Source organism: Pseudomonas sp. W15Feb9B (assembly GCF_000828175.1).
Lineage (GTDB): Bacteria > Pseudomonadota > Gammaproteobacteria > Pseudomonadales > Pseudomonadaceae > Aquipseudomonas > Aquipseudomonas parakoreensis.
In genome coordinates, this window is the sequence record NZ_JTKF01000010.1 from 1 (window position 1) to 54836 (window position 54836).

Annotated in this window: 57 protein-coding genes and 4 pseudogenes (1 of these 61 running past the window's edge); 31 read left to right on the plus strand and 30 right to left on the minus strand. The window is 59.7% G+C overall.

The annotated features are described in order from the left end of the window. Positions 1-24 precede the first annotated feature (24 nt). Positions 25-441 (minus strand): GNAT family N-acetyltransferase, encoded by a 417-nt coding sequence (locus OC71_RS07185; RefSeq protein WP_041066366.1) that lies wholly within the window; start codon positions 439-441, stop codon positions 25-27. Between the two features lie 324 nt (positions 442-765). Here OC71_RS07185 and OC71_RS07190 point away from each other — a divergent pair, with 324 nt between their 5' ends. From OC71_RS07190 to OC71_RS07205, 4 genes are all read left to right on the plus strand, one after another. After that, positions 766-1707: a fatty acid desaturase gene (locus tag OC71_RS07190; RefSeq protein ID WP_041066369.1), complete on the plus strand. Its 942-nt coding sequence runs from the start codon at positions 766-768 to the stop codon at positions 1705-1707. Positions 1708-1751: 44 nt separating this feature from the next. Then, positions 1752-2543, plus strand: coding sequence for a phosphate/phosphite/phosphonate ABC transporter substrate-binding protein (locus OC71_RS07195; protein WP_041066371.1), 792 nt, complete (start codon positions 1752-1754; stop codon positions 2541-2543). A 138-nt stretch (positions 2544-2681) separates the two neighbouring features. Continuing rightward, positions 2682-3215 carry a sigma-70 family RNA polymerase sigma factor gene (locus OC71_RS07200; RefSeq protein WP_041066373.1) on the plus strand — a complete coding sequence of 178 codons (534 nt, stop codon included), beginning with the start codon at positions 2682-2684 and terminating at the stop codon, positions 3213-3215. Beyond that, positions 3212-4225, plus strand: a complete 1014-nt coding sequence (locus OC71_RS07205; protein ID WP_041066375.1) for an ABC transporter substrate-binding protein — start codon at positions 3212-3214, stop codon at positions 4223-4225. The genes OC71_RS07200 and OC71_RS07205 overlap by 4 nt, the downstream gene beginning before the upstream one ends. Positions 4226-4350: 125 nt before the next feature. On the opposite strand, the gene gstA is transcribed toward OC71_RS07205, so the two are convergent. After that, positions 4351-4944 carry a glutathione transferase GstA gene (gene gstA, locus OC71_RS07210; protein WP_041066378.1) on the minus strand — a complete coding sequence of 198 codons (594 nt, stop codon included), beginning with the start codon at positions 4942-4944 and terminating at the stop codon, positions 4351-4353. Between the two features lie 99 nt (positions 4945-5043). Between gstA and OC71_RS07215 the strand changes: the two genes are divergently transcribed. The 3 genes and pseudogenes from OC71_RS07215 to OC71_RS28670 all read left to right on the plus strand — a co-directional run. Continuing rightward, a complete protein-coding gene (locus OC71_RS07215) occupies positions 5044-5934 on the plus strand; it encodes a LysR family transcriptional regulator (RefSeq protein ID WP_041066381.1) in 891 nt (296 codons plus the stop codon). Between the two features lie 407 nt (positions 5935-6341). Beyond that, a pseudogene (locus tag OC71_RS28665) lies at positions 6342-7118 on the plus strand (PAS domain-containing protein); the annotation flags it as partial. 114 nt (positions 7119-7232) lie between these two features. Then, a pseudogene (locus OC71_RS28670) lies at positions 7233-7661 on the plus strand (methyl-accepting chemotaxis protein); the annotation flags it as partial. A gap of 107 nt (positions 7662-7768) precedes the next feature. Here OC71_RS28670 and OC71_RS07225 read toward each other — a convergent pair. From OC71_RS07225 to OC71_RS07235, 3 genes are all read right to left on the minus strand, one after another. After that, the gene (locus OC71_RS07225; RefSeq protein ID WP_041066606.1) at positions 7769-8329 is read right to left on the minus strand and encodes a hypothetical protein; all 561 of its coding nucleotides are present in this window, start codon (positions 8327-8329) and stop codon (positions 7769-7771) included. A gap of 156 nt (positions 8330-8485) precedes the next feature. Beyond that, positions 8486-9910: an MFS transporter gene (locus tag OC71_RS07230; RefSeq protein ID WP_041066388.1), complete on the minus strand. Its 1425-nt coding sequence runs from the start codon at positions 9908-9910 to the stop codon at positions 8486-8488. A 125-nt stretch (positions 9911-10035) separates the two neighbouring features. Continuing rightward, the gene (locus OC71_RS07235) at positions 10036-10476 is read right to left on the minus strand and encodes a PACE efflux transporter (protein WP_041066391.1); all 441 of its coding nucleotides are present in this window, start codon (positions 10474-10476) and stop codon (positions 10036-10038) included. Positions 10477-10597: 121 nt separating this feature from the next. Here OC71_RS07235 and OC71_RS07240 point away from each other — a divergent pair, with 121 nt between their 5' ends. Next, on the plus strand, positions 10598-11470 hold the full coding sequence (locus OC71_RS07240; protein ID WP_041066394.1) for a LysR family transcriptional regulator: 873 nt from the start codon (positions 10598-10600) through the stop codon (positions 11468-11470). Positions 11471-11617: 147 nt separating this feature from the next. Here the strand turns inward: OC71_RS07240 and OC71_RS07245 are convergent, their stop codons facing one another. Further along, the gene (locus OC71_RS07245) at positions 11618-12649 is read right to left on the minus strand and encodes a LacI family DNA-binding transcriptional regulator (protein ID WP_041066397.1); all 1032 of its coding nucleotides are present in this window, start codon (positions 12647-12649) and stop codon (positions 11618-11620) included. 216 nt (positions 12650-12865) lie between these two features. Here OC71_RS07245 and OC71_RS07250 point away from each other — a divergent pair, with 216 nt between their 5' ends. Further along, entirely contained in the window at positions 12866-13399 is a 534-nt protein-coding gene (locus tag OC71_RS07250) for a gluconokinase (protein WP_041066400.1), read from the plus strand. A gap of 82 nt (positions 13400-13481) precedes the next feature. Further along, positions 13482-14834, plus strand: coding sequence for a GntP family permease (locus OC71_RS07255; RefSeq protein WP_041066403.1), 1353 nt, complete (start codon positions 13482-13484; stop codon positions 14832-14834). A 182-nt stretch (positions 14835-15016) separates the two neighbouring features. On the opposite strand, the gene alaC is transcribed toward OC71_RS07255, so the two are convergent. Further along, a complete protein-coding gene (gene alaC, locus OC71_RS07260; RefSeq protein ID WP_003227374.1) occupies positions 15017-16231 on the minus strand; it encodes an alanine transaminase in 1215 nt (404 codons plus the stop codon). Positions 16232-16370: 139 nt separating this feature from the next. Between alaC and OC71_RS07265 the strand changes: the two genes are divergently transcribed. The 3 genes from OC71_RS07265 to OC71_RS07275 all read left to right on the plus strand — a co-directional run bounded on the left by OC71_RS07265 (position 16371) and on the right by OC71_RS07275 (position 18408). Further along, positions 16371-17033, plus strand: coding sequence for a LysE family translocator (locus OC71_RS07265; RefSeq protein ID WP_041066411.1), 663 nt, complete (start codon positions 16371-16373; stop codon positions 17031-17033). Positions 17034-17101: 68 nt separating this feature from the next. Further along, on the plus strand, positions 17102-17596 hold the full coding sequence (locus tag OC71_RS07270) for a GyrI-like domain-containing protein (RefSeq protein WP_041066414.1): 495 nt from the start codon (positions 17102-17104) through the stop codon (positions 17594-17596). A gap of 323 nt (positions 17597-17919) precedes the next feature. Next, the gene (locus OC71_RS07275; RefSeq protein ID WP_041066417.1) at positions 17920-18408 is read left to right on the plus strand and encodes a GNAT family N-acetyltransferase; all 489 of its coding nucleotides are present in this window, start codon (positions 17920-17922) and stop codon (positions 18406-18408) included. Between the two features lie 134 nt (positions 18409-18542). Here OC71_RS07275 and OC71_RS07280 read toward each other — a convergent pair whose 3' ends face one another. Both OC71_RS07280 and OC71_RS07285 read right to left on the minus strand, forming a co-directional pair. Further along, positions 18543-19148, minus strand: a complete 606-nt coding sequence (locus OC71_RS07280; RefSeq protein ID WP_041066420.1) for a pyridoxamine 5'-phosphate oxidase family protein — start codon at positions 19146-19148, stop codon at positions 18543-18545. 18 nt (positions 19149-19166) lie between these two features. Then, the gene (locus tag OC71_RS07285) at positions 19167-19652 is read right to left on the minus strand and encodes an N-acetyltransferase (RefSeq protein WP_041066423.1); all 486 of its coding nucleotides are present in this window, start codon (positions 19650-19652) and stop codon (positions 19167-19169) included. A 141-nt stretch (positions 19653-19793) separates the two neighbouring features. Here OC71_RS07285 and OC71_RS07290 point away from each other — a divergent pair, with 141 nt between their 5' ends. From OC71_RS07290 to OC71_RS07300, 3 genes are read left to right on the plus strand one after another with little or no spacing between them, the layout of a single operon-like run. Beyond that, complete coding sequence (locus tag OC71_RS07290; RefSeq protein ID WP_041066426.1) at positions 19794-20219, plus strand: nuclear transport factor 2 family protein; 426 nt, start codon at positions 19794-19796, stop codon at positions 20217-20219. 40 nt (positions 20220-20259) lie between these two features. Next, on the plus strand, positions 20260-20604 hold the full coding sequence (locus tag OC71_RS07295; protein WP_003227360.1) for a YciI family protein: 345 nt from the start codon (positions 20260-20262) through the stop codon (positions 20602-20604). Further along, positions 20597-21826, plus strand: coding sequence for an RNA polymerase sigma factor (locus tag OC71_RS07300; RefSeq protein ID WP_041066429.1), 1230 nt, complete (start codon positions 20597-20599; stop codon positions 21824-21826). The genes OC71_RS07295 and OC71_RS07300 overlap by 8 nt, the downstream gene beginning before the upstream one ends. Before the next feature lie 130 nt (positions 21827-21956). Here the strand turns inward: OC71_RS07300 and OC71_RS07305 are convergent, their stop codons facing one another. Then, positions 21957-22811 carry a LysR family transcriptional regulator gene (locus OC71_RS07305; RefSeq protein ID WP_041066432.1) on the minus strand — a complete coding sequence of 285 codons (855 nt, stop codon included), beginning with the start codon at positions 22809-22811 and terminating at the stop codon, positions 21957-21959. Between the two features lie 89 nt (positions 22812-22900). Between OC71_RS07305 and OC71_RS07310 the strand changes: the two genes are divergently transcribed. Further along, the gene (locus OC71_RS07310) at positions 22901-23332 is read left to right on the plus strand and encodes a multidrug/biocide efflux PACE transporter (RefSeq protein ID WP_041066435.1); all 432 of its coding nucleotides are present in this window, start codon (positions 22901-22903) and stop codon (positions 23330-23332) included. 158 nt (positions 23333-23490) lie between these two features. Here the strand turns inward: OC71_RS07310 and OC71_RS07315 are convergent, their stop codons facing one another. Then, positions 23491-24246 (minus strand): SDR family NAD(P)-dependent oxidoreductase, encoded by a 756-nt coding sequence (locus OC71_RS07315; protein ID WP_041066438.1) that lies wholly within the window; start codon positions 24244-24246, stop codon positions 23491-23493. A 120-nt stretch (positions 24247-24366) separates the two neighbouring features. Between OC71_RS07315 and OC71_RS07320 the strand changes: the two genes are divergently transcribed. Next, entirely contained in the window at positions 24367-25263 is an 897-nt protein-coding gene (locus tag OC71_RS07320; protein WP_041066441.1) for a LysR family transcriptional regulator, read from the plus strand. Positions 25264-25374: 111 nt separating this feature from the next. On the opposite strand, the gene OC71_RS07325 is transcribed toward OC71_RS07320, so the two are convergent. Both OC71_RS07325 and OC71_RS07330 read right to left on the minus strand, forming a co-directional pair. After that, positions 25375-26991: an inorganic phosphate transporter gene (locus OC71_RS07325; RefSeq protein ID WP_041066444.1), complete on the minus strand. Its 1617-nt coding sequence runs from the start codon at positions 26989-26991 to the stop codon at positions 25375-25377. 199 nt (positions 26992-27190) lie between these two features. Continuing rightward, a complete protein-coding gene (locus OC71_RS07330; protein ID WP_041066447.1) occupies positions 27191-28213 on the minus strand; it encodes a transporter in 1023 nt (340 codons plus the stop codon). A gap of 855 nt (positions 28214-29068) precedes the next feature. On the opposite strand from OC71_RS07330, the pseudogene OC71_RS28675 reads away from it, so the two are divergent. The 3 genes and pseudogenes from OC71_RS28675 to OC71_RS07340 all read left to right on the plus strand — a co-directional run. Further along, positions 29069-29179: pseudogene (locus OC71_RS28675) on the plus strand (hypothetical protein); the annotation flags it as partial. Positions 29180-29407: 228 nt separating this feature from the next. Next, a complete protein-coding gene (locus tag OC71_RS28680; RefSeq protein WP_371260357.1) occupies positions 29408-30112 on the plus strand; it encodes a methyl-accepting chemotaxis protein in 705 nt (234 codons plus the stop codon). A 110-nt stretch (positions 30113-30222) separates the two neighbouring features. Beyond that, positions 30223-30669 carry a hypothetical protein gene (locus tag OC71_RS07340; RefSeq protein ID WP_041066454.1) on the plus strand — a complete coding sequence of 149 codons (447 nt, stop codon included), beginning with the start codon at positions 30223-30225 and terminating at the stop codon, positions 30667-30669. Positions 30670-30802: 133 nt separating this feature from the next. Here OC71_RS07340 and OC71_RS07345 read toward each other — a convergent pair whose 3' ends face one another. The 3 genes from OC71_RS07345 to OC71_RS07355 all read right to left on the minus strand — a co-directional run bounded on the left by OC71_RS07345 (position 30803) and on the right by OC71_RS07355 (position 33728). Then, the gene (locus OC71_RS07345; protein WP_041066457.1) at positions 30803-31978 is read right to left on the minus strand and encodes a GAF domain-containing sensor histidine kinase; all 1176 of its coding nucleotides are present in this window, start codon (positions 31976-31978) and stop codon (positions 30803-30805) included. 161 nt (positions 31979-32139) lie between these two features. Further along, positions 32140-32445, minus strand: a complete 306-nt coding sequence (locus OC71_RS07350) for a PepSY domain-containing protein (protein WP_041066459.1) — start codon at positions 32443-32445, stop codon at positions 32140-32142. Positions 32446-32603: 158 nt separating this feature from the next. Then, complete coding sequence (locus tag OC71_RS07355) at positions 32604-33728, minus strand: glycerophosphodiester phosphodiesterase (RefSeq protein ID WP_041066462.1); 1125 nt, start codon at positions 33726-33728, stop codon at positions 32604-32606. Between the two features lie 222 nt (positions 33729-33950). Here OC71_RS07355 and OC71_RS07360 point away from each other — a divergent pair, with 222 nt between their 5' ends. After that, the gene (locus OC71_RS07360) at positions 33951-34277 is read left to right on the plus strand and encodes a DUF2025 family protein (RefSeq protein WP_041066464.1); all 327 of its coding nucleotides are present in this window, start codon (positions 33951-33953) and stop codon (positions 34275-34277) included. 137 nt (positions 34278-34414) lie between these two features. On the opposite strand, the gene OC71_RS07365 is transcribed toward OC71_RS07360, so the two are convergent. Together OC71_RS07365 and OC71_RS07370 are read right to left on the minus strand one after the other, a co-directional pair. Continuing rightward, positions 34415-34726, minus strand: coding sequence for an antibiotic biosynthesis monooxygenase (locus OC71_RS07365; protein ID WP_041066466.1), 312 nt, complete (start codon positions 34724-34726; stop codon positions 34415-34417). Continuing rightward, positions 34723-35424 (minus strand): CTP synthase, encoded by a 702-nt coding sequence (locus OC71_RS07370; RefSeq protein ID WP_041066468.1) that lies wholly within the window; start codon positions 35422-35424, stop codon positions 34723-34725. The genes OC71_RS07365 and OC71_RS07370 overlap by 4 nt, the downstream gene beginning before the upstream one ends. Before the next feature lie 137 nt (positions 35425-35561). Here OC71_RS07370 and OC71_RS07375 point away from each other — a divergent pair, with 137 nt between their 5' ends. Beyond that, positions 35562-36503 carry a LysR family transcriptional regulator gene (locus OC71_RS07375; RefSeq protein ID WP_041066609.1) on the plus strand — a complete coding sequence of 314 codons (942 nt, stop codon included), beginning with the start codon at positions 35562-35564 and terminating at the stop codon, positions 36501-36503. Here OC71_RS07375 and OC71_RS07380 read toward each other — a convergent pair whose 3' ends face one another. The 4 genes and pseudogenes from OC71_RS07380 to OC71_RS07390 all read right to left on the minus strand — a co-directional run bounded on the left by OC71_RS07380 (position 36504) and on the right by OC71_RS07390 (position 39366). Beyond that, on the minus strand, positions 36504-37037 hold the full coding sequence (locus tag OC71_RS07380) for a DUF1003 domain-containing protein (protein ID WP_041066470.1): 534 nt from the start codon (positions 37035-37037) through the stop codon (positions 36504-36506). A 169-nt stretch (positions 37038-37206) separates the two neighbouring features. Further along, positions 37207-37701 carry a methyl-accepting chemotaxis protein gene (locus OC71_RS28685; protein ID WP_371260358.1) on the minus strand — a complete coding sequence of 165 codons (495 nt, stop codon included), beginning with the start codon at positions 37699-37701 and terminating at the stop codon, positions 37207-37209. Positions 37702-37752: 51 nt separating this feature from the next. Beyond that, a pseudogene (locus OC71_RS28690) lies at positions 37753-38607 on the minus strand (PAS domain-containing protein); the annotation flags it as partial. Positions 38608-38757: 150 nt separating this feature from the next. Continuing rightward, positions 38758-39366: a TetR/AcrR family transcriptional regulator gene (locus OC71_RS07390; RefSeq protein WP_041066476.1), complete on the minus strand. Its 609-nt coding sequence runs from the start codon at positions 39364-39366 to the stop codon at positions 38758-38760. A gap of 216 nt (positions 39367-39582) precedes the next feature. On the opposite strand from OC71_RS07390, the gene OC71_RS07395 reads away from it, so the two are divergent. After that, complete coding sequence (locus tag OC71_RS07395; RefSeq protein ID WP_041066479.1) at positions 39583-40638, plus strand: MBL fold metallo-hydrolase; 1056 nt, start codon at positions 39583-39585, stop codon at positions 40636-40638. Between the two features lie 11 nt (positions 40639-40649). Here the strand turns inward: OC71_RS07395 and OC71_RS07400 are convergent, their stop codons facing one another. The 4 genes from OC71_RS07400 to OC71_RS07415 form a co-directional block, all read right to left on the minus strand. Continuing rightward, positions 40650-40970, minus strand: a complete 321-nt coding sequence (locus OC71_RS07400; protein ID WP_041066483.1) for a helix-turn-helix domain-containing protein — start codon at positions 40968-40970, stop codon at positions 40650-40652. Continuing rightward, positions 40957-41325: a type II toxin-antitoxin system RelE/ParE family toxin gene (locus OC71_RS07405; RefSeq protein ID WP_041066486.1), complete on the minus strand. Its 369-nt coding sequence runs from the start codon at positions 41323-41325 to the stop codon at positions 40957-40959. Before OC71_RS07405 ends, OC71_RS07400 begins: the two co-directional genes overlap by 14 nt. 42 nt (positions 41326-41367) lie before the next feature. Then, positions 41368-41682 carry a hypothetical protein gene (locus OC71_RS07410; protein ID WP_041066489.1) on the minus strand — a complete coding sequence of 105 codons (315 nt, stop codon included), beginning with the start codon at positions 41680-41682 and terminating at the stop codon, positions 41368-41370. A gap of 92 nt (positions 41683-41774) precedes the next feature. Next, complete coding sequence (locus tag OC71_RS07415; RefSeq protein WP_041066492.1) at positions 41775-42542, minus strand: helix-turn-helix domain-containing protein; 768 nt, start codon at positions 42540-42542, stop codon at positions 41775-41777. A gap of 112 nt (positions 42543-42654) precedes the next feature. Here OC71_RS07415 and OC71_RS07420 point away from each other — a divergent pair, with 112 nt between their 5' ends. Both OC71_RS07420 and OC71_RS07425 read left to right on the plus strand, forming a co-directional pair. After that, on the plus strand, positions 42655-43470 hold the full coding sequence (locus OC71_RS07420; protein WP_041066495.1) for a sulfite exporter TauE/SafE family protein: 816 nt from the start codon (positions 42655-42657) through the stop codon (positions 43468-43470). A 63-nt stretch (positions 43471-43533) separates the two neighbouring features. Continuing rightward, entirely contained in the window at positions 43534-44670 is a 1137-nt protein-coding gene (locus OC71_RS07425; protein WP_041066497.1) for a DUF3298 domain-containing protein, read from the plus strand. A 3-nt stretch (positions 44671-44673) separates the two neighbouring features. Here OC71_RS07425 and OC71_RS07430 read toward each other — a convergent pair whose 3' ends face one another. After that, positions 44674-45657 carry a hypothetical protein gene (locus OC71_RS07430; RefSeq protein WP_041066499.1) on the minus strand — a complete coding sequence of 328 codons (984 nt, stop codon included), beginning with the start codon at positions 45655-45657 and terminating at the stop codon, positions 44674-44676. Positions 45658-45918: 261 nt separating this feature from the next. Between OC71_RS07430 and OC71_RS07435 the strand changes: the two genes are divergently transcribed. Beyond that, the gene (locus OC71_RS07435; RefSeq protein ID WP_041066501.1) at positions 45919-46731 is read left to right on the plus strand and encodes an HNH endonuclease; all 813 of its coding nucleotides are present in this window, start codon (positions 45919-45921) and stop codon (positions 46729-46731) included. Here OC71_RS07435 and OC71_RS26975 read toward each other — a convergent pair. The 3 genes from OC71_RS26975 to OC71_RS07450 form a co-directional block, all read right to left on the minus strand. Beyond that, positions 46697-47257, minus strand: a complete 561-nt coding sequence (locus tag OC71_RS26975) for a Bro-N domain-containing protein (protein WP_084234155.1) — start codon at positions 47255-47257, stop codon at positions 46697-46699. The genes OC71_RS07435 and OC71_RS26975 overlap by 35 nt on opposite strands. A gap of 346 nt (positions 47258-47603) precedes the next feature. Next, on the minus strand, positions 47604-48854 hold the full coding sequence (locus OC71_RS07445; protein ID WP_003227292.1) for a ribonucleotide-diphosphate reductase subunit beta: 1251 nt from the start codon (positions 48852-48854) through the stop codon (positions 47604-47606). A gap of 553 nt (positions 48855-49407) precedes the next feature. Then, positions 49408-49668: a DUF2790 domain-containing protein gene (locus tag OC71_RS07450; RefSeq protein WP_003227290.1), complete on the minus strand. Its 261-nt coding sequence runs from the start codon at positions 49666-49668 to the stop codon at positions 49408-49410. A 475-nt stretch (positions 49669-50143) separates the two neighbouring features. On the opposite strand from OC71_RS07450, the gene acs reads away from it, so the two are divergent. From acs to OC71_RS07470, 4 genes are all read left to right on the plus strand, one after another. Further along, positions 50144-52099, plus strand: a complete 1956-nt coding sequence (acs, locus tag OC71_RS07455) for an acetate--CoA ligase (RefSeq protein ID WP_041066505.1) — start codon at positions 50144-50146, stop codon at positions 52097-52099. A 731-nt stretch (positions 52100-52830) separates the two neighbouring features. Then, positions 52831-53604 (plus strand): ABC transporter substrate-binding protein, encoded by a 774-nt coding sequence (locus tag OC71_RS07460; protein WP_027612633.1) that lies wholly within the window; start codon positions 52831-52833, stop codon positions 53602-53604. A 91-nt stretch (positions 53605-53695) separates the two neighbouring features. Further along, positions 53696-54385 carry an ABC transporter permease gene (locus OC71_RS07465; protein WP_003227287.1) on the plus strand — a complete coding sequence of 230 codons (690 nt, stop codon included), beginning with the start codon at positions 53696-53698 and terminating at the stop codon, positions 54383-54385. Further along, positions 54382-54836: the 5' portion of an ABC transporter permease gene (locus OC71_RS07470; protein ID WP_041066510.1), read on the plus strand. The gene runs 244 nt beyond the window's last position; the window shows 455 of its 699 coding nt (coding positions 1-455); its start codon is at positions 54382-54384; its stop codon lies off the right edge, out of view. Before OC71_RS07465 ends, OC71_RS07470 begins: the two co-directional genes overlap by 4 nt.

Here is a 54836-nt window from a genome sequence, read left to right on the forward strand (position 1 = left end):
CTCGCTCCCACATTGGGATTCGCATCAGATCGAAGGTGTCAGCCCCATCGCAATCATCGGCTTGCTCCGCGCATACCGGCTCAACCGTTCGGCCAACGCATAGGGCAGGGCAGGGTCGAAGCTGAAGCCACGCTGCTCATAAAATCCGCGCAAATCCGGATGGCAGAACAGCCACACCGGTTCCTGCACATCCTTCACCGCCGCCGCGATCAACTGCCCGGCAATCCCTTGCTCACGGCAACCCGGGTCGACAAACAGCCCGGTCAACCAATACCCACCCGCCACCGGTCGCAAGCACAGCGCGGCAACGATGTCCTCGCGTCGGGCCACCCACAGTTGCGCATCGCGCACCGCTTTCATTGACGATTGGTGGCGGCGGTAAAATTTGTTCATCAACGGCCACAAAGGCTCATCGAGCAGACTGTACTGGGTATCGGACATGGGATCGGACTGACGGCGGGCAAAGCGCCGATTATAAAAGAACGCGCGACGCGCGATAGGTGTATACCTGAGCCTACATCCCTGTGAGTGGAGTACGCATCATGTCCAAAGGTATGGATTCAAAGAAAGCCGCGAAGAAGAAGCCGGCCAAGACGGCGATTGAAAAGCGTGCAGAGAAAAAAGCCAAGAAGGTCGATATTTTCGGTCATTGATCACGTCCCTCGGGAGTCCGTCCTCCGGGCTCCCGCCTCAGCGCAAAAATAATCTGCAAGATTGCCCGGCTTCGTTGCACAGAAGGGGAAGATTCCCGTTCCGAGCCACGCCATGCCGAATTACTTCGACGCCGACCATCGCCAGCAAATCGAAACCCTGCGCCAGCGCTTCACCGCCCGCACCGAATGGCCGACATGGCTGTTGCTGATCGGCGTGTATGGCGGCTGGTTTGCGATCATCCTCAACAGCGCATGGCTGGGACGCGGCCTGAGCACATTGCTGCTGATTCCGCTGCTGGTGCTGTGGTTGTCAGTGCAGCATGAGTTGCTGCATGGGCATCCGACCCGCTCGGTGCTTTTCAATAAAATCCTCGGTTATGCACCCTTTGCGGTGTGGTACCCGTATACCTTGTATCGCGACAGCCACCTGCTGCATCACCGCGATGAACACCTGACTGTGCCCGGCGTTGACCCGGAAAGCCGATACCTGACAGCGTCGCGTTGGCAGGGCAGTTCGCTATTCGAACGCAGCCTGCATTGGCTGAACAAGACTGTGCTTGGGCGCTTCGCGATTGGTGCGCCGCTGGGACTGCTGGCACTGGCCGCGGAAGAACTGCAACGCCTGAAAAACCGCGAGCGGCAAGCCTGGCTAATGTGGCTGACCCACGGTGCGTTCACCGTGTTGATGCTGTGGTTTGTCGCGCGCTTCAGCGTGTTGCCGGTCTGGCATTACCTGTTGCTGATCAGCGTACCGGCGCTGTCGATTGCGATGATCCGCTCCTACTATGAACACCGCCCGCACGCACAACCGGAGCAACGCACCGTGCTCAACGAGGCCGGCTGGCCATGGCGCTGGCTGTTTCTGAATCTGAATTTTCATCTGGTGCATCACGACCTGCCGGGGCTGGCGTGGTACGACTTGCCCCAGGCTTACCGTATGCGCCGCGCGCAATGGGTCGCGCGTAGCGGCGGATTTCTGGTGCAGGGTTATGGGCAGTTGTGGTGGCGCCACGGGTTCAAGCCGATTGACAGTCCCGAGCATCCCTTCCACTGACCCCAGGAACACCACAGGTAAGTATTTGCGGGGAAATAATGTGTATGACCCAACACCACCTCGAACTGCTGATGTACACCGCCCCCGAGCCCATTCGCGCGGCCAACGAGCGCTGGGTTTCACGCATCCTCGAACACCTCGGGCATTCCCGCCTGAGCGCCGCCAGCCTGTCGCTGCCCGAACTGTGGTTGTCGCCCGATCTGCTACTGACGCAAACCTGCGGCTACCCCTTGATGACCTTGCTGCGCGATCAGGTGCGCATCGTCGGTCGCCCGCGCTACGAATTGCCCGACGCCAGCGCCGGCAATCACTGCAGCCTGATCCTCAGCCGTGCCGATGATGTGCGCAAAACCCTGGTGGATTTTCGTGGCAGTCGCGGGGTGATCAACAGTGAGGACTCCAACAGTGGCATGAATCTGTTGCGCCAGCGCTTGGCGCCGCTACACCTTGACGGGCAGTTCTTCGCCACGGTCGGTATCAGTGGCGCACACCGCGAGAGTCTGTGCTGGCTGCGTGAAGAACGCGCCGATCTGGCGGCCATCGACAGCGTGACCTATGCCTGCCTTGCGCAATACGCACCCGAGGAGGTCAACGGATTGCGGGTTGTGGCGCGTAGTGCGTTCAGTCCGACGTTGCCGTTTATCACCGCCGTATCGACTACGGACAAACAGATCGAGCGCTTGCGCGAGGTGATGAATCAGACGCTGCTTGAGTTGCCGGATGTGGCGCAGATCCTTGGATTGCCTGAGGTCCTGGCAGCCAGTGAAAGCGATTATCAGGTTGTGCTCGACTATCAGCGTGAGGCTGAAGAGTTGGGCTATGGCCGCTTGCGTTGAAAGATCGCAGCCTTCGCTCTTATATCTCCAAAAAGAATATAGGAATGAAATATAAATATTATTAATGCATAAGACGCCTTGCTAGGATCGCGCCACCGGATCACCGGACATCCAGCGACCCCTTGCCCAGGAGCCCTTATGCCCGGCGCCGATACCGTTCACCGCAATCATCTCGACGTGCTGTTCCGCGCCCACTATCGCTGGCTATGCACGTACTTGCGCCGGCAGTTGCACGACGCCGAAAACGCGGAAGACATCGCTGCCGAAACCTTCGCGCAATTGCTTCAGGCGCCCAGTGTCACGGCGATTCGTGAACCCCGCGCCATGCTCACCACGATTGCCCAGCGCCTGCTTTATCAGCGTTGGCGCCGCGCGGACCTGGAGCGCCGGCATGTGCAGCAGTTCGAGGTCGAGGTCGAGGTCGCCACTTCGCCTGAAGAACTCGCACACCTGAGCCAGACCCTCAAGCGCCTCGACCACAGCTTGCAACGCCTGCCCGGCAAGGTCCGCTCGACCTTCCTGCTGGCGCGGATCGATGGCCTGACCTACCCGCAAATCGCCGCTGAACTGGGCATCTCGCAGCGTTCGGTCAGCTTTTACATGAGCCGTTCCCAGGCCCTGTGCGACCGCCACAGCGCCAACCAAATCCTGACAGACAAGAGGTCCGCATGAGATCGATCAAAACCCTGCTCGGCCGTTCGTTGCTGGCGCTGAGCCTGAGCATTGGCGCCGTTGCCGCCAGCGAAAAATCCGCGCCGATCCACTTCGGTGACATCACTTGGGAAAGCGGCAGTTTCATCACCGAAGTGCTGCGCCTGATCGTCGAGAAAGGCTACGGCTACCCCACCGATACGCTGCCGGGGAGCACCGTCAGCCTGGAGGCGGCGCTGGCAAAAAACGACATTCAAGTGATCGGCGAAGAATGGGCCGGGCGCAGTCCGGCGTGGGTCAAGGCTGCCAATGAAGGCAAGGTGTTCGGCCTTGGGGACACGGTCAAGGGCGCAACCGAGGGCTGGTGGGTGCCGGAATACGTGATCAAGGGCGACCCCGAGCGCGGTATCAAAGCGTTGGCCCCGGAGCTGAAATCGGTGGCTGACCTGCCGCGCTACAAGGACGTGTTCCGCGACCCGGAAGACCCGCGCCGTGGACGCTTTCTCAACAGCCCGACCGGCTGGACCTCGGAGATCGTCAACAGCCAGAAGCTCAAGGCCTATGCGCTGACCGACAGCTACGTCAACTTCCGCACCGGCTCCGGCGCGGCGCTGGATGCCGAAGTGGCGTCGTCGATCAAACGCGGCAAACCGGTGCTGTTCTACTACTGGTCGCCGACGCCGCTGCTCGGTCGCTTCAAACTGGTAAAACTCGAAGAACCGCCGTTCGATGCCGAGGCCTGGAAAACCCTGGCCGATGCCAATAATCCGAATCCCAAGGGCACCCGCTCGATGCCGGCCAGCCTGGCGATTGGCGTGTCGGCGCCGTTCAAGGCGCAATACCCGGAACTGGTGGCGTTCTTCGAGAAAGTCGACTTGCCGATTGATCTGCTGAACCAGACGCTGGCCGGAATGAGCGAAAAGCGCCAGCCACCGCGGCAGGTCGCCGAAGCGTTTCTGCGTGATCAGCCGCAGGTGTGGCAGGCGTGGGTGCCGGGGGAGGTGGCGAGCAAGGTGACGGCGGGACTTTGAGTTTTTCCCGGTTGATCTGCGTTGTTTGAACTGACGCCTTCGCGAGCAAGCTCGCTCCCACACTGGGTCTATGGCTTGCCCGAATCCAGTGTGGGAGCGAGCTTGCTCGCGAATGATCTAAAGACTTACGCCGCTTCCGCCGCCAACGCCGCCATCACGGTCGGCCGCTGCTCAATCCGCGCCTGAAACCGCGCCAGCGCCGGCCACTGCGCCAGGTCAATGTCAAACAACCCGGCCCAACGCAGCACCACAAACAACAACACATCCGCCACGCTGAAGCCGCTCGGCAGCAGATACTCCTGCTGCTCCAGCACCGCGACCAACACCGCAAAACGCTTGAACAACTTCTCCTTGATCACCTCGGCCGGCAACCGCTCATCGAACAGCGCACCAAGCCCGCCGTGGATCTCGCTCGAAATGAAATTCAGCCACTCCTGCAAACGCAGCCGTTCGAAACTGCCGGGCGCCGGCGCCAGCCCTGACTGTGGTTGCAGATCCGCCAGATATTGCAGGATCACCGGGCCTTCGGTCAGCACCGCGCCGTTGTCCAGTTGCAGGGCGGCGACATAGCCCTTGGGATTGATTGCCAGGAAGTCTTCGCCGCTGGCCGTGCGCTTGCTGCGGTTGTCGACGCGGATCAGTACGAAGGGCAGCTTCAGTTCGCGCAACACAATGTGCGGCGCCAGCGAACAGGCTTGCGGGGCGTAATACAGCTTCATCGGCAGCTCTCTGGTGAGGATTTGGTGCCAGTGTCATAGTCCGCCGCACCCTCGGTAAAATTAATCTTTCAGAAAGCAGCCATAAGGACAGCTACTGCCATGATGAACCTGATGCATTGGCGGCTGGTGGTCGCCGTGGCCGATCACGGCAACATCACCCGCGCGGCCGAACGGGTCGGCATGACGCAGTCTGGCGCGAGCCAGGCCCTGGCGCTGATGGAGCAAACCCTCGGTGTGCAACTGTTCAGTCGCGAAAGCCGGCAAACCTTGCCCACCGCCATTGGGCTGCCGGTGATTGAGCAGGCGCGCGTAATGCTCGGCGCGCTGCAAACCATTCGCCAGACCGTCGACAGCGTGCGCCCCATGCTGCGCGGGACGATTCGCCTGGCGAGTTTTCCCATGGTCCTGGCGAGTTTTCTGCCGCCGCTGCTGCGCCAGTTCAATCGCCTGTACCCCGGGATCGAAGTGGTGGCGTTGGAGGTCAGCGATGACGAGGTGGAAACCTTGCTCGCGGCCGGTCTGGTGGATGTCGGTGTGGTGCTCAACCCGGCCCCCGAGCGCAATGCCGGGCCATTGGGCCGTGATGAATGGGTGGCGGTCGTGCCGACGGGCCATCCGCTGGCGCTGCGAGGAACCGAGCAGGGCGTCACCCTGCAAGAACTGACCGCGCTGCCCTTTGTGCTGGCTACCGGCGGTTGCTCGACCAACGCCCGCAGCCTTGCCGCCGAAGCCTGTTTGCAGTTGCAGGATGTGCGGGTCGAGGTACGCGAGTGGAGCAGCGCCTTCACGCTGGTGCGGGAAAACCTCGGCGTGACGCTGGTGCCGGAAATGACCTTGCCGGTCGACCGTCAGGGCTTGCGCGTGATTGCTCTGCAACCACCTGTCGAGCGGGTGTTTTCGCTGGTGTTGCCTGCGGGGCAGACGGCGTCGGCAGCGGTGCAGGCGCTGCTGGATTTGGTGGCGGAGACTTCGCTTGCCTCCGTTCGCTGAACCGTTTCTTGTGCAAAAAGTGCCAGATACTGGCCGACTAGTGGCCTTGCGCGTGGCAGGGCGCTGGCTATGCTAGCTGTAACTAACTATGTCGACCGTCATCGGTTAGCCGTGATTTCAACGCTGCCAGAGTGCGCAATCAAAGGCACCGGACACTGAACCAACAAGGAGCCAGTTGTACATGGAAGTTCTTCTGCACGTTAGGGCTGGCCCGCTCGCGGGCTATCAAGAGAAGGATGTCTTGATGAGAGCGTCGCGGCATGCACGCTCGGATTAAACATCATTTATCACCTGACAACTTCCTCCCGTGGAGGAATGCGTGTGCCTGTTCTGTGGAACGTAGTGGTGGATTCTGAAAGACCTGAACTTTCATCAAATCAAAAGACCGCGCGGAAGGTGATACAACCATGTTCAACCTACATCACAAGGCTGACCTGCAGGAAATCGAGCGTTTCAGCTGCGCCTTGACCGAAGCCAACGCCAAGCTCGAAGCGATCAGCCGCTCGATGGCGATGATCGAATTTACCCCCGAAGGCATTGTTCTGGATGCCAACGAAAACTTCTGCAAGACCATGGGTTACAGCGCCGAGGAAGTGCGTGGCAAACATCACCGGGTGTTCTGCGAAGAAGCGTTTTACCGCAGCGAGGAATACGCCAGATTGTGGCGCGACCTGGCCCGGGGCGAGCCGATCAGCGGCACGTTTCTGCGCTTGAACAAGTCCGGCAGGGAGATCTGGCTTGAAGCCAGTTACATGCCGGTGTATGGCCCGGACAAACAAGTCAAAAGCGTCATAAAAGTTGCCGCCGACATCACCGCCCGGGTCAACAAAGAGCACGAAGAAGAAAGCATGCTGGCGGCAATCAGCCGTTCGATGGCGGTGATCGAGTTCACCCCGGAAGGCAATGTGATTACCGCCAACGACAACTTTCTGCGCACCATGCAATACACGCTGCCGGAAATCGTCGGCCATCACCACAGCATGTTCTGTCACCGTTCCGAATCCGAATCGGCGCAGTACAAAGCGTTCTGGGCGTCGCTCAATCGCGGCGAATATCACTCGCACCGTTTCGAGCGCAAGAACAAGTCCGGGCAGATGGTTTATCTCGAGGCCTCGTACAACCCGCTGTTCGACACCAAGGGCCGTCTGTACAAGGTGGTGAAGTTTGCCAGTGACATCACCCAGCAGATGACCACGCTGCAGAACGCCGCAGAATCGGCCCACAGCACCTCGGTACAGAACGATGCCTGCGCGCAAAAAGGCTCACAGGTCGTGCAGCAGACGGTGCAGATCATCCAGGACATTTCCCGCGACCTCAACGAAGCGGCGCTGAGCATCGATGCGGTGAACAAGCAGTCGGACATCATCGGCACCATCGTCCAGACCATTCGCGGGATCGCCGACCAGACCAACTTGCTGGCGCTCAACGCCGCCATCGAAGCAGCCCGGGCCGGTGAGCACGGACGCGGGTTTGCCGTGGTCGCGGACGAGGTGCGCAGTCTCGCGGCGCGCACCAGTCAGGCGACCCTGGAGATTGTCGAAGTGGTGCGCAAAAACCATGACCTGTCGCTGAGCGCGGTGTCGAGCATGCAGTCGAGCCTGAGCCGCACCGGGCTGGGTGTGGAACTGGCGAACGAGGCGGGAGAGGTGATCCTGGAGATTCAGCAGGGTTCGCGACATGTGGTGGATGCGATCGGGCAGTTCAATGCGACGTTGCAACTGAACTAGCATCTACGCCAAAAAACTGTAGGAGCTGCGGCACGCTGCGATCTTTTGATTTTGTTTTTTTAGATCAAAAGATCGCAGCGTGCCGCAGCTCCTACATGGGTTTGCAGTCAAAGCGCCGCGAGAAACTTGTCCGCCAGTTTGTCGCTGTCCTTGACGTCATTGGCGTTGTCTTTTTCCGCCTGCGCCAGTTTCATCTTGTCCTGCAGACGCTCGGCGATCTCTTTGCCGATGGCCAGTTGTTTCTCCGGCGGCATGGCTTTGATGTCGTCTTCGGTGATGCCCATGCTTTGAAGGATACTGTCGCGCAGACGCTGTTCCGGCGACTTGCTCATGTAGTCCTTGAACGCGTCGGTGGCCGAGGTGCCGCTGGTGCTGCCGGCAGTCGTGGCGTCGGTGGTTTGCAGGCCGACACGGGTCTTGGCGAAGGCTTCGTCGACGTTATCGCTGATGCGCGTGGCGGCGGCCACTTGCTGGGTGGCGATCTGCGTGGCTGAATCCTGGACCTTGGAGGTCGCATCGGTGGCTTGCGACTGAGTCTGGTTCTGCAGCGATTGCAACATGGCGCCGTGCAGGCCGCTTTGCAGACCGGCAGCGGCGGTCGTGGTCGCGTCATCCGCCAACCGCTTGGGTAGGTGGATGAGCTGCTGCTGTTTGGCACTGACCAACATCATGATGGAGACCTTTGGATAATTGCTGACGGGCATATCCGAGCAATTAGCGTGCCTTTGCAGCAAATCCCGCTATTTCAAGGCTTTACTGTTGGTGCATGCGCAATCAGGCGGTCATCCGTTGCCTCCGGGCGGCAGAGGATGACCGTGTGGCCGTCAGCGATGGGCAATGTTTTCCAGTGCCAGATTGCGCGTGCGCGGGCCGAACCCGCCGATGGTCAGCATCACGATCAGCATGCTGCTGACGATGAACGCCAGCACGCCGGGCGTGCCGAAGTGGTCGAGGAACAACCCGATCAACAGGCTGCTGAACACTGTCGACAAGCGACTGAACGAATAACAGAAACCCACCGCCCGGGCGCGGATGTTGGTGGGGAACAGTTCGCTCTGGTACGAGTGATAACTGAAACTCAGCCAAGCGTTGCAGAAGGTGATCATCACCCCGCAGAAGATCAGGCCGAAGGCGCTGGTCTGTAACGCGAACAAGGTGCCGAAGGTCATGGCGCCAAGGGCTGAGCCGACGATCTGCCATTTGTTCTCGAAACGGTTGGCGAACTTCACGAACAGCAATGGCCCGAGCGGGTAGGCCAGGGTGATGATGAAGGCGTACATCAGGCTGTGAGTGACGCTCACGCCCTGGCCGGAAAGCAGCGCCGGCAGCCAGTTGCCGAAACCGAAGAAACCGATCGCCTGGAACACGTGAAACACGATCAACATCAGCGCCCGACGCCGATACGGTGGTTGCCAGATATCGGCGAAGCGGCCCTTGCCCTCGACATCCACAGGCACCGCTTCCGGGGCGTCCAGCGGTTGCCGGTGATCCTTCTCGCAGCGGGCTTCGATGGCGTCGAGAATCTTGTTCGCTTCATCGAAACGCTCATGCTGCGCCAGCCAGCGCGGCGACTCCGGCAGACGCTTGCGCAGCCACCAGATGAACAGCGCAAACACCGCGCTCGCCAGCACCACCCAACGCCAGCCCGACACACCGAACGGCGCCTGCGGCACCAGCCACCACGACATCAATGCCACCGCTGGCACCGAGAGAAACTGCACGAAAAAGGCGAAGGCAAACGCCGAACTGCGCATGCGCTTGGGCACCAGTTCCGAGAGGTAGGCGTCGATGGTCACCAGCTCGATACCGAGGCCAATCCCCACCAGAAAACGCATGCAGATGATGCCCAGCGCCGAGCTTTGAATGCCCATCAGCACCGTGGCCACCGTGTACCAGACCAGCGCAAAGGTGAAGATCGCGCGGCGGCCGAAACGATCGGCCAACGGACTGAGCAGGCTGGCGCCGAGAAACAGACCCAGGAAGGTCGCCGACGCGAACGCCGCCTGATCGGAGAAACCGAACACACCCTGATTGCCGGTGGCGAAGATCCCGTCACGGATCAGCCCGGGGCTGATGTAGGCGGTCTGGAACAAATCGTAGAGTTCGAAGAAACCACCAATCGACAACAGCGCCACCAGTCGCCAGATGGTGGCGACGGCGGGCAGGCGGTCGATGCGGGCGGAAATCTCGGCGGCGCGTATCGGATCGATGCCGTCGCATTGCGCGGCGGCGGGAGCGTGAGCAGTCATGGGCTGGTCCATTTTTTATTGATGGAAAAGCTTAGCCTGCTATCGGAGTGACTGGATTGTGAATATCGGCGGTTTTCCCGCAGACACCGCCGATTTTTCGCAATAACTGCTTACCAATTAACGATTTATGCCGCGGCGGCCGAGTCGGGCAGCGCTGAGGCCGGCAGGCCGAAAATGCGATCGAACAGCCAGTTGAAGGCAAATGTGTAGCACGGGATGAAGATGATCAGCGCCAGATCCAGCAAGAACGCCTGCACCAGACTGATGTTCATCCACCAGGCGATCAGCGGGATCAGGAACACGATCAGTGTCAGCTGAAAACCCACGGCGTGGGCGATGCGCCGCTTGACCGTGCGGGTGCGTGATTTCTGGCGGCTTTCCCAATGCTCGAACAGTGTGGTGTAGATGAAATTCCAGGTCACGGCGATGGTGGTGATGATCACCGCCAGCGGGCCGGTGCTGCTCGGTGAAGTGCCGGACAACAGCGCCAGGCCGAGGGCGGAGAAGGTCATGCCGATCACTTCGTAAAGCGACACATAGACCAGTTTGCGTTTGACGCCTTGCATGGGGTTTTGCCTCTTTGTTGCAACGTGTTGGCCAGCGGGACTGGCGGAGGCGGCGAAAGATAGCTTCAATAGTGATGACAGAAAAAGTCAGTAGCTTTCAGTTTTGGTGATAGGTGGCGTTTTGAATTTCAACAGCGACAGCATCGAGCTGTTTCTTGCGGTGATTGATCGTGGCTCGTTCTCCGCCGCCGCCCGCGCTTTGGGCAGGGTGCCTTCGGCGGTCAGCATGGGCATCGGCAATCTTGAGGCGGAGCTTGGCTATGCCTTGTTCGACCGCAGCCATCGCGAACCGCAGCCAACCGCGATGGCGCTGTCACTGGTGCCCCATGCGCGGTTGATTGCCGAGCAGCTCAAGCAGCTGCAAGTGCACGCGGTGGAGTTGTCGTTGGGGCTGGAGAGCAAGCTGTCGATTGGTGTGGTCGCCGACATCGATCGCCGCCGCTTGCTCGCCGCGATCAAGGTGATTGCCGAGCGTCATCCGCTGCTCGACATCGAAGTGCTGACCGCGCCGCAGGACGATGTGCTGGCGATGCTGCACCGTGGCCGCGTCAGCGTCTGTCTGGCGTTCGCCGGGTTGAGCATGAACGTGCTGGAGCGTTTTCAGTTTGTCGGCAGCGAACGGATGATCGCCACGCTGGCGGCAGACAGTCCATTGTTGCGGGGGCAGGATCTGTTTCTCGAAGATCTCGTGCATGTGCGGCAGATCTTCGTCGCCAGTCGCGACTTGCCGATCAGCGAAACCCGGCCGCTGGTGGCCGAATCGCACTGGCGCACCGATACGCTGGAGGCGGCGCTGGAGATGGTCGAGGCGGGACTGGGCTGGGGCAATTTCCCGTTGTCGGTGGTGCAGCCGTGGCTGGACAGCGGGCGCTTGCAGCGCCTGAATTTTCGCAACATCGAAAACGGCCTGGTACTGCCGGTGCACGCGGTGTGGCTCAAGAGCCAGCCGCTGCAGAAGGGCGCATCGGCCCTCGTCGAACTGCTCAGCCACTGATACATGCACAGGGTGGGTGTACCCAAAAACTGTGGGAGCTGGCTTGCCAGCGATTGCGGTGTATCAGTCAACACTGTATCGACTGGCCTGACGCCATCGCTGGCAAGCCAGCTCCCACAGGGATTGCTTCCGACAGGATTTCAAAGGTCAGGTACTCTCGCGAATCTTCAGTTCAAAACCCATGTCTTCCACCGGCCGCGCCACGCTGTTGCCGGCCATCAACGTCAACATCTGCTCCGCCGCACGCCGGCCGATCGCTTCACGCGGGGTGTTAATGCTGCTCAGGCGCGGCACCATGTGTTCGGACATCGGCAAATCGTTGAAGCCGAGAATCGCCACCTGCTCGGGGATCTTGATCCCGTTGCGCAGCGCCTCCAGCAGCGCACCCTGCGCCAGGTCGTCGTTACCAAAGAAGATCGCATCGACGTCCGGATGCGCCGCCAGCAGTTGCAGGAACAGCTCTCCGCCTAATCCCACCGACGAGGAACGCGGGGTCAGCACTTCCAGATCCGGGTCATAGCGCCCGGCCTTCTGCAGGGCTTTGCGAAAACCCTCGCCGCGCAACAAGGTGCGCTGATCGAGTTGTGCGCCGATGTAGGCCAGACGCTTGCGACCGCGCGCGAGCAAATGTTCGGCCGCGGTTTCGCCGGCGCTGAGCTGCGAGAAACCCACGCAATTCACGCCGGCCGCGCTGTCCAGTTCCATCATGTACACGCAGGGAATGTTGCTGGCCTCGATCATCCGCCGCGAACTTTCCGTGCGATCAAACCCGGTCAACAGCAAGCCACGCGGCTGATAAGCCATGTAGTTGCGCAGCAGGTTTTCTTCTTCATCGCGTGAATAGTGGAAGTTGCCGATCAGCACTTCGAAGCCCTTGGGCGTCAACACCCGATGAATGGCTTCCAGCGTGTCGATGAACAGCAGGTTGGACAGCGACGGCACCAGCACCACCACCGAATGGCTCTGCGCCGAGGCCAGGGCGCGGGCGGCAGGGTTGACCACGTAATTGAGTTCGAGCGCGGCTTTCTGCACTTTTTCCACCAGTTCGGTGGCCACGGTGCTGACCCCGCGCAAGGCGCGGGACGCGGTAATCGGGCTCACGCCGGCAAGGCGGGCAACTTCATTAAGGGTGGGACGGCCGGTGGTGCGAGTGTTTTTATCGTTTTTAGGGGGGGTCATCGGGCGGCTTGCCAAACAAAAATCAAGGCACTAAGGTAGCGCTGTCCTGATGCAGCTGCAAATGCGTAAGCGAGGTCCTGCCTGATCCTCGCTTTTTGGCGTTGGGCGACAACCTGCTGCAACCCAAAAAAACGACAAGAAGGCGTCGGCAACTTCTGCCTGTGCACTAGAGTCATAGCTAGCAAAGGTAGCGCTGTCTGCGCGCTGAGGTGTTATATGAGTCATCCCATCACCGCCCTGGTCATCATGGGCGTTGCCGGTTGCGGCAAGACGTGCGTCAGCGAGGCCCTGTGCCAATTGAGCGGCGCCACTGCCATTGAAGGCGATACTTTTCATCCGGCCGCCAACATCGAAAAGATGAGCGCGGGGATCCCCTTGAACGACGACGACCGTGCCGGCTGGCTCGACAGCCTGTGCGTTGAGTTGCGTCGTGTCGATGCACTCGGCGAGCGTCCGGTGCTGACCTGCTCGGCGCTTAAACACAGTTACCGCGAAGTGCTGCGCAGTGCCTTGCCGGGCCTGGGCTTCGTGTTTCTCGAACTGACCCCTGAAGTGGCTGCCGACCGCGTGTCCCATCGCCCGGGCCATTTCATGCCGGCGACGTTGATCGAAAGCCAGTTTGCCACCCTCGAATCGCCGGTCGGCGAGCCGTTGACCCTGGCACTGAATGCTTCGATCCACAGCGTTGAAGAGCTGGCGGCCCAGGCGCACGTCTGGTGGCAGGCTCATGGTCTGAAACAGGCGGTATGAGTGTGTTGAAAGAGCTAGCGCTGTCCTCACGAATTCTGTTTAACCCGCTTTAATAACAACAACAAGCCAGGAGACACCCCCAATGTTTGGCATGTCCCACGACGCCTACCTGCTGCTCGATGCAGTGGTCACGGTAATCGGTCTGATTATCCTGATCACCAAATTCAAGATTCACCCCTTCATCGCCCTGACCATCGCGGCCGCATTCCTCGGCCTGACGTCCGGCATGCCGATCGGCACCATCATCAAGGCGTTCCAGGACGGCTTCGGTGGCGTGCTCGGTTTCGTCGGCATCATCCTTGCGCTGGGCACCATGCTCGGCAAAATGATGGCCGAATCCGGTGGCGCCGATCAGATCGCGCAGACCCTGATCCGCGCGTTCGGCAAGGACAAAGTGCAGTGGGCCATGATGTTCGCCGCGTTCCTGGTCGGTATTCCGCTGTTCTTCGAAATCGGCTTCGTGCTGCTGATTCCGCTGGTGTTCATCGTTGCCCGACACACCGGGGTGTCGATCATCAAGATCGGTATTCCGCTGCTCGCCGGTCTGTCTGCGGTACACGGTCTGGTGCCGCCGCACCCGGGCCCGCTGCTGGCAATCGGCGTGTTTGGTGCCGACATCGGCAAGACCATTCTTTACGGACTGATCGTGGCGCTGCCGACCGCCATCATCGCCGGCCCGATCTTCGGTACGTTCATTGCCAAGCACATTCCTGGCACGCCGAATCAGGAACTGGTCGATCAACTGGCCCGCGAAACCGATTCGCAGAACCTGCCGAGCTTCAGCATCACGCTGGTCACTGTGCTGCTGCCGGTGTTCCTGATGCTGCTGAAAACCTTCGCTGACGTCGCGCTGCCGGACGGCCATTTCTTCCGCACCTGGATGGACATGATCGGCCATCCGATCTCGGCACTGCTGCTGGCCTTGCTGCTGTCGCTGTACACCTTCGGTCACAAGCAGGGCATCGGTTCACAGCAGATGCTCAAGTGGCTGGACGCGAGCCTGGCGCCGACCGCCGCGATCATCCTGATCATCGGTGCCGGTGGTGGTTTCAAGCAGATGCTGGTGACCAGCGGCGTGGGCGACGTGATCGGCCACATGGCGGTCAGCGCGCAGATCTCGCCGATCCTGCTGGCGTGGCTGGTGGCGGCGGTGATTCGTATCGCCACCGGTTCGGCTACTGTGGCGACCATCACGGGCGCGGGCATCGTGGTGCCGGTGGTGGGGATGATTCCGGGCGTCAACCGTGAACTGCTGGTGCTGGCCACCGGTGCCGGGTCGTTGATCCTGTCCCATGTGAACGACGCCGGTTTCTGGCTGGTGAAGCAGTACTTCAACATGACCGTGGCCGAGACGTTCAAGACCTGGACAGCGATGGAAACCATCCTGTCGGTGGTGGGCCTGGGCTTCATTCTGTTGCTGTCGCTGTTCGTTTAACCTCGAACGCAAGACACAAAAAAACCGCAGCGATGCGGTTTTTTTGTGGGCGACGGTATCAGGCTCAATACATTACCCCTGTGGGAGCGGGCTTGCCCGCGAAGGCGTCGTGTCAGTCGACATCAATGTTGTCTGAACCACCGCATTCGCGGGCAAGCCCGCTCCCACAGTGTGACGTGTCGTCAGACGGCTTTCGGTGCTAACCCATCCGCCCGGAACATCCCGCGAATCCCGCGCACCGCCTGCCGAATCCGGTCCTGGTTTTCGATCAGCGCGAAGCGCACATGATCATCGCCATACTCACCAAAACCCACCCCCGGCGAGACACAGACCTTGGCCTCGGCCAGCAGTTTCTTGGCAAACTCCAGCGAGCCCAGATGCGCGTAAGCCTCGGGAATCTTCGCCCAGACGTACATCGACGCCTTCGGATTCTCGACCATCCAGCCCAGCTCGTGCAGGCCTTTGACCAGCACGTTACGGCGCTGGCGATACTGTTCGGCGATGTCACGCACACATTGCTGATCGCCTTCCAGCGCAGCAATCGCCGCCACTTGCAGCGGAGTGAAAGTGCCGTAGTCGTGGTAGCTCTTGATCCGCGCCAGGGCGTTGACCAGTTCCGGGTTGCCGACCATGAAACCGATGCGCCAGCCGGCCATGTTGTAGCTTTTGGACAGGGTGAAAAACTCCACCGCGATGTCCTTGGCGCCGGGCACCTGCATGATCGACGGGGCTTTCCAGCCGTCATAGACGATGTCGGCGTAGGCCAGGTCGTGCACCACCAGTACGTCGTATTGTTTGGCGAGGGCGATTACCCGTTCGAAGAAATCCAGCTCCACGCATTGTGCGGTGGGGTTGGACGGGAAGCCGAGGATCATCATCTTCGGCTTCGGGATCGAACCGCGAATGGCCCGTTCCAGCTCGGCGAAGAAGTCCACGCCCGGCACCAGCGGCACCGAACGCACCTGAGCGCCGGCAATCACGGCACCGTAGATGTGAATCGGGTAGCTCGGGTTCGGTACCAGTACCGTGTCGCCCTGATCCAGGGTCGCCAGCATCAAATGCGCCAGGCCTTCCTTGGAACCGATGGTGACGATGGCTTCGCTTTCCGGGTCGATATCGACCGCGTAGCGTTCCTTGTACCAGTTGGAAATCGCCCGGCGCAGACGTGGAATGCCCTTGGACGTGGAGTAACCGTGGGTGTCTTCACGTTGGGCAACTTGTACCAGTTTTTCGACGATGTGCGGCGGCGTGGCCCCGTCGGGGTTGCCCATGCTCAAGTCGATGATGTCTTCACCACGGCGCCGCGCGGCCATCTTCAGCTCGGCGGTGATGTTGAAAACGTAAGGGGGGAGTCGATCTATGCGCGCAAAGCGGCGCGGCGAACCTTGTTCAGCCATTGTTGCCTCGGATAACGTAAGCGCCCGGAACCGTCCGAGCGACGCTGGTCACTGCGGTGACCTGTGGCGGAAGATAAGGGCTGTGATGGCAGACTGTCCAGCCTGCATGTAAACAAATTTTTCCCAAGGAAATCGGTAGATGGAATTCACCAGCGGCTTCTTGCTGAGCCTTTCGCTGTGCCTGGACATCGGCGTAGCCAACATCGCAATGATCACCCTGGCGATGCAGCGCGGGTACTTTCAGGGCTTCGCGCTGGGCCTGGGCACCTGCGTCGGTGACCTGATCTACGCGGTGCTGGCGCTGGCCGGCATGACCGTGCTGCTGCAGTACGAAAGCGTGCGCTGGGTGCTGTGGATCGGCGGGTCGGCGCTGCTGATCTACTTTGCGGCGAAGATGATCTATTCGGCGATTCACCACGAGGCGCAGTTGGCGGCGACGGCGGAGGTGGGGCGGAACTCGCATCGCAAGGAGTTCTTTCGCGGGATTTTCCTCGCCATGTCTTCACCGAGCGCGATTCTCTGGTTCGCCGCGGTGGGTGGTACCCTGATCGCCCGCTCCGGTGGCGGTGGCCCTGTAAGTTCGGCGCTGTTCCTCGGCGGCTTCCTGTGCGCCGGGCTGCTGTGGTCAGCCGGGCTGTGCTTCGCCGCGAGCCACGGCGGCAAGTTGCTCGGCGACAAGCTGTTGCGCTACTCGTACATGGCATCGGCAGCGATCTTCTGCTATTTCGCGGTGTACGTGATCGTATCCGGTTATAACGAGTTCGTCGGTTCCGGGGCCGCCGACCAGTTGCACGCCCTGTAGCATTGCGAATCGGGTTTGGCTTCTATACTCAGCAGCCGAACCCCTTCTTTTGTTCCAGGAGTCGAGTCATGGATGAGCAAAAACGCGTCGAAGTGGCTGAACCTCGCTTCGAACATGGACACTTCCTGCTGATCGCAGGATTTCGTGGTCGATTTACCCAGGACACCGCCAAGGACATCCCCGCACTGTGGGAAAGGTTCTTGCCGCACCTGGGAAAGATACAGGGACAAAAAAACGAAGTGACCTACGGCGTCTGCAGTAATTTCGACGGCCAGGGTGGCTTCGATTACATCGCCGGGGTGGAAATCAGCAAGCTCGACGACCTCGACCAGAAGGTCTATCAGTGGGTCGAAGTGCTGCCTCGTCAGTACGCCGTATTCGAGCACAAGGGACCGCTCGATCAGTTACCTCAGACTCTGCAATACATCTACAAAACCTGGCTGCCGACTTCCCACTATGTCGAGCTCAACGCCCCGGAGCTGGAACGCTACAGCGCCGATTTCAATCCGCGACTGCACACCGGCAAACTGGAAATCTGCGTGCCGGTCGATACCAAAGCCTGAACCATAACGATGAGGCGGATCACTGATCCGCCTCATGTTGTTCAACCGCGCTTGCCTTTGCCCAGCCGTCGCGCCCGCAACAGGTCGATGCCCAAGGTGATAAAGCCGAACGTACTGATGCCCAACACCATCAACAGGCCGATTTCAACGCTGCTCATAAGCGGTTACCCCCAAGGGTGATCAAAGACACACCGCAGAAATAGCTCGCCGCCCGCACGAAGAAAAGCGCTTATACGCAAGCTTTACGGCCCCCGCGCGGATCGATATGCACACCTTATTCCTTTATGCTTTGCGCACTTTTCTCCGCTGATTTTCGAGCTGCCATGAACACCGTCATCCGCAACGTCACCGCCGCCGACCTGGACCGCTGCTACGCCATCGAAACCGTTGCCTACGAAGGCGATGAAGCCGCCACGCGCGAAAAGATCGCCACGCGCATCGCCACCTGGCCGGAGGGTTTTATCGTCGCCGAAGTGGAGGGCGTGGTCGCCGGGTTCATCAATTCGGGCGCGGCGTTTGACGTGCAGATGTCCGACGAGGCGTTCAAGGAACTGATCGGCCACGACCCGAAAGGGCCGAACGTGGTGATCATGTCGGTGGTGGTGCACCCGGACTATCAGGGGCAGGGCCTGGCCAAGCGATTGATGGCCGAATTCATCGAGCGCATGCGCGGGATGGACAAGGCGACGATTCATCTGATGTGCAAGGAACGACACATTGCGCTGTACGCCGGATTCGGCTTTGCCTACATCAAACCGTCGGAGTCAGACCATGGCGGGATGGCGTGGCACGAGATGATCCTCACTTTGTAAGGCATCGCACATAACCTGTGGGAGCTGGCTTGCCAGCGATAGCGGTGGGTCAGTCGACATCAATGTTTGATGCGCCGACGCCATCGCTGGCAAGCCAGCTCCCACAGGGGGTTGTGGCGTTTTGAGTTCCGCGTTCAGTAGAGAGTGTCGCTTACTCTTTTCGGCGCTTCACGATCGTAGGTCTCAGCATCGAACTGCCCGTCGTTCAAACGCTTGTGAAACGCGCCCGCAGAGGGCAGGGCCGAGCGCGGCAGGTGAGTCTCGGGGTTCCACGCATCGGAACGCACAAACGCTTTCGAACAATGGAAAAACGCCGCCTCTACCGTCACCAGCAACACCGTTTTCGCCGGTTTGCCGTTCACCGCAAAGCTTTCCAGCAGTTCGGGATCGGCGCTGATGGTCGCGGTGCCGTTGACCCGCAAGGTCTCGCCGATCCCCGGAATGATGAACAGCAGCGACACCCGTGGATCCTGCAGCACATTGCGCAAGGTATCGATGCGGTTGTTGCCCGGGCGATCCGGCAGGGCCAGGGTGTTCTGGTCGATGATCCGCACAAATCCCGGCGCATCGCCGCGTGGCGAATTGTCCAGGCCGTCGGCGCCCACCGAGCTGACAATCACCAGCGGCGAAACCCGCACCATCGCCTGATAATCCTCGTTGAGAAAACCGATCTGCTTGCGCACCGCGCGCTCGTGGGGCAGGCCGTAAATAGCTTCCAGTGCTTCGATTGAATCGATCATCGTGCATCCCTCGATGATTTAGAAAAACAGCCCCATGCGCCGCTCGTAACCGATCCGGCCCTTGTACGCTTCGCCGCTGTCGACGAAACCGTGTTTGGCGTACAGCGCGATCGCCGCGTCGTTATCGGCATCCACCGACAGTTCCAGCCCTTTGATCTCCGGCCATGCTTCACGCGCGATGTCGGGCAACGCTTGCAGGCAGGCCTTGCCATACCCCTTGCCTTGCGCGCGGTGATCGACCTGCAAGGCGTGCAGGGTGGCGCTGTGTTCATCGGCCCAGGCTGGCAACACCGGCGGGCGCTTGAGCAGCAGGAACGCCACCGGCACTTGATCGGCCAGCAGGGCAAAGCCTTTCACGCCGGGGCCAGGTTTGGACAGCAGCGTGTGCAGCGCACCGTGAATGTCGCCGGAAAACTTGATCTGCTCGGGATGGATTTCAATCGCCTCGACCTGCTGACGCTGCAAGGCGTTCAGGCTGTCGTACGGCACGAGTTGGGCTGACACGGGAATTTCCTTTTTCCTACAAAGATGAGCCTCGGATTCTAGCGATTTTGTCTTCGGCGGAAATTTTTTGTTTCGACTGTCGATCTGCCCGATGGCCGAACGACTAAGGGTGTCTTCACTACAAAAACCACGGAGAACACCATGAGCGCACACACTGAAATCCAGGCCCTGATCAACACTTACCGCGAAGCGGTGATGACCAAGAACGTTGACAAAGTCATGGCGTTGTACGCCGACGACATCGTCTCGTTCGATGCGATCAAGGCCCTGCAATTCAAAGGCAAGGCGGCCTACCGCGCGCACTGGGAAGCCTGCATGGAAATGTGTTCCGGCCCGCACGTTTTCGAGTTTCACGAGATCGCCATCGAGACCGCCGACAACCTCGCGTTCGCCCATTGGGTCACGCATTGCGGGGGGACCAACGACAAGGGCGAAACCCAGAGCTGCTGGATGCGCGCTACCGCGTGTTATCGGCCAGTGGGCGGAACGTGGAAGATTGTCCACGAGCACTGGTCGGCGCCGTTCGATCCGATGAGCGGCAGCACGCTGTTCGATGTGCAACCCTGATCTTCAGCCATAGTTGATCCGTTCGATTCAGGAGAAAGCCATGAAGTACCTATGCCTGGTCTACAGCGATGAGCGCCTGCTGCACACCTCGCCCGACAGCCCGGAAGACGCCGAGTGCTGGGCCTATGCCGAGTCGATTCAGGGCAGCGGGCGGATGGTTGCCGCCGAAGCGCTGGAGTCGGTGCAGACTGCGACCACGGTGCGCATGCGCAACGGCAAGCTGTCGATTACCGATGGCCCGTTCGCTGAAACCAAGGAGCAACTGGCCGGGTTTTACCTGATCGATGCCAAGGATCTGAACGAAGCGATTCAGGTCGCCGGCCACATTCCGGCGGCCCGGGTCGGCAGCGTCGAAGTGCGTCCGGTGCGGCAGTTGAATGTCTGAAGTGCGGGCGCGGGTCGAGCAGGTCTATCGCGAAGACTCGCGGCGGATTCTGGCCACCCTGATTCGCCTGCTCGGCGATTTCGACCTCGCCGAAGAAGCCTTGCACGAGGCGTTCTTCGTCGCGGTCGAGCGCTGGCAGCGCGACGGCGTGCCGGACAATCCGCGCACCTGGCTGGTGTCCACCGGGCGCTTCAAGGCCATCGATGTGTTGCGCCGCCGCGCCCGCTTCAAGGCCTCGCAGCCGCTGTTGCTCGCGCAGCTCGAAGAGCTGGAACAGGCCGACTGGAGTGGCGAAGACGTGGAAGACGACCGCTTGCGGCTGATCTTCACCTGCTGTCACCCGGCCTTGGCGGCGGATGCGCAAGTGCCGCTGACCTTGCGTGAAGTCTGCGACCTGACCACCGAGGAAATCGCCCGCGCGTTTCTTTCGGCTCCGGCTGCGATTGCTCAGCGCATCGTGCGCGCGAAGGCGAAGATTCGCGACGCCAGAATCCCTTATCAAGTGCCGAGCCTGAGCGAGTTGCCCGAGCGCCTCGACAGTGTGTTGCGGGTGATTTATCTGGTGTTCAACGAAGGCTATTCGGCATCGATGGGCGCCGAGCTGACCCGCGAAGATCTGACTCGCGAGGCGATTCGGCTTGGGCGGTTGCTGATGGAGTTGCTGCCGGAACCGGAGGTCATGGGCCTGCTGGCGTTGATGTTGTTGCATGAGTCGCGGCGGCCGGCGCGCACTTCGCCCAGCGGAGAGTTGATCCTGCTGGACGATCAGGATCGCTCGCGCTGGGATGCCGGGTTGATTGCTGAAGGTTGTGCGCTGGTGGAGCGGGCGCTGACCACCCGAAGGTTCGGGCCGTATTGCCTGCAAGCGGCGATTGCCGCGGTGCATGCCGAAGCGCCGTCAGCGGCAGAAACCGACTGGCAGCAGATCGTCGGGCTGTATGACGTGCTGTTGCGGGCGGTGCCGTCGCCGGTGATCGAGTTGAACCGCGCGGTAGCAGTGGCCAAGCGCGATGGGGCGCTGGCCGGGCTGACGCTGATCGAGGGGATTCTGGATCGCGGTGAGTTGCAGGATTACCACCTGGCGCATTCGGCGCGGGCGGAATTTTGTCGGCAGTTGGGTCGGGTGGAGCAGGCGCGGGCGGCGTATCGGCGAGCACTGGAACTGACCCGGCAAGAGCCGGAGCGGCGGTTTATCGAGGGGCGGCTGAGCGAACTGGATTGATCCGGGGAAATCATTGGCTGTGCCGGCCTCATCGCTGGCAAGCCAGCTCCCACAGTGTCTGCGCCGTACACAAAGTTAGTGAACACCTCGGTACTTGTGGGATCTGGCTTGCCAGCGATTGGCGGCGCCGCTATTCCAGCATCTTGCTCAGCAACCAGCTCCCCGCCGGCCCCGGCGGATAGACCCGCGACCACAACGCATCGACATACACCGGCCGTGGCCAGCCACGCACCGTCAGCTCCACCAGCGAGCCATTGCCGAAACGCCCCACCAGCCAGCGCGGCAACGCCGCCCAGCCAAAGCCCATCTCCGCCATTTCCATCAGCATCAGGTAACTCGGCGCCGACCACACCCGGCCTTTGGCCCGGCTGTCGTAGGGATTGACGATGGTCGCCAGGCGCAACTCGCGATGCTGCTCCAGCACCTGCTGATCGACACCTTGGATGCCGGTCAGCACATGATCACGTTTGACGAACAGTGCGATGTCGGTGTGCTCGGCCACGGTCGAGGTCACCAGGTCCGGCGGGTAGCTGTCGCGCATTTCGGCAAATGCCAGGTGCGCGCGGCCACGCTGGACCAGTTCGATCAGGTCGTCGCACTCGGCGATCAGGCATTCCAGTTCCAGGTCCGGATAACGCTGCTCGAAGTCGACCAGCGCCGCTTCGAAGCGTGCCGATTGATAGGTGTCGGAAATCGCCACGGTGAGCTTCGGCTCGACACCTTGGGCCAGTTGCCGGGCGCTCATTGCCATACGATGGTTGGCCGCCAGAATCGCCTCGGCCCGTTGCAGCATCACATGACCGGCCGGGGTCAGGGTCGGTTTGCGGCTGCTGCGGTCGAACAGCATCAGATCCAGATCGATCTCCAGGCTGGCCACAGCGGCGCTTATGGTCGACTGACTGCGCCCCAGTTTGCGCGCCGCCGCCGAAAACGAACCCTGAGTGGCCGCTTGCACAAAGGCCAACAGCACTTCCTGCGAAGCCATGAACTATCGCCTTGATCGATGGTTATTGGTTATGAAGTATCGGTGTGGTGGCCGATCATGGCAACCCTCTTCACTCAAGGAGTCAGGCCATGACTGCCAACAAATCCATTACTGAACGTATCTTCCAGGCCATCGGTTTCGAGTGTCTGGCGATCCTGATCTGCACGCCGTTGCTGGCGTGGATCATGGACAAACCACTGCTCGACATGGGCGCCGTGACCGTGCTGATCGCCCTACTGGCGCTGGCGTGGAACGTGGTGTTCAACGGCTTCTTCGACCGCATGCTCAAGCGCCTGAACCTCGGGCACAACGCGTGGACGCGGGTGATCCATGCGCTACTGTTTGAGGGCGGGTTGATCGTGATGGGCGTACCGCTGATTGCCTGGTGGCTGTCGGTCAGCCTGTGGCAGGCGTTCTTGCTGGACATCGGCGTGCTGCTGTTTTTCCTGCCGTACACCTATGTGTATCACTGGGGGTATGACGTGGTGCGCGAGCGGTTATTGATGGCCCGTGCTGCTTAAGTCTGGAACACAAACTGTGGCGAGGGAGCTTGCTCCCGCTCGGCTGCGCAGCAGTCGTAAACCCGATAAACGCGGTCTGTTTGTCAGACCGCATTGGCCGGTTTTGGGGGGCGCTTCGCACCCCAGCGGGAGCAAGCTCCCTCGCCACACTGTTTGGTTTAGAGAAACATCCCGCCGGATGCTTCGACCCGCTGCCCGTTGATCCACTGCGCACCCGGCGCCAGCAGCATCGACAGTGCGCCACCGATGTCATCCGGTTGCCCGGCGCGTCCCAGTGCGGTGTTGCTGGCGACCATCGCGTTCAACGCCGCGTTGTCGCGCACCGCGCCGCCGCCAAAATCCGTCTCGATGGCGCCCGGCGCTAGAATGTTCACGCCGATCTGCCGCGCCCCCAGCTCCTTGGCCTGATAGCGGGTCAGCACTTCCATCGCGCCCTTCATCGCTGCGTAGGCGGCGTAGCCCGGCAGGCTGAAGCGGGTCAGCCCACTGGAAATGTTGATGATACGCCCGCCGTCATTGATCAGCGGCAGCAGTTGCTGAGTCAGGAAGAACGGCCCTTTGAGCTGGATATTCATCAGCAGATCGAACTGTTCCGGGGTGGTCTCGGCGAACAGTGCGTGCACGCCAATCCCGGCGTTGTTGATCAGGAAGTCGAAGCGCGGACGATCAAAGTGCTGCAACGCTTGCTCAACCCTCGAAGCGAAATCGGCAAAGCTGTCGCTGCGGCCCACATCCAGTTGCAGCATCACGGCTTTGGCGCCGCGTTGTTCCAGTTCAGCCACCAGCGCCTGGGCTTCATCGGCGCGGCTGTTGTAGGTGCCAATGATGTCCACGCCTTCGGCGGCGAGGTGCAGGGCGGCGTTCTTGCCCAGGCCACGGCTGGCGCCGGTGATCAATGCGATTTTGCGGCTCATGTGAAAACCTCGATTGCAGTGAGTGGTGATGAGCAAAGTTTATTTATCCGCCGTGGGGTGATAAACAGACTGAAACCGGAATCACTGATCGGCTTGGCCGAACAATCAACGGGTGTCCTCATGAACAAACTGGAACTGCTGCGCACCTTCGTCCGGGTCAGCGAACTGTCGAGTTTTACCCAGGCCGGCGAGAGTCTCGGGCTGCCGCGCTCGACGGTGTCCGAGCATGTGCAGGCCCTGGAAAGCCTGCTTGGCACGCGCCTGTTGCAACGCACCACGCGCAAAGTGCAGGCGACGCAGGACGGTCTGGTGCTGTATGAACGCAGCAAAGATCTGCTGTCGCACATGGACGAGATCGAGGGGCTGTTTCGCCAGGATCCGGCCTCGTTGAGCGGGCGGATTCGCGTCGACATGCCGAACATCCTCGCGCGACGCCTGATCATGCCGCTGCTGCCTGAGTTCATGGCGCGGCACCCGAATCTGGAACTGGAAATCAGCAGCACCGACCGCCGTGTCGATCTGCTCAGCGAGGGTTTCGATTGCGTGGTGCGCATCGGCGCGCAGCCGGATCAGTCGGTGGTGGCGCGGCATCTCGGTGACTTCCCGATGATCAACTGCGCCAGCCCTGCGTACCTTGAACGCTACGGCGTGCCGCAGACCCTGGAAGATCTGGCGCAGCATCGACTGGTGCATTACGTCGGCGTGCTCGGTTCGCGTTCGGAAGGGTTTGTGTATGAACAGGACGGTCAGGTGCGGCGCCTGCCGATGGCTGGCAGTGTCACGGTCAACAGCACTGATGCTTACGAGTCGGCGTGCCTGGGTGGCTTTGGTCTGATCCAGGTGCCGCGCACCGGCATGCAGCCCCATCTGGACACCGGTGAGCTGCTGACTGTGCTACCGCAGTTCACCGCGCCGGCGATGGCGATTTCAATCCTGTATGCACGGCAACGGCATTTGCCGCTGCGGGTGCGGGTGTTCATGGAGTGGTTGGGGGAGGTGATTCGTTCGACGCTCTGACCGACTTCACCTGTAGGAGCTGCGGCACGCTGCGATCTTTTGATTTTGCTTGGAAAAAACAAGATCAAAAGATCGCAGCGTGCCGCAGCTCCTACAGAGGATTTGTGATGATCAGAAGATCTGGGTGAACAGCCAATAGAGGCTGCCCGACAGCAGAATCGCCGCCGGCAAGGTCAGCACCCACGCCATCAGCAGATTGCGGATGGTCTTCATCTGCAAGCCACCGCCATTGGCGACCATGGTCCCGGCCACGCCCGATGACAGCACATGGGTGGTCGAGACCGGTAAACCGAACATGTCCGCCGCGCCAATGGTCAGCATCGCCACGGTTTCCGCCGAGGCGCCCTGGGCGTAGGTCAGGTGGGTCTTGCCGATCTTTTCGCCGACCGTCACCACAATCCGTTTCCAACCGACCATGGTGCCGAGGCCCAAGGCGATGGCCACGGCGATCTTCACCCACAGCGGAATGAAGCGTGTGGCGTTGTCGATCTGCTGCTTGAACAGTTGCAGTTTATCCGTGGTGTCGGCGTCGAAGTTGCCGACCTTGTTCTTCTCCATCAAGCGAATGCTTTCGCTGGCCAGGTACATGTCGTTACGCACGTTGCCCATGGCTTCGGCCGGGACTTTCGACAGCGAACCATAGCCTTTGACCTCTTCGCCAATGTGCCCGGTCAGGGCGGCTAGGGCGGGGATCAGTTGCGGCGTGGCTTGCTTGCTGCGCACGTAATCCGACAGCACCGGACGCGGATCGACCGGGGCTGGCAGCGGGGTGTTTTTCACCAGCGCTTGCTGGGTGACTTCGGCGACAGCGGCAAACTGCAGCGCCTGATCGGCGGGCATGGTGCGGTTCAACGCGTAAGCCATCGGCAAGGTGCCGACCAGAATCAGCATGATCAGGCCCATGCCTTTCTGCCCGTCGTTGGAGCCGTGGGCGAAAGACACACCGGTGCAGGTGGCGATCAACAAACCGCGAATCCACCACGGTGGCGGGTTGTTGCCTTGCGGTGCCTTGTACAGCGCGCGATTCTTGATGAAGGCGCGCATGGCCAGCAGCAACAGCGCCGCGCAGCCGAAGCCCACCAGCGGCGACAGCAGCAGGGCGTAACCGATCTTGGTCGCCTGCGCCCAGTCCACGCCACTGGTGCCATCGCGTCCGTGCATCAAGGCATTGGCCACACCGACGCCGATGATCGAGCCGATCAGCGTATGCGATGACGAGGCCGGCAGGCCCAGCCACCAGGTGCCGAGGTTCCACAGAATTGCCGCGATCAGCAGGGCAAAGATCATCGCGAAACCGGCGGACGAACCGACCTGCAGAATCAGCTCCACCGGCAGCAGGGCGATGATGCCGAACGCCACCGCGCCACTGGACAGCAACACCCCGAGGAAGTTGAAGAAACCCGACCAGACCACCGCCACATTCGGCGGCAACGAGTGGGTGTAGATCACCGTCGCGACCGCGTTGGCGGTGTCGTGGAAACCGTTGACGAACTCGAAGCCCAGCGCAATCAGCAGCGCCACGCCGAGCAACAAAAACGGGGTCCAGGTGGTGACGGTGGTGCCCAGCTCATGCATGTCGTGCATCAGGCTGTAAGCGGTGAACAACATGCCCATGGCCAGAACCGCGAAGAACACCACGTAAGTGAACGGACCGGGTTTCTTATCAAGTGCCGGCCGGCCGCCGTGGGCGGACGCGGGGCGGGCGGCGGTCAGGGAGGGAGTAGCCATGAGCGGACAATCCTGAGCGAGGGAAGGTTTGTTCGTCATGATCGTTGCTAAATATTACAGAGAGACTGCGATAGATCAGTGTTTGGCGGATTAGCTCACCGCTGATCTGATAGCGAAAATCAAAAGATCGCAGCCTGCGGCAGCTCCTACAGGTTTACCGTGCCCTGTAGGAGCTGCCGCAGGCTGCGATCTTTTGATCTTAATAATCCCCACGCTTGCGAAACGCCCAGCGCCCGGCAATCACGGTAAACGTCGCGACCAGCGCCACCAGAATCCAGAACCCCTCGGGATCCGTCGCCAGTGGCACTCCCCCCACGTTCATGCCAAAGAAACCGGCAATGATGTTGATCGGCAACGCCAGCACCGTGACCACGGTCAGGGTGAACAGCGTGCGGTTGCTCTGTTCGTTGAGGTTGGCGGCGATTTCTTCCTGGAGCAGTTTGATCCGCTCGCCGAGGGCGGTGAGGTCGTTGATGATCAGCGCAAATTCCTCGGTGGACTTGCGCAGCTCCTTGACGTCCTCCTTCTGCAGCCACGCCGGCGGCCGGTTGAGCAAGCGCAGCAAGGAGCCCGGCTCCAGCGCCAACAGGCGTTGCAGGCGCACCAGCACCCGACGGTTGGCACCGAGTTCGGCGCGGTTGGTCGACAGGCGCGAGGAGAGTAATTCGTCTTCGACCTGATCGACGCTCATGCTGGTCTTGCGCACGATCTGCGTCAGCACTTCGCCCTGATCGCGCAGCAGGTGCACCAGCAGTTCCGACGGTGAGCGAAAGCATTCGCCGGCCTTCACCGACGAACGCAATTTGTCCACCGAGTGCAGCGGTTGCAGGCGTGCGCTGACGATCAGTTTGCTGCGCACGCAGACCCACAGCGTCGACACGTCTGAGGACACCATGCTGCTGAGGTTGAACACCACGTCGTTGACCACCGCCAGCAACGCCGAGTCCACGTGCTCGATGCGCGTCGAGCGCGAACCTTCGTGCAGCGCCTCGAAGAATTCTTCGGGCAATTGCAGATGACTTTTCATCCAGCGCTCACACGCGGCGTGCGCCAGGTTCAGGTGCAGCCAGAGGAATTCATCACGGTCGCTGTCGTCTTGCAAGCAACGCAGGGCGGTCGCCGAATCGACTTCGCGGCCACGCTCACCGGGACGAAAACGGAAGCCGTAAAGCAAACCGAACAAATCAGGATCGCGATGACTGAGATCAAGGCTGTGGTTCATGGAGGCTCGCTGCGAGGAGGGGACGCCGGTCGCGGAATGGCAGGTTCACTGAGCCGCATCATCGCAACCGGATATGACACTTGTGTGACGACAAAATGACGCCAGATCAATGTCTTACCGGCGGTCGGATTTCCTTCAAGAAGCGCTCTGGTGCGCCGATCACGCTTGGGTTACGTTGCGCGCGCTTGGCCATGAGCCAAGGCTCGCCGACACGGATGTCCGGCAAAATCCCACGCCTTATCGGGCGTGCCTCATCCCTGTCCTGAGTATCTCGCGATGCTGCAAAAATCCCTGAGAGCACAAATTCTCGCCCTGCTGAGCGGCAGCCTGCTGGCGATGCTGTTGATCGCACTGGCCTGCTTTCATTTCCTGTCCAATGGCGTGCAGAACTACAGCCAATTGATCGCCGGCCCCTTGCACACCTCACAATTGATCGATGAGGCCAACCTGCAATTCAAGGTGCAGGTGCAGGAGTGGAAAAACGTCTTGCTGCGCGGCAAGCAACCGGCTGACCTGGCCAAGTACTGGGGCCAGTTCGAAGATCGTCAGCGCGATGTGCAGAACATTCTCGGTGAACTGGCCGGCCAGAAAGGCCTGGAGCCGGCGCTGAAAACCCGCATCGAACGCCTGCGTGAAGAGCACCGCCAACTCGGCAGCGCCTACCAGAAAGGTCGCGATGCCTATGTAGCGGCCGGTGCCGATCCAACGGCTGGCGACAGTGCGGTCAAAGGCGTGGACCGCGCCACCAGCGATCAGATGAGCGAACTGGTCGCCGAGCTGCGCAAGCAGGGCACCGAACAGTCGGCGCAGATCAGCGCCAGTGCCGACAGCACCGTGCTGCTGGGAATTGTGGTGATGCTCGGTTCCGGTCTGCTGATCGGCTTGCTCAGCCTGTGGCTGGTCAACCGCAACCTGATCGAGCCGATCCGCAAGCTGATCGACTACGTCACCCAGTTGAGCCGTGGGCGCCTCGCCGAACGCGTCGCCAACGACCGTCAGGACGAGTTGGGCAACCTTGCCGCCGCGGCCAATACCCTGCGTGATTTCCTCGCTGAAACCTTCACTCACCTGCAACGCAGTGCCAGTGATCTGGACAGCGCCAGCGGCGAGCTGAATGCGATCGCCACGACCATGGCCGGCGGCACCAACGAGCAGTTCAACCGCACCGATCAGGTGGCCACGGCGATGAACGAAATGTCCGCCACCGCCCAGGAAGTCGCCCGGCATGCGGCGGATGCGGCGCGGGCTGCCGACGATGCCGACCAGTCCGCCCAGCAGGGTGAAAAGGTCATGCAGGGCACCATCCACACCATCACTCGGATGCGTGGCGAAATCGCCAACACCGCTGAAGTGATTCGTCGCCTGGAAAGCGACAGCGGAAGAATCGGCAAGGTGCTGGAAGTGATTCGCGGCATTGCCGAACAGACCAACCTGCTGGCGCTCAACGCAGCGATTGAAGCGGCACGGGCCGGTGAAGCCGGGCGTGGTTTTGCGGTGGTCGCCGACGAGGTGCGCAACCTTGCGCAGCGTACCGCCGAGTCGATCATCGAGATCAACCAGATTATTCAGAACGTGCAGACCGGCGCCGTGGACGCGGCGCAAGCGATCGAAAGCGGTCAGGCGCGCAGCGACGAAAGCGTCGAGCAAGTGACTCAGGCCGGTGCGATGCTGGAGCGCATCACCCATGCGGTGGAAGCGATCCGCGACATGAACCGCCAGATCGCCACCGCCGCCGAAGAGCAGACCTCGGTGGCCGAAGACATCTCGCGCAACCTGACCGAGATCACGTCCATCGCCAGCACCAACCTCAACAGCGTGCAGCGCACCGAAAGTGCCAGCCAGAATCTGCATGGCCTGTCCGGGCAACTCAATGAGGTCACCGCGCGCCTGAGCGCCTGACGTCCGCCGACGTGTACCGGTTCGGTTACCGAGTCGGTACACAGTCGATCTCAAATCCGTGCGAGTGCCGCCGATGGCCGGTTATCTATAACCGGCATTGGAGCCAGCCCATGGTCAGCATCACCTCTGTTTCAATCAATCAGACCGTCACCACCGCCACCAGCAAAACCAAAATCAGCGACGCCAGTGACGACACCTCGGCCACTGCAACCAGCAGCGCAAGCGTCAGCGCCGATACCAGCAAAGTGGCGGCCGGCGGGGGCGCGGCTCCGGCAGGCGACAGCAGTTCCGACAGCAGCGGTGAATCGGATTCGGTAAAGGCACTGCGCAAGCAGATCGCCGAGCTGCAAAAGCAATTGCAGGAGCAACAGCAAGCGCTGCAAGCGGCTCAGGCCAAGCAGGAAGACGCTGATGCCAAAGCGGCTGACGTGGCCTCCGCCGAGTCGCAGATCTCCAGCACCTCGGCTTCGTTGCAGACGGCGACGGCGGCGTTGTTGCAGGCGTTGCAGGACTCCGGGTCGAGCAGCTCGGGCTCGCTGGTCAGCACTTCGGCCTGACAACTGCGAAACACTGCAGAACCAATGTGGGAGCGAGCTTGCTCGCGAAAGCGGCGTGCCAGTCGCCTCATGTGTGGCAGACACAACAGCTTCGCGAGCAAGCTCGCTCCCACAGGGATCCAAGGTGTGCTTTTCAGGCAGTGGGCAGGCTGAAGGTGAACAGCGTGCCGCTCTGTGCGGTTGACGCCACATGCAAATGCCCACCGTGGGACTGGGCGATCTGGCTGGCGATATACAGCCCCAGACCGAGCCCGGCCTGTGGCGTGCTGGCGCTTGGGCGCGAGTAAGGCTGGAACAGATGCGGCAAAACCGCCTCGGGAATATGCCCCTGATTCTTCACCGCCAGCATCAACGCGCCGTGATCAACCTGGGCGATGACCTCAATGTCGCCCTCCGGGTCGCCATGGGCCACGGCATTGGCCAGCAGGTTCGACAGCAATTGAGCGATCCTCGCGCGGTCACAGGGCAAGCCCTGCAAGTCGCCGATGGACGCGTGGATGTTGCGCTGCGGATGCACGTTACGAATTTCCGTCACCACTTGCTGCACGGCTTCGGTCAAATCGGCGCAGGGCTGGATATTCGCCGGAATGCCCTTGCCCAAGCGTCCGCGAGCAAAGTCGAGTACGTCATCCACCAGCCGGGTTGCCCGTTGCGCACTGCCGAGGATATTGCGTACCCGAACTTCGATGGCCGGATCCGGATGCTTGCGCAGGAGCATTTCGGCGCCAGCGCTGATCGCGAACAACGGGTTACGCAAGTCGTGGCCGAGTACGGCAATGAACTGTTCGCGCAACTCGGCGGTTTCGCGCTCCTGCAACAACGCGGTTTCGGTGAGCTGCGCGTTTTCCTCGGCTTCGATCTGCAACGCAAGCATCCGCGCGAACGACTCCATGGTGCTCTGGATGCTGCTGGACTTGAGCTGTGCCGGGTTCGGATCGAGGGCGCAGATTGTGCCGAAAAAGCGCCCGTCGGTGCGGAACACCGGCACCGAGATATAGCTCTCGAATTTGTACAGGCGCGGGGTGTGATGATCGCGGTAGAGCGGGTCTTCGCTGGCCTTGTCGATCACCACCGAGGTGTGCGCGGCACGGATTTCGTGGCACAGCGTAGTGACCACATCCAGTTCGCCACCGACCTGCAGGCCAAAATCCAGCTGGTCGAGGACGGCGCAGGCTGTCCATGACTCCTCGGTAACCCGCGCCACGGCGGCGAAGCGCAGGCCGGTCAGTTCGCGAATCACCTGAAGAATCGCCGGAACCGCGCTGATCCGTTTGATCGTTGCGATGTCTGCTGCCGCTGTCTGCCCCATGCCCATCGTTCTCGGCTGCAATCGTTTATCTGATGGTCGCCATACTAGCCGTCTGATGGCGGTTTTGGCATCCCTTCAGGCGGCATCCGCGTGATTCGCCGGGCAACGGACGCAAAAAAGCCGCAGGATCCGGGATCGTGCGGCTTTGCGTTGGCGGTGTATCAGGTGTCTTGCTTGTTGCTCAGCACCTTGCCGGTGGTGGCATCGAAGTCGACGTCATACTCTTTGCCATCGGCGGTTTTCAGCTCGACTTCGTACTCGTAACCGTTGAAGTGGTTATCCAGGTCGGTGTCGGTGATGGTCGCACCCGGATGCAGTTTCAGCGCTTCGGCATTCATCGATTCCAGCGACTTGATCTTGCCGGATTTGACCAACTCAGGGATCTGGTCGACGCGCACATCGGCCTGGGCCAGGCCAGCAGTCAGGGTCAGGGCAGCGGCGGTAAACAGGGCAGTCAAAGTTTTCATCGGGTCATTCCTTGGGTTGTTCGTTGAAGTGGGCTCAGGTTAACCACCACAACTTAATTCACCCTTAAAACCCCGAATACAAAACGGGCAAGCCATGCCCAACACAAAACCTGTGGGAGCGTGGCTTGCCCGCGATAAGGGCACCTCGGTTTTGCAGATCAGAACCCGTTGTTCTTCAATACCTGATCAACACTGGCACTGGCCGGACGCTTGTAGAACTTCAACAGTTCGCTGGCGCGGTTGGTGAAGATGCCATCAACCCCGGCCGCCATGACTTTCTCGAAGTCCACCGGCTCATCGACGGTGTACACGTGCACCAGCATGCCCTGATCGTGGGTGTACTGGTTCATCCACGGTTGCACCAGATCCGAGTAGCTCTGATCGCCACCCTGGGTCAGTTTGGCCGAAGGACCGGTGCCGATGGCGCCGTGAGCCTTGGCGAAATCCACCCATTGCTTGAATTCAGCTTCGGACTTCGGCTCCTGCTTGCCGTAGAACACGTTCTTGTCCTTCTCGCCGGATTCGGCAAAGGTCACCTTGGATTTTGGCTCGATGCTGCCTTCACCGACCCACAGCAGCAGGATTTTCGGTACTTGCGGCATTTCCTTTTGCAGCAGTTCGAGGCTGTTCTTCTCGAAAGTCTGCAGGATCACTTTGCCTTTGCCCTGGCCGACGCCCAGTTCGCTCTTGGCCAGTTTCGAACCGGCCGGGCTCAGCCAGCCGCGATCCTGCAGTTTCTCTTTGAGGTCATGCTCGATTCCCGGAAACAGTTGCGGTTCCTTGGTTTCGATGTACAGGCCCGGCTTGTGTTTCGGGTTGGCCTGGGCGATGTCGATGATTTCATCGAGGGTGAGGATTTTCAGCCCGACATAGGTCGGACGTGCGCGATCCGGGTAAGCCTTGTTGTACCAGCTGCCGGCGTCGAGGGTTTTCAGTTCGGCCATGGTGAAGGCGGTGGCCGGGCTGTCTTTGCGCTCCGGGAATTTGGTGGCGACGTCGGTGGTACGTTGCAGGTTGTTGTCGTGCAGGGCGAACAACACGCCGTCCTTGCTGCGCTGCAAGTCCATTTCCAGGTAGTCGGCGCCGAGGTCGCGGGCCAGTTTGTAGGAGGCGGCGGTGGACTCCGGCGCATCGAAGGACGCGCCACGGTGTGCGATCACGGCTGGATGCGGGATGCCATGGGCGGCGGCCAGCGCGTTGACGTCAGTCGCGGCGGCGTGGGCCTGGCCGAGACCGAGCATCAGGCTCAGCATGAGGGCGCTTTTGGTGAAAGTGGCGGGCATGTTCGAGTTCCTTTCGCAGGGCATTTTCAAAGACGTACCTTTTAACAACTGAATCGGTTGCGTGCTATCGCCAGACCGACATAAACGTATTAAAAGCGATTTTTCCTGCACTTTTGTGGCGCGGTTTGCAGTACGCTTGGCCTCGGCAGACGCTCCGGCAGAGGGCGCGCCGAGTCTGTTGCCCTGCGTGTAAACCATCGATGATTTTTCGTGAGGTTTACCATGCGCATCACTTCCCAACTCATCTGTCAGGCCGCCGATGACCTCAAGGGTTTTGTCGGCCTCAACCGCAAGACCGGTCAGTACATCGTGCGTTTCAGCGAGGATTCGTTCGGCATGGACGTGGCCGATGACGGCATTATTCCCACCAGCGAATTTGTCTGGGCGCCGGTTTCGGATACCACCATGACCTTGAAGCGCGAGCTGATTCAGTTGCTGCTGGATCAGAACATCGACGAGCGGATCAACATCAGCGAGCCGTTGCGGGTGTACATGAGCAAGGTTGAGGTGCCGGAGATTGTGGCGGTGCGCAGTCTGGTGCAGGGCTGAGGTTTTTGTATTGACGCTACTGGCCGCATCGCGGGCAAGCCACGCTCCCACAGGTTATTCGTTGTTCTGAAGATCACGCAGTACCTGTGGGAGCTGGCTTGCCAGCGATGAGGCCAGTGAGAACACCACCCAACTCCCTACCCAAACCGATACTCGCGCTCCACCCGACACACCCGCGTCTGAAACGTCGAATACCACTGCGCCCGCCCGCGCGCCTGAATCACCCGGTGCTCGGGATGCTCGCGCCAGGCCAGAATCGCCGCCTCGCTCTCCCAGTAGGAAATGGTGATGCCGACGCCATCTTCCCCACGAATCGAATCAATCCCGAGAAACCCCGGTTGCTGGCTGACCAGCTCCATCATGCGCTCGGAGGCCGCGGCATAACCGTTGTCACCTTCGGTGCGGGTCGAGGTGAAAATCACCGCGAAGCAGGATTCGTTCGGCTTCATGGACGTTGCTCCGCACACGCTTCGACAAACGCCCGCACCAGCGGCGGGACATGGCCCCTGAGCGCCGCACGTTCCGGTTGAAACAACGTGGCGACAAAAAACACATGGTCAGTCAATTCGATCGCGCGCAAGTCGCCCGCCGAATCGTGCCCCACGGCACGTAGCGGAGGGGTCAGTAATTCCTTTTCGAACTGTGGGTTCACACCGAATCGGCAGCGATAACCTTCATGAATTTCAGACGTTTCGTACGCCTTGGCGATCAACGAACCGGCGACCAGATGAATGCTGTCTACCGCCTCCACCAACGAACAGGTCAGCGGTGTCAGTACCGCTCGCGGCGAATCCGGTGACGTTTCGCCATGCTCGGCATCGTCCCAGCCCAGCACATTGCGGGAAAATTCCAGCAGCGCATGCTGAAAACCGCCGCAGGTACCAAGGAACGGGCGCTGTTGTTCGCGGGCAAAACGAATCGCCCTGAGTGCACCGGCCTCACTGTTGTAGGGGCTGGCCGGGACGCACCAGAAGCCGTCGTAGTGTGCCAATGGTGTATCGACGTGGATTTGATCCGTGGCCAGCCAGTCGAATTGCACATTGTGGCCGGACTGCTCGGCGATCATGCCGAGGGCAACGGGGATCGCCTGGTGGGCGGTGACTTGCGGTTCGTAATCGCCGATCAGGGCGATGGAAATGGCGTCCATGGGATTTCCTTGATTTGAGTGAGTAAACCTCTGTGGTGAGGGGATTTATCCCCGACGGGGCGTGAAGCGGCCCTCAAACAAGGCCTGCTGCGCAGTCCATCGGGGATGAATCCCCTCACCACAGTGAATGTGTGCAGTTGTCGATCACCGGGGCTCACTATAGATTGGCGTTCACGCACTCAATATTGGCGTTTTCCCAAGTGATCAATGCAGCGACGCACTATCGACTCGACTATCCGGATCTGGCGCTGATCCTTGCGTTGGTGCGCGGCGGCTCTCTGGCCCGGGCGTCGCAGTTGCTCAGGGTCGACGTGTCGACGGTGTTTCGCGCAGTGCGTCGTCTGGAGTCGGCGCTGGGCCAGCAGTTGTTCGAAAAGAGCCGCGCCGGTTATTTGCCCACCACCCTCGCGCAGACGCTGGCCGAGCAGGCCGAGCGCGCCGAGCAGGCGCTGGAAGCGGCGCGAATCGGTGTCGAGCAGGGCGGGGAAGTGGTCAGCGGTACGGTGCGCCTGACCTGTACCGATTCGGTGCTGCAAGGCCTGCTGTTGCCGGCACTGGCGCAGTTCATGCCGAACTACCCGGCGTTGACTCTCGAGCTGAGCACCTCCAACGATTTCGCCAACCTCAGCCGGCGTGATGCCGACATCGCCCTGCGCCTGACGCGTACACCGCCGGAGCATCTGGTCGGACGGCAACTGGCGAAGGTTTCCTACCGGGTCTGCGCCAGTGCGCGTTATCTGCAGAATGTGGATGCGACGGATCTGGCGGCGCTGACCTGGATCGCCCCGGACGAGTTTCTGCCGGATCACCCGACCGTCGCCTGGCGCCGCCAACAGTTGCCCGGCGTGATCCCGAGTTATCGCTGCAACAGCATGCTCTCGGTGACGGAACTCGTGCGCGGCGGTCTCGGCGTGGCGGCGTTGCCGGACTTTCTGATCACGGAAGGTTTGCAGCCCCTCAGCGCACCGCTGCACGGCTATGACACCGCGCTGTGGCTGCTGACCCGCGCGGACTGCCGCGCGTTGCGCGCGGTGGTCACGCTGTTCGATGAATTGGGGCGGGCGCTGCGTTTGCCATGATCAGCGTTGCGGATCCTGGCAGATGTGCGCATGCAGTTCGCGGGTCAGGCCTTCGATGCGTTCAGTCAGGCTCTTGGTCATCTCGGTGAGTCGGGTGTTCTGTTCCAGCAATTCGAGCAGTTGCGCGGTGGTCTGTGCGGCCTGCGCCTGGCGCTCGCTGTTGGCCACCGCCAGCGCTTCACGGTGTTGCGCGTCGGCGTCCGACTGCGCCTTGTCCCGCGCGGCCTGTCGGGTCTGTGCCAGCAGAATCAACGGCGCGGCGTAGGCGGCTTGCAGGCTGAACGCGAGGTTGAGCAGGATGAACGGGTAGACGTCGAACTGCGTCACGCCCGAGACGTTGAGGCCGATCCACACTGCGACGATCAGCGTTTGCGCGCCGAGAAACAGCGGCGTGCCGAAGAACCGCGCGAAGGCCTCGGCACGCAGGGCGAACGCGTCGTTGCCGAAGGTGGTGTTGAGGTGGGCGTGGGGGCGGTGGAAGCGCAGGTGATCGACCGGGGCGGGCGCGGGGACATCGGGTTTTTCTGTGGTCATGGTGGGCTCGGCAGGACTTGGGACTGGAGGTCACTATAGCCCTGCATCGAGGCTGATGGCCCTTTCGCGAGCAGGCTCGCTCCCACAGGTTCCGGCTTGATCACAAGTCAAGTGATCGACTCGACCCCTGTGGGAGCGAGCCTGCTCGCGAAAGCCGCGACGCGGTCTCTCAGCCCGGCGCCCGCTCATTGGCAAACATGCTCACCGCCTGCACCGCTTCACTGGCGCCATCGCGGATCTGCAAAATCACACTGCCGGCCTGATCCGCCAGTTCAACGCCTTGTGCCGCCCGCCCGCGGGTGCCTTCCATGCTCTTGATCGCCTGCCGTGTCTCGCTCTGGATCAGGCCGATCATGTTGGAAATCTCCGCCGTCGAGCCGCTGGTGCGCGCCGCCAGTTGTCGCACTTCGTCCGCCACCACGGCAAAACCGCGGCCCTGATCCCCGGCGCGCGCCGCTTCAATCGCCGCGTTGAGCGCCAGCAGATTGGTCTGGTCGGCAATCGCGCGGATCGTATTGACGATCGCGGTGATCTGCTCCGAGCGTTCGCCAAGTTGCGCGATCAGCGTTGATGACTGCGCGATGTCGTCAGCAATCTCGCGCATTTCACTGGCCGCCTGCTGGATCACCTGAGTGCCTTGCTCGGCGACTTTCCGGGTTTCCACGGAGATGTGGTAAGCGGCGCTGGCGCTACGGGCATCGTGCTCGTGCTGCTCGACGCGGGCGGTGACGTCCGTGGCGAATTTCACCACTTTGCACAACCGCCCGGCGGCGTCGTACACCGGGTTGTAGTTGGCCTCCAGCCAAATACTCTGGCCGCGCTTGTCGACGCGTTCGAACTGGCCCTGGAACAGTTCACCCTGATTCAAGCGTCGCCAGAAGTCCTCGTAGGCACTGCTGTTGACCAGCTCAGCGCGGCAGAACAAACGGTGATGTTTACCCTTGAGTTCAGCGAGGGTGTAACCCATGCGTGTCAGAAAATTCTGATTGGCCGTGAGAATGCCGCCGTCGAGGTCGAATTCAATCACTGCCATCGCCCGGTCGATTGCCTGCAGTTTGGCGTTGGCCTCGCTTTCCTGCTGCACCTTGGTCGTCACGTTCATAGCGAACTTGACCACTTTGACCACACGTCCCGACGCATCCTTGATCGGGTTGTAATTGGCTTCCAGCCAGATCGGCTGGCCTTGGCTGTTGATCCGCTCGAAGGTGCCGGACTGGAACTGGCCGTTTTTCAGGCGCGACCACAGTTCGGTGTATTGCGCGCTGCGGCCAAACTCCGGAGTGCAGAACAAGCGATGCGGCTGGCCGATCACCTGTTCGGCGCGGTAACCCATGGTTTTGAGGAAGTTGTCATTGGCCTTTAACACCACACCGTCAAGGTCGAACTCGATCACCGCCATGGAGCGATTGATCGCTTCAAGCAGGCCGTTTTGTTCGGTGAGGGTGTGTTGAAGATCGTTGAGTTCGGCTTGGTGGCGTTTGAAAAACATAGGGGGCAGTACCTGGAAGTAGGGAAAGACGAGGTTTGTGTCCCTGTTTCCGCGCTGGCAGAGCAAATGCCGGGTCAGCATTTGTCATTGACTGCAAAGTGCCAGCATCCAGGCTGACGGCTCGATCTTATACAAACCGAATTAAGCTGTACAAGAAATTGCGCGTCGGTACGTTTCCGGTTTTTTCAAAGTTCGAGTCGGTGACTCCGGGCGGGTGCCGAAGAGGCCGGTTCAGAGCTGATAACGTGCCAGAAACATCTCCAATGCCGACTCGGCCACGGCTTTTTGCGTGTCTGCATCCAGCGGCGGCAAACCCATGGAAATCTGCGGCCAGAAACCGAATGACTTCAACAGTCCCTGCACCTGTTGCGCGGCGAAATCGGCATCCACGGTTTTCAACCGACCATCGGCCAGCGCAGCGCGAATCCACACTGTCAGGCCTTCTTCGCGCTCGCCCATGCGCGCCACCATGTCTTGCGCGCGCTCCGGTGAATGAATGGTGGCAGCGATCGCCACCCGCGCCAGTCCGAGAAAATTGTCATCCGCCATCATCTGCAGTTTGGCCAGCAACATGGGCAGCAGTTGCTCGCGCAGCGGCTGATCGGCGCGGTAGCTCACCATCTGCTCTTCAGTAATTCGTGCCCAGAGTTGGTTGAGAATTTCGGCGAACAGCTCTTCCTTGCTGGGGAAATGGTTGTACACCGTGCGCTTCGACACCCCAGCGGTAGCCGCGATCTTGTCCATGCTGGTGATCTCGAACCCGTTGGCCCGGAATTCGGCAATCGCCGCCTGAATGATGGCTTCGCGTTTGCGGTCGGTAAGGCGCTGTGCAGCTGTCATAAGTACGCTTCGGCAGAGAAAGAGGGGAATTACACTTGGCAGTTTACTTGTCACCACGTTTCATGCAACCTAGAAACTACACCGCCCAGTGTAATGTTGCGTTAATCCGCGCAACCTAAAAACCAGACAGTTCGGCTGATGCGTGCGTGCCTTGGCCATTTATCGTCCCACCGTGAAAAACCGTGAAATGCGCGGTTTTTCTGGAGTCTCTCAGTCATGGCCAATTCAGATATTTCTGCGGATCAAATTTCCACGCCTGAAGCCTCTCGCCAGGATCAAGGGCTATTCCGTAACCATGCGCCGGTGCAACGTGAAGGTGGGCGCAAAATGCTGCGGATCATGTGGAACATGATTTTCAACAAGCCGCGCAATACCCGTCCCGCCGCTGCGATCCCGGTGCAGTCGCTGACAACTGAAGACCTGCTGGCCGCGCCTGACCACAGCGTCTATCGCCTCGGCCACTCGACGCTGCTGCTGAAAATGCGCGGCAAATTCTGGATCACCGACCCGGTCTTCGCCGAGCGCGCTTCGCCCGTGCAGTGGGCCGGCCCGAAACGCTTTCACCAGCCGCCGATCAGTATCGACCAGTTGCCGCCGATCGAAGCGGTGATCCTCTCGCACAACCACTACGACCACCTCGATTACCAGGCAGTGCTGAAACTGGCGGCCAAAACCAACTACTTCCTGACCCCGCTGGGCGTCGGCGATACTTTGGTCAAATGGGGCATCGATGCCAGCAAAGTCCGCCAGTACGACTGGTGGCAGGGCACCGAAATCGCCGGCATCCGCTTTGTCGCCACGCCCTCGCAGCACTTCTCCGGCCGCGGCCTGTTCGACAGCAACAGCACGCTGTGGGCCTCGTGGGTGATGATCAATGGCGACACCCGCATCTTCTTCAGCGGAGACAGCGGCTACTTCGACGGCTTCAAACGCATCGGCGAACAGTACGGCCCATTCGACCTGACCCTGATGGAAACCGGCGCCTACAACGTCGAATGGCCGCACGTGCACATGCAACCCGAAGAAACCCTGCAGGCGCACATCGATCTCAAGGGCCGCTGGCTATTCCCGATCCACAACGGCACCTTCGACCTGGCCATGCACGCCTGGCACGAACCGTTTGATCGGATCCTGTCACTGGCCTGGGAGCGCAGTGTGGCGATCACCACGCCGCAAATGGGCGAGGCGTTCAACCTGATGCAGCCGCAGCGCGGGAGTGCGTGGTGGTTGGCGGTTGAAGGGGAGAGTGAAGGGGTGATGCAGAACGCCTGATGAGTTTCAGGTTAAGCAAATACCACTTCAATTCGGCCCTCTTTCCGTGACCGGGGGGCCGATTTCACTACGATCTGAACGTCTCGTCCAAGATGCGAGAGGCACTCCATCATCTTGGCTTCACTGATGCCGCGAAATTTCCCCCGCAGCATGTCGGATAGCTTGGGCTGAGATAATCCAAGAATTTCAGATGCCTGAATTTGAGTGAGATGGCGTGCCTTGATGATCTCGCCGATCTTCGCCGCGAGCTGCGACTTAACCTGCATTTCACTGGCATTGGGTAATTCGAGGTCTCGGTAGACGTTCCCGCTACCTTCTTCAATTTCTATCATTTTCTGATCCTTTCGCGTGATCCTGAGCGGCTCGAAGTCGGTTTCGGATCAGATCAATGTCGGACTGGGCGGTTTTGATTCCGGTATTCGACTTCTTCTGAAAGCAGTGCAATACATAAATGGCACTGCCGAAACGAACCGTATAAATGGCCCGGTAGGTGTTGGTGTCGAAGTCTTCGATCAGTTCCAGCACTCCCGCGCCTCCGAACCCTTTCAGGGGTTTTGCATCCGGATGCTTCAAGCCACTCTGGGCCAAATCCAATGCGTAACCAAATACATCCTGTACGTCTGTGGGCATCTGCTTGAGATCTTTCTTACTACTGCAGACCCACAAGAGCGGCTTCCTTGCACTCATGCGAAAATATACCTATTTAGGGATAAATATCAACTTGCCTGTTCATTCAGCCATCGCATAATCCCCACGCCCCGCTGCATCCGATGGTGCACCCATACTCGCACTGCGCCCCGGCGCAAACCCCGGAAAAAACACCAACCCCTGCGCTTCAAACCGGTAAGCCAACGCCAGCCGCGCCGCGTCCGCAACGTCCTGCTGCGCTTCAAACCGCTGAATGTCGTCCACCGCAACCTCCGCCTCGCGCGACAGTCGTTCCACGCTCCAGCCCAGCATCGCTCGGGCCTGGACGCAGTGCGTCGGGGTGAACTGGAAAAGGGCAATGCGTTCGAGGATGTGGTTCATCGCAAGAGAGGCCATGGTGTGCTCCGGGCTCAAGAGTGCTGATTGAAATGTACTGTGTTTTTGTACAGTTGTTTTCGGCCGGGATCAAACGCATTTTTTGATTTGCCCTAGTTCGCCGCCTCCAACCAGACGGACGGTGCCTGGCCGAGGATGCGCCGGAACATCGTCGAGAACGCCGCCGGGCTCTCATAACCGAAATCCAGGGCGATCCGCGTCACCGCTTCACCGGCCGCCAGCCGCGCCAGCGCCAGCACCACGCAGGCCTGTTGCCGCCATTGGCTGAAGCTCAACCCGGTCTGCTGCCGAAACAGTCTGTTGAAGGTGCGCAAGCTTATGTGCAACTGCCCGGCCCAGTGTTGCGGTGACTGATGGGCGTTCGGCTGATGCAGAAAGTTCTGACACAAAGCCAGGAGCTTTCCGTCAGTCGGCAGCGGAATGTGCAAGGGCAGGGGCGCACTGCGCGCCAGTTCATGCAGCAGCAAGTCGATCAGTACGCCATCGCGTCCTTCGAGGTCATAGGCCAGCGGCACTTCCACCGCCTCCATCAACAAGTGCCGCATCAACGGCGAAACGCTGATCACCTGGCAGCGCTGCCCCAAATCCACCGCCCCTGGCTCGATGTACAGACTGCGCGTGCTCACGCCCAGCATCAGCACCTCATGTGCCACTTCCGGCGGAATCCACACTGCCCGTTGTGGCGGCACCACCCAATTGCCGTCATGAGTACGAACCTGCATCACCCCGGTCGCGCCGTACAACAATTGCGCCCGTCGATGCGTATGAAACGGCAACAGATGGCCGTGGGAATAATCCGTTCCGATCGCCACCACCGGGCGCAGTGTGTGATCCAGCAGATTGATCGAAACATTGCGCATCGAGCGTTTCCCGGTAGTTGGCGTAAACGCAAACATTATTGGCTGAGTTGCTGAAGCAGGCCAAGTCGCGTCGCTTTATCGTCGACCGCTCGCCACCACCGGAAGACGCGCCATGTTCTACCTCCTGCTGACTCTCTTCGGCTGCCTGACCGGCATCACCGCCGTGCTCTTCGGTTTCGGCGGCGGCTTCGTCGTCGTGCCGCTGCTCTACCGCATGCTCTCCGCCAGCCACGGTGCCGACGACCCCATCGGCCAATCGGCGATGCACATCGCCGTCGCCACCTCGACCTGCGTGATGATCGTCAACGCCCTGATCGCCACCGACAAACACCGCCGCGCCGGCAACCTGATCCGTCATTACCTGTGGCCGCTCGGCGGCTTCATCGCCCTGGGCGCGATCATCGGCGCGATCGCTGCGGTGTGGGTCAGCGGCGAGGTCATCCGCTACGCCTTCATCGCCTACCTCGGCGTGACCATCATCGACTGCCTGCTGAGACGCGGCTTCCTCACCCGCAGCGAAGGCGTCATCCCACGCCGATTGGATCGCAAGGAAATATCCGCCGGCGGTGTAGGCATCGGCGCCATCGCCACGTTTCTCGGCGTAGGAGGAAGCGTTATGACTGTGCCGCTCCTGCGCCGCTGCGGACTGAGAATGTCCGAGGCCACGTCCATGGCGAACCCGTTGAGCGTGCCGGTGGCGGTGGCCGGGACGCTGACCTACATGGCACTGGCCGGTTTCAGCGAGACGGATCTGGGCGCTTGGTTTGTCGGGTATGTAGATTTGCTGGCGTTTGCGGTGCTGACGCTGGGGTCGTTGGTCGGGATTCGAATGGCCACGCCGTGGATCGGGCGGATACCGGATCGGGTGCATGCTTGGGTGTATATCGGTCTGTTAATCGTCGTGATGCTGGGCATGCTGCTCAAGTAGAGCCTCGATTCCTGCGCGCATCCTCTGCATACTCCGCAGCCTCATTCACTCAGGGATCGATCCATGCTCAAGGGACTGCTGCGCCTGGCGCCATACGCTGCGGCGCTGTTCACACTGATTTCCACCGCCCATGCCGAAGATGGCCGGCGCGTGTTCACCGGTACGCTGGGCAAGATGCCGATTGTGGTGGAGCTCAACACCATGCAGCAGGACGAAGTCACCGGCCGCTACTTCTACGAGAAGTATCACCGCGACCTAGAGCTCAGTGGCTCGCTGCAGGACAGCACGTTGAACCTGGTTGAAGGCAACAACCGCTATGACGACGACAAACCGCTGCCCACCCTGAAGTTGAAATCCATCGCCAATGGCTGGCAGGGCGAATGGCAAAACCCCAAGGGCAAGAAGCTACCGGTGCAACTGACCGAAGCCAAACTTCCTGCGCCGAGCGCAACTACGCTGCCCTTTATTGCCACTTTGCCGAAGAGCGATCCCTACGAGTATTTGCGCTTACAGGGACTCAAGCTCAAACCGGAGAAGAAAGAAAACTTCATGGGCTACGACCTGCAATGGTGGACGGAGCCTGAGTCAAAGATATCGTTGTTCAGTGTCGAGTCCGGCTATACGAAAGAAGAGCAGCAGCGGATTAATAACCACCTGCTCGGACGGCTCTGGACTGAAGTCATCGACTATCACCGCTGCATGATGGATGGCGGGGAATATGCCGAGTTCGATCAAGGGGCTGCCCCCGAGTTTCTCTCGCCCGACGTGGTCAGCCTGGACATCTCCACCGGTTACAGCTGCGGCGGCGCCCACCCGGATTTCGGCAGTTCGCCAATCAACCTCGACGTCCACACCGGCGAATTGTTGAAACTCAAAGATGTGCTGTGGATTGGTGAACCGAATAGCGCGGTCACCGAATACGATCAGATGAAAGTCATGGCGCCGTGGCTGGTCAAACAGTTCACCACGCTCTATCCCGAAGAGATGAAGAAGCCCGCCGAAGACGATGGCAACTGCGATTACACCGATGAAAGCGTCTGGGGTTATTCCAACTGGCACTTCACACCGAAGGGTATTTACCTGGGCGCTTACTTCGCCCGTTACCAACGTAACTGCGACAACCCTGATTGGTCAGTGCTGCCGTACTCGCTGGTCAACCAGCACCGTGGCGCAGCCAAACTGCAATTGCCCAAAGGCTAACCGTCACGCCAACCCCGGCGCCTCCCGCACAACGAAGTGATCCAGGTTCTCGATGTTGGCACTGAACACCCCGAACGTCTGTTCGGGGTTCTTCTTGCTCGGCACCTGCTTCAACTCCGGCGTCACGCCATAGAAGAAACAGAACAACTCCTTGTCGCTGTCGATCGCATGCTTGATCTCTTCCAGAAACGCCTTGCGCTTGCGGTAGTTGTCGATCAACTTCTTGCTCAAGTACACGTTTACCGAATACGGCTTCTTCTTCGCCTCATCCGCCTGCTTGAACCAGACCTTCTGCTCGAAGTCGATGCGAAAACTCTGGGTGTAATCCTTGATCTCCTTGATCTTGCCCCAGTAAATCAGCCCCTTGTTGTCCGTCAGATACTCAATCTTCTTGAAGAACGAGCCATAAGGCGCCGTGTGCTCGCCGATCTTCAACGGCATGCGCTTGAGCAACTCCTTGTCGGCGAAGTTCGACACAAAACACTCCACCGGATGCGCAAACACACTGGTCTTGTCCGGCGCGGTCTCACGCCCCGGCGACTCCTTGGAACTCACCTGCGCCACCCGCACCGGATCATCCCGCAACACATCCGCCGCCCCCGCAGGCGTAGCAGGCTTGCGCACATACTCACGCCGCGTCAGCAACAACTCCGATGGGAAGTGTTCCTCGCGAGCGTCATCCGTTTCGCCATCCGCCGACTCAACGCCAGATGCCGACGCCTTCAAACTCACATACGGACAACCTGCTACATGCTGCGTACCGGGCAAGTTCTTGAAGTGCGGCGTGCGCACGTAATTCACATTCTTGGCGTTGAACGTGCCCAACTCGTTGGAGGCATCAAACGCCGAACGACAGGCATCGTTGGGGCACTGGAAGTGTTCCTTCGCAGAATCGAACGCCACCGTCTCATCGAAATTGAGATCGCGAACGTCATAGATCGACAACTTGTCGTCGAGACTGAGGCAGTAGGCGAGATCGAATTTCATGGCAGGGCTCGGATCCTTGAGTGGGGGAGGGGTATTAATAGCGGGAGGCGCGTGGTGGTGCACCTACTAATTCTTTTTTTGGTGCAGTGATGCGGTCATTTTCTAGGCTCCGTCAAAGCAATTTAAGAGCGAGAGGTGGAACACATGTCTCACCGAAAGGCTGAAAACTTGGCTTGAGTCAGTTGTGAGAGCTTTCTGTAAGTCGTGTAGGACTTTTCTCTAGATTTGGTAATCTCTAGCCTCTGATAAGAGGATGAGTTGATGCCAGCCGTAATTGCCGAGAATGATTTGTCAAAATGGGCCGATCAAACTGGGGTTCTCTACCACTTCCCGAAGCGGTACAAGGAAATCCTTGTCCAGGGAACAGAAGTTCTCTACTACAAGGGGAAACTGAAAAATAAGGCTTTTGCAGCATTACGTTTGAGTTCTGCACCTCATTATTTTGGTTTGGCTCGGATAGGGAGGGTGTATGCAGACAAGAACAGTAAGCGAGGAGACCTGTTTGCCTCCATTGAGGATTTTCGTCAGTTTGAGTCGGCAATCCCAATAAAGCTCGAGGGGGAGTACCTTGAGCAAATTCCCTCAAATCTAAAGAACAATTACTGGCGTAACGGTGTTCGGTCCATTGATCAAACTGTGTTCGACCGGATCTCATCCAATGCTGTGCTGACGCAATCGCAGGCAGATGACTTCAGCCAGGTTGACGGTACAGAGGATTTTGAAACCGTAATCGTTGGTACTGAAGGTAAAAAATCCACTTATTACGGTGTGAGATACGAGCGTTGTCCCAAGCTTAGACGTCAGGCTATCGCTATTCATGGTCTTCTATGCAAAGCATGTGATTTTGACTTTGAGAAAGCCTATGGGGAGCACGCGAAGGGCTTCATTCATGTGCATCACGTGAAGCCCATTTCCGAATTTGAAGAGGAACAGGTTGTCGATCCAGTGACTGACCTTGTTCCTCTCTGTGCAAATTGCCACGCAATTGTTCATAGAAAGCCTCAGCAATTACTGAGTGTTGAGCAATTGAAAGGGCTTCTCAACGGTCGCTGGGTTTTCGATGATTTGACCTAAGTGAATGTGCAGATAACTGCAACGTATTTACGACCCGCCGCCACCAAGGATTAGCTTCGACCGTTCGTCGTCGCGGCTGATCATTTAACAGGTAAGGCATATCCCGAAGCCGAATCCAGCCCTCATCCTGCCAATGCAGCAAACTCAAAGACATCTCCGGCCAATCCAACAAGCTCAACATTGGCCGATTCGAATCTCCTGAATCCCCAGCATCGCGCAATGTCGGCACCACCTCGTTGGTCAGCCACTCACGCAACAAACGATTTCCCGGAACGTAGTGATAGACCAACAGCGCATACACCCCGGATTCACTAAGCATCAGCTGCTGTTCTGGCTCTCGAAAGTACTCAATCCACAAGACGCGACGCTGATCGTTATCCAGCTTGTTGACCACCCGATCATTCAGATGGAAACCCATCAAGCGGCCGACATCGCGAGCGGAGAACCAAGGCTGGTTTTCTAATAGAAGGGCATGGAGAGAAAGGTTGTGGCGAGAGAACACCATTACCGGGAGCGGATCAGACATATCTAGACCTCTACGTTAGATTTTGGGAGGGCCTGACCCCAACGTAGAGCGGACTTAAGAAATCCCAACGAGCAGAGCAGTTGTCACCGACGAATTACACGTCTGTGTCACTGACCGAGCTTTCTACGTTGGGCGTTTCTTAGGCACCTTTGATAGAGCTTAGTAGTGCTTGTAGCGGGCTTCAATGGGACGCAGCTGTAAGTGCTGTAGGAGATTGAGCGCTGTGACGTAGGCGTAAAAAACGATTACCAATCGTCCATAAAAAAGCCCCGATCAAATCGGGGCTTTTGATTTCTCGACTTTTCGACTCAGGCAGCAATCGTCAAAATCGTGCCAAGCGAGACCATTAGTCCCAGCTCAACGCCCCACCAGTCTGATACTCAATCACTCTCGTCTCAAAGAAATTCTTCTCTTTCTTCAAGTCCATGATCTCGCTCATCCAAGGGAACGGGTTAGTGGTCCCTGGGTACTCTTCTTTCAAACCGATCTGCGACAAACGACGGTTAGCGATGAACTTCAGGTAGTCCTCCATCATCGCCGCGTTCATGCCCAGTACGCCGCGAGGCATGGTGTCGCGGGCGTATTCGATTTCCAGCTGCGTACCCTGCAGGATCATCTGGGTCGCTTCTTCCTTCATTTCGGCATCCCACAGGTGTGGGTTTTCGATTTTGATCTGGTTGATCACGTCGATGCCGAAGTTCAGGTGCATGGATTCGTCGCGCAGGATGTACTGGAACTGCTCGGCGACGCCGGTCATTTTGTTGCGGCGGCCCATGGAGAGGATCTGGGTGAAACCGCAGTAGAAGAAGATGCCTTCCAGTACGCAGTAGTAGGCGATCAGGTTGCGCAGCAGTTCTTTGTCGGTGTCCGGGGTGCCGGTTTCGAACTTCGGATCGGAGATCGAGCGGGTGTATTTCAGGCCCCAGGCTGCCTTTTTGGCGACCGACGGGATCTCGTGGTACATGTTGAAGATCTCGCCTTCATCCATGGCCAGCGATTCGATGCAGTACTGGTAGGCGTGGGTGTGGATCGCCTCTTCGAAGGCCTGGCGCAGGATGTACTGGCGGCATTCCGGGTTGGTGATCAGGCGGTACACGGCCAGCACCAGGTTGTTGGCAACCAGGGAGTCGGCGGTGGAGAAGAAGCCGAGGTTGCGCATCACGATGCGGCGCTCGTCGTCGGTCAGGCCTTCCGGGTTTTTCCAGAGGGCGATGTCGGCGGTCATGTTGACTTCTTGCGGCATCCAGTGGTTTGCGCAGCCGTCCAGGTACTTCTGCCAGGCCCAGTCGTACTTGAATGGTACGAGTTGGTTGAGGTCGGCGCGGCAGTTGATCATGCGCTTTTCGTCAACGGCGACGCGGGCGGAGGCGCCTTCGAGTTCAGCGAGGCCTTCGGCGACGTCGAGGGAATCCAGTGCAGCCTTGGCGCGGGCCACGGCGGCCGAGTCGTCGGCGGTCACGGCGCGGGCTTCCAGCGCTGCGGCACCGCCGGCGCTATCGAGGCGGTCCATGTTGGCTTCAGTAGCGTGGCCGGCGTTGGCGCCTTTCACGGTTGCTACTTCACTGTCTTCTTTGTCGAATTCGTCCCAGCTCAGCATGACGTGTCGTCTCCTGCGTGAGGGCCTGTCGCCCCGTGTGAAACCTGATTGGTGGTTTTTTCACACGGTCGTACAGACCGCGTTGGATCTTAAGGAATCGTTTTTTGCGGCAGCCAAGGCAGGCAATAAAACAGAATTTTGTACGGGTTTCCGAGAGCCTCTGACGGGCGCAGATCAGCGTTGACGCTGCTGCGGGGCTTCAGAATGGCTTTTGCTCCCTGTAAGGGAATATTGCTGACCCGATTAGGGCGGCATTATAGGGAAAAAAACACGGCTGTGCTGAGGCGAATCCGCGCATGGCGCGGTCGAGGAGGCTGGTTTTTCGATGAGAGTGCGGGTTTACAGGGCTTTGCCGGGGATAGATTTTTTTTCGTAAAAATCTCGCGATTGTGGAATTGCTCAAAAAACGAACAAAAAAACCGTGTTTTCACTACATCTAGTGTTTTGCAAGCATTTTTGACGACTCCAGACACAACTGAGCCCGACCGAAGCCGGGCTGGAATCGACCCTCAAATGAGGCGTTGAGCGATCCGATTCGGTGCAGTCTCGATCATCAATTGGTGCAACCGTTACCCATCACGCTGTAACGCAGGATGTGACGCTGACCCTTGGAGTCGTCGTACTCCATTTTCATCGGAACAACTTCGCAGACGTTTGGAACTTCGCTCATGGACACTACGTTGGCGATGTCCAGGTGGGTCGAGTAAGTGTATTCCTCGATAGCCGGTTGTTGCTGTGCGACATCAGTCGGGACCTCGTCTGCCATGGCGGTTGCGCACAGACTGCTGAGGGCCAGAACCAATAAAGCTTTCATTTCAGATTTACCTTTTTGAGGTCGAGTGGGGTCACGCAACCTTTTTAGGGTTGCGTGTGGAACTTCATCATTTGCAGTTATTACTTGAGAGCTGGATTAACGGCCTTCGTGGGGGCTGTAACGTTGTTAATCGCGTTTGCCTTGTCGGCGAGGTGGATTTTAGGGAGGTGGGGTGGGGGTAAACAGGTGGGGTTTTGATAAACACTTTTCGCGGTTTTGGTAACAATCGGTCGAAATTGCCTGGGGCCAGGTTTGCCGGTGATCCGTTTTGCCTGAATATCCGAGTCGCCTGAATCGCTGGCAAGCCAGCTCCCACAGGGGTTGTGGAGTATTGGAACAAGCAGCGCAGGGCATGCGTCAGGGGTAACTGGATGTTTTGTAGGGGCTTGTTACTACCATCGTCGAATGGTTCTATGGGCCCGGCCCGGCTACAACGGGGTCATACAAAAACAACTATTCCACCGAGGTAAGAAAGATGAGTGCGGCTTCTCTGTATCCCGTTCGTCCCGAGGTTCTGGCCAATACGCTGACTGACGAGGCGACCTACAAAGCCATGTACCAGCAGTCGGTCGTCAACCCCGACGGTTTCTGGCGCGAGCAAGCCAAGCGCCTCGACTGGATCAAGCCTTTCACCACGGTGAAGCAGACTTCCTTCGACGATCACCATGTCGACATCAAATGGTTCGCCGACGGCACCCTGAACGTTTCCTACAACTGCCTCGACCGTCATCTGGCCGAGCGCGGCGACCAAGTCGCAATCATCTGGGAAGGCGACGATCCTTCCGAAAGCCGCAACATCACCTACCGCGAATTGCACGAGCAAGTGTGCAAACTGGCCAACGCCCTGCGTGGTCAGGACGTGCACCGCGGCGACGTGGTGACTATCTATATGCCGATGATCCCTGAAGCCGTGGTCGCCATGCTGGCCTGTACCCGGATCGGTGCGATTCACTCGGTGGTGTTCGGTGGCTTCTCGCCGGAAGCGCTGGCGGGGCGGATCATCGACTGCAAATCGAAAGTGGTGATCACCGCTGACGAAGGCATTCGTGCCGGCAAGAAGATCTCGCTAAAGGCCAACGTCGACGACGCGCTGACCAACCCGGAAACCAGCAGCATCCAGAAAGTCATCGTGTGCAAGCGCACCGGCGGCGACATCAAGTGGAACCAGCATCGCGACATCTGGTACGAAGACCTGATGAAAGTGGCGGGCACCGTCTGCGCGCCGAAAGAGATGGGCGCCGAAGAAGCGCTGTTCATCCTTTATACCTCCGGCTCGACCGGCAAGCCGAAGGGCGTGCAGCACACCACCGGCGGTTATTTGCTGTACGCGGCGATGACCCACGAGCGCGTGTTCGACTACCGTCCGGGCGAAATCTACTGGTGCACCGCCGACGTCGGCTGGGTCACCGGCCACAGTTACATCGTCTACGGCCCGCTGGCCAATGGCGCGACCACACTGCTGTTCGAAGGCGTGCCGAACTACCCGGACATCACCCGGGTGGCGAAGATCGTCGACAAGCACAAGGTCAACATCCTCTACACCGCACCGACCGCGATCCGCGCGATGATGGCGTCCGGCACCGCTGCCGTTGAGGGCGCGGATGGCAGCAGCCTGCGTCTGCTCGGTTCGGTCGGCGAGCCGATCAACCCGGAAGCCTGGGACTGGTACTACAAGAATGTCGGCAAGTCGCGTTGCCCGATCGTCGATACCTGGTGGCAGACCGAAACCGGCGGCAACATGATGAGTCCGCTGCCGGGGGCGCATGCACTGAAGCCGGGTTCGGCGGCACGTCCGTTCTTCGGCGTGGTACCGGCGCTGGTCGACAACCTCGGCAACATCATCGAGGGCGAGGCCGAGGGCAATCTGGTGATTCTCGATTCGTGGCCAGGTCAGGCGCGTACGCTGTATGGCGATCATGACCGTTTCGTCGACACTTACTTCAAGACCTTCCGTGGCATGTACTTCACCGGTGACGGTGCGCGGCGTGATGCCGATGGTTACTACTGGATCACCGGGCGCGTGGACGACGTGCTCAACGTTTCCGGCCACCGCATGGGTACCGCCGAGATCGAAAGTGCGATGGTCGCCCACCCGAAAGTCGCCGAAGCGGCGGTGGTCGGTGTGCCGCACGACATCAAGGGGCAGGGCATTTATGTCTACGTCACCCTGAAGAATGGCGAAGAGCCGAGCGAGCAACTGCGCCTGGAACTGAAGAACTGGGTGCGCAAAGAGATCGGCCCGATTGCCTCGCCGGACGTGATCCAGTGGGCGCCGGGGCTGCCGAAGACGCGTTCGGGCAAGATCATGCGGCGGATTCTGCGCAAGATCGCCACGGCGGAATACGAAGGGTTGGGGGATATCTCGACCCTGGCGGATCCGGGTGTGGTGCAGCATTTGATTGATACGCACAAGACGATGAATGTGGCTTAAGCCTCTCTGATGCATTGAAAAGCCCTGTCCGGTGATGCCGGGCGGGGCTTTTTTGTGTCAGGTGGGTTTGTGCTGGCTGTGCCGGCCTCATCGCTGGCAAGCCAGCTCCCACAGGTTTCCGAGGTGTGAACGGGATTTCAATCTTAATCGAAATCCCTGTGGGAGCTGGCTTGCCAGCGATAGCCATCTGTCAGACGCCGCAGTATTCCCCTGTCAGAAACCCAAACCACCCAACCAATAATTATCGATCTCCCCCGTAAGACATTTCCCGCTGTTACCGCCTGCCTTCCACGTAACCGAATGTGTAACCGCCCGCGTCAAACCGGGGCAAAGGGAAACGCATCGCCCCGTTTTAGAGCCTCAAAATCCCCGGTGAAAAATAAGACCCAACGCTGCGCTTGCCGGATTAGAAGGGTTTGCGAATAATAGGCCCGCAATTTGCAGCATAGATCGGTTCACTGTCTTTCGCTCTTGCATGAATTTGCAAGGCTGTCAATGCGCTCAAGCGGGTTTCTCTGTGCATCTGTAATTAGTTGTCGCATTGAAGAAATATCGGCTTCGGGCCTGTCGTTAGAATGCCGATCACTCGCTCATCGTGGCTGACGTTGAAACCCCTGGTGGTTTCACCGGGAAATTCCCACCGATGCTGCACCGCTTTCCCGATTCACCCATTCGCATATTGGGCTGTCGCTCACTCTGCCGTTTTTGCCCTTTACCGATGGAGTCCCAAGATGAAGAAACTTGTGCTGCTTGGCGCCCTGGCACTGTCCGTGCTGTCGCTGAATTCCTTCGCTGATGAAAAACCTCTGAAGATCGGTATCGAAGCGGCTTACCCTCCGTTCGCTTCCAAAGCGCCGGATGGCAGCATCGTTGGTTTCGACTACGACATCGGCAATGCCCTGTGTGAAGAAATGAAGGTCAAGTGCCAGTGGGTCGAGCAAGAGTTCGACGGTCTGATCCCGGCACTGAAAGTGCGCAAGATCGACGCGATCCTGTCGTCCATGTCGATCACCGAAGACCGCAAGAAGTCCGTGGACTTCACCAATAAGTACTACAACACCCCGGCCCGTCTGGTCATGAAGCAAGGCACCGTTGTCAGCGACAACCTGTCCGAGCTCAAAGGCAAGAACATCGGTGTGCAACGTGGTTCGATCCACGAGCGTTTCGCCCGTGAAGTCCTGGCCCCGCTGGGTGCCGAGATCAAGCCATACGGCTCGCAGAACGAAATCTACCTCGACGTGGCCGCCGGTCGTCTCGACGGTACCGTGGCGGACGCCACCCTGCTGCAGGACGGCTTCCTGAATACTGATTCCGGCAAAGGCTTCGCCTTCGTTGGCCCGCAGTTCACCGACGTCAAATACTTCGGCGACGGCGTAGGCATTGCTGTGCGCAAGGGTGACGCGCTGAAAGACAAGATCAACGCGGCCATCGCGGCCATCCGTGAAAACGGTAAATACAAAGCTATCCAGGACAAGTACTTCGCCTTCGATATCTACGGCAAGTAACACGTCTCTGCGACAAGTCAGAAATGGCGCAAGCAACAGGATCTCTGCGGTTTGCGCCATTTTTTCATCCCAACTTTCGAGGACCTGAATCATGTTGAAAGGCTACGGGGCTGTCATCCTCGATGGCGCATGGCTGACGCTTCAGCTCGCCTTGTCGTCCATGGCCCTGGCCATCGTTCTCGGGCTGATCGGGGTCGCGTTGCGCCTGTCGCCGATTCGCTGGCTGGCGTGGCTGGGCGATCTGTATTCCACGGTGATCCGCGGGATTCCCGACCTGGTGCTGATCCTGCTGATTTTCTACGGCGGTCAGGACTTGCTCAACCGCGTCGCGCCGATGCTTGGCTATGACGACTACATCGACCTGAACCCGCTGGCCGCCGGTATCGGCACCCTCGGTTTCATCTTCGGCGCCTACCTGTCGGAAACCTTCCGTGGTGCGTTCATGGCGATCCCCAAGGGCCAGGCCGAAGCGGGCATGGCGTACGGCATGAGCAGTTTTCAGGTGTTCTTCCGGGTGATGGTGCCGCAGATGATTCGCCTGGCGATTCCCGGCTTCACCAACAACTGGCTGGTGCTGACCAAGGCCACCGCGCTGATTTCGGTAGTCGGTCTGCAAGACATGATGTTCAAGGCCAAGCAGGCGGCAGACGCCACCCGCGAGCCTTTCACCTTCTTCCTCGCAGTGGCGGCGATGTACCTGGTGATCACCAGCGTCTCGTTGCTGGCGCTGCGTCACCTTGAGAAGCGCTACTCGGTAGGCGTAAGGGCGGCTGATCTATGATCTTCGACTACAACGTCATTTGGGAGGCCATGCCGCTGTACCTCGGCGGCCTGCTGACCACCCTCAAATTGCTCGCGCTGTCGCTGTTGTTCGGTCTGCTGGCGGCACTGCCGCTGGGCCTGATGCGCGTCTCCAAGAACCCGATCGTCAACGGCGCCGCGTGGCTCTACACCTACGTGATCCGCGGCACGCCGATGCTGGTGCAACTGTTCCTGATCTACTACGGTCTGGCGCAGTTCGAAGCAGTCCGTGAAAGCTTCATGTGGCCGTGGCTGTCCAGCGCGACGTTCTGTGCGTGCCTGGCCTTCGCGATCAACACCAGCGCCTACACCGCCGAAATCATCGCCGGCAGCCTCAAGGCCACGCCGAACGGCGAGATCGAAGCCGCCAAGGCCATGGGCATGTCGCGCTTCAAGATGTACAAGCGCATCCTGTTGCCATCGGCCCTGCG

Bases quoted from the DNA above. Each gene is read 5' to 3' on its own strand.
- OC71_RS07195 (WP_041066371.1), top strand. From the start codon at position 1,752: ATGACCCAACACCACCTCGAACTGCTGATGTACACCGCCCCCGAGCCC.
- OC71_RS07190 (WP_041066369.1), top strand. From the start codon at position 766: ATGCCGAATTACTTCGACGCCGACCATCGCCAGCAAATCGAAACCCTG.
- OC71_RS07310 (WP_041066435.1), top strand. From the start codon at position 22,901: ATGACTGCCAACAAATCCATTACTGAACGTATCTTCCAGGCCATCGGT.
- OC71_RS07450 (WP_003227290.1), bottom strand. From the start codon at position 49,668: ATGAAAGCTTTATTGGTTCTGGCCCTCAGCAGTCTGTGCGCAACCGCC.
- OC71_RS07395 (WP_041066479.1), top strand. From the start codon at position 39,583: ATGGCCAATTCAGATATTTCTGCGGATCAAATTTCCACGCCTGAAGCC.
- OC71_RS07280 (WP_041066420.1), bottom strand. From the start codon at position 19,148: ATGATCGATTCAATCGAAGCACTGGAAGCTATTTACGGCCTGCCCCAC.
- OC71_RS07275 (WP_041066417.1), top strand. From the start codon at position 17,920: ATGAACACCGTCATCCGCAACGTCACCGCCGCCGACCTGGACCGCTGC.
- OC71_RS07460 (WP_027612633.1), top strand. From the start codon at position 52,831: ATGAAGAAACTTGTGCTGCTTGGCGCCCTGGCACTGTCCGTGCTGTCG.
- OC71_RS07405 (WP_041066486.1), bottom strand. From the start codon at position 41,325: ATGAGTGCAAGGAAGCCGCTCTTGTGGGTCTGCAGTAGTAAGAAAGAT.
- OC71_RS07330 (WP_041066447.1), bottom strand. From the start codon at position 28,213: ATGAACCACAGCCTTGATCTCAGTCATCGCGATCCTGATTTGTTCGGT.
- OC71_RS07400 (WP_041066483.1), bottom strand. From the start codon at position 40,970: ATGATAGAAATTGAAGAAGGTAGCGGGAACGTCTACCGAGACCTCGAA.
- OC71_RS07425 (WP_041066497.1), top strand. From the start codon at position 43,534: ATGCTCAAGGGACTGCTGCGCCTGGCGCCATACGCTGCGGCGCTGTTC.
- OC71_RS07295 (WP_003227360.1), top strand. From the start codon at position 20,260: ATGAAGTACCTATGCCTGGTCTACAGCGATGAGCGCCTGCTGCACACC.
- OC71_RS07225 (WP_041066606.1), bottom strand. From the start codon at position 8,329: ATGTTGGTCAGTGCCAAACAGCAGCAGCTCATCCACCTACCCAAGCGG.
- OC71_RS07355 (WP_041066462.1), bottom strand. From the start codon at position 33,728: ATGCCCGCCACTTTCACCAAAAGCGCCCTCATGCTGAGCCTGATGCTC.
- OC71_RS07300 (WP_041066429.1), top strand. From the start codon at position 20,597: ATGTCTGAAGTGCGGGCGCGGGTCGAGCAGGTCTATCGCGAAGACTCG.
- OC71_RS28680 (WP_371260357.1), top strand. From the start codon at position 29,408: ATGTCCGCCACCGCCCAGGAAGTCGCCCGGCATGCGGCGGATGCGGCG.
- OC71_RS07200 (WP_041066373.1), top strand. From the start codon at position 2,682: ATGCCCGGCGCCGATACCGTTCACCGCAATCATCTCGACGTGCTGTTC.
- OC71_RS07185 (WP_041066366.1), bottom strand. From the start codon at position 441: ATGTCCGATACCCAGTACAGTCTGCTCGATGAGCCTTTGTGGCCGTTG.
- OC71_RS07410 (WP_041066489.1), bottom strand. From the start codon at position 41,682: ATGGCCTCTCTTGCGATGAACCACATCCTCGAACGCATTGCCCTTTTC.
- OC71_RS07235 (WP_041066391.1), bottom strand. From the start codon at position 10,476: ATGCAAGGCGTCAAACGCAAACTGGTCTATGTGTCGCTTTACGAAGTG.
- OC71_RS07315 (WP_041066438.1), bottom strand. From the start codon at position 24,246: ATGAGCCGCAAAATCGCATTGATCACCGGCGCCAGCCGTGGCCTGGGC.
- OC71_RS07420 (WP_041066495.1), top strand. From the start codon at position 42,655: ATGTTCTACCTCCTGCTGACTCTCTTCGGCTGCCTGACCGGCATCACC.
- OC71_RS07325 (WP_041066444.1), bottom strand. From the start codon at position 26,991: ATGGCTACTCCCTCCCTGACCGCCGCCCGCCCCGCGTCCGCCCACGGC.
- OC71_RS07340 (WP_041066454.1), top strand. From the start codon at position 30,223: ATGGTCAGCATCACCTCTGTTTCAATCAATCAGACCGTCACCACCGCC.
- OC71_RS07380 (WP_041066470.1), bottom strand. From the start codon at position 37,037: ATGACCACAGAAAAACCCGATGTCCCCGCGCCCGCCCCGGTCGATCAC.
- OC71_RS07445 (WP_003227292.1), bottom strand. From the start codon at position 48,854: ATGCTGAGCTGGGACGAATTCGACAAAGAAGACAGTGAAGTAGCAACC.
- OC71_RS07345 (WP_041066457.1), bottom strand. From the start codon at position 31,978: ATGGGGCAGACAGCGGCAGCAGACATCGCAACGATCAAACGGATCAGC.
- OC71_RS07320 (WP_041066441.1), top strand. From the start codon at position 24,367: ATGAACAAACTGGAACTGCTGCGCACCTTCGTCCGGGTCAGCGAACTG.
- OC71_RS07230 (WP_041066388.1), bottom strand. From the start codon at position 9,910: ATGACTGCTCACGCTCCCGCCGCCGCGCAATGCGACGGCATCGATCCG.
- OC71_RS07305 (WP_041066432.1), bottom strand. From the start codon at position 22,811: ATGGCTTCGCAGGAAGTGCTGTTGGCCTTTGTGCAAGCGGCCACTCAG.
- OC71_RS07245 (WP_041066397.1), bottom strand. From the start codon at position 12,649: ATGACCCCCCCTAAAAACGATAAAAACACTCGCACCACCGGCCGTCCC.
- OC71_RS07250 (WP_041066400.1), top strand. From the start codon at position 12,866: ATGAGTCATCCCATCACCGCCCTGGTCATCATGGGCGTTGCCGGTTGC.
- OC71_RS07350 (WP_041066459.1), bottom strand. From the start codon at position 32,445: ATGAAAACTTTGACTGCCCTGTTTACCGCCGCTGCCCTGACCCTGACT.
- OC71_RS07270 (WP_041066414.1), top strand. From the start codon at position 17,102: ATGGATGAGCAAAAACGCGTCGAAGTGGCTGAACCTCGCTTCGAACAT.
- OC71_RS07415 (WP_041066492.1), bottom strand. From the start codon at position 42,542: ATGCGCAATGTTTCGATCAATCTGCTGGATCACACACTGCGCCCGGTG.
- OC71_RS07360 (WP_041066464.1), top strand. From the start codon at position 33,951: ATGCGCATCACTTCCCAACTCATCTGTCAGGCCGCCGATGACCTCAAG.
- OC71_RS26975 (WP_084234155.1), bottom strand. From the start codon at position 47,257: ATGTCTGATCCGCTCCCGGTAATGGTGTTCTCTCGCCACAACCTTTCT.
- OC71_RS07390 (WP_041066476.1), bottom strand. From the start codon at position 39,366: ATGACAGCTGCACAGCGCCTTACCGACCGCAAACGCGAAGCCATCATT.
- acs (WP_041066505.1), top strand. From the start codon at position 50,144: ATGAGTGCGGCTTCTCTGTATCCCGTTCGTCCCGAGGTTCTGGCCAAT.
- OC71_RS07465 (WP_003227287.1), top strand. From the start codon at position 53,696: ATGTTGAAAGGCTACGGGGCTGTCATCCTCGATGGCGCATGGCTGACG.
- gstA (WP_041066378.1), bottom strand. From the start codon at position 4,944: ATGAAGCTGTATTACGCCCCGCAAGCCTGTTCGCTGGCGCCGCACATT.
- OC71_RS07435 (WP_041066501.1), top strand. From the start codon at position 45,919: ATGCCAGCCGTAATTGCCGAGAATGATTTGTCAAAATGGGCCGATCAA.
- OC71_RS07255 (WP_041066403.1), top strand. From the start codon at position 13,482: ATGTTTGGCATGTCCCACGACGCCTACCTGCTGCTCGATGCAGTGGTC.
- OC71_RS07215 (WP_041066381.1), top strand. From the start codon at position 5,044: ATGATGAACCTGATGCATTGGCGGCTGGTGGTCGCCGTGGCCGATCAC.
- OC71_RS07365 (WP_041066466.1), bottom strand. From the start codon at position 34,726: ATGAAGCCGAACGAATCCTGCTTCGCGGTGATTTTCACCTCGACCCGC.
- OC71_RS07205 (WP_041066375.1), top strand. From the start codon at position 3,212: ATGAGATCGATCAAAACCCTGCTCGGCCGTTCGTTGCTGGCGCTGAGC.
- OC71_RS07430 (WP_041066499.1), bottom strand. From the start codon at position 45,657: ATGAAATTCGATCTCGCCTACTGCCTCAGTCTCGACGACAAGTTGTCG.
- alaC (WP_003227374.1), bottom strand. From the start codon at position 16,231: ATGGCTGAACAAGGTTCGCCGCGCCGCTTTGCGCGCATAGATCGACTC.
- OC71_RS07265 (WP_041066411.1), top strand. From the start codon at position 16,371: ATGGAATTCACCAGCGGCTTCTTGCTGAGCCTTTCGCTGTGCCTGGAC.
- OC71_RS07370 (WP_041066468.1), bottom strand. From the start codon at position 35,424: ATGGACGCCATTTCCATCGCCCTGATCGGCGATTACGAACCGCAAGTC.
- OC71_RS07290 (WP_041066426.1), top strand. From the start codon at position 19,794: ATGAGCGCACACACTGAAATCCAGGCCCTGATCAACACTTACCGCGAA.